This window comes from Paraclostridium sp. AKS73, from assembly GCF_025671395.1.
Classification (GTDB): domain Bacteria; phylum Bacillota; class Clostridia; order Peptostreptococcales; family Peptostreptococcaceae; genus Paraclostridium; species Paraclostridium benzoelyticum.
On record NZ_JAIXHU010000004.1, the window covers coordinates 115,343 to 162,589 of the forward strand.

47 protein-coding genes are annotated in these 47,247 nt (G+C 29.2%); 5 read left to right on the plus strand and 42 right to left on the minus strand.

From position 1 onward, the window contains the following. Positions 1 to 237 precede the first annotated feature (237 nt). From LEQ07_RS04165 to LEQ07_RS04175, 3 genes are all read right to left on the minus strand, one after another. Positions 238 to 1,722 carry a glycine betaine uptake BCCT transporter gene (locus tag LEQ07_RS04165; protein ID WP_046821933.1) on the minus strand — a complete coding sequence of 495 codons (1,485 nt, stop codon included), beginning with the start codon at positions 1,720 to 1,722 and terminating at the stop codon, positions 238 to 240. A gap of 245 nt (positions 1,723 to 1,967) precedes the next feature. Further along, on the minus strand, positions 1,968 to 2,669 hold the full coding sequence (locus LEQ07_RS04170; protein ID WP_046822852.1) for a B3/B4 domain-containing protein: 702 nt from the start codon (positions 2,667 to 2,669) through the stop codon (positions 1,968 to 1,970). Positions 2,670 to 2,767: 98 nt separating this feature from the next. After that, complete coding sequence (locus tag LEQ07_RS04175; RefSeq protein ID WP_226896687.1) at positions 2,768 to 3,607, minus strand: MerR family transcriptional regulator; 840 nt, start codon at positions 3,605 to 3,607, stop codon at positions 2,768 to 2,770. Between the two features lie 134 nt (positions 3,608 to 3,741). Here LEQ07_RS04175 and LEQ07_RS04180 point away from each other — a divergent pair, with 134 nt between their 5' ends. Beyond that, positions 3,742 to 3,948: a 4Fe-4S binding protein gene (locus LEQ07_RS04180; RefSeq protein WP_046822853.1), complete on the plus strand. Its 207-nt coding sequence runs from the start codon at positions 3,742 to 3,744 to the stop codon at positions 3,946 to 3,948. A gap of 3 nt (positions 3,949 to 3,951) precedes the next feature. Continuing rightward, positions 3,952 to 4,590, plus strand: coding sequence for a 4Fe-4S binding protein (locus LEQ07_RS04185; RefSeq protein ID WP_046822854.1), 639 nt, complete (start codon positions 3,952 to 3,954; stop codon positions 4,588 to 4,590). 50 nt (positions 4,591 to 4,640) lie between these two features. On the opposite strand, the gene LEQ07_RS20725 is transcribed toward LEQ07_RS04185, so the two are convergent. The 12 genes from LEQ07_RS20725 to LEQ07_RS04230 form a co-directional block, all read right to left on the minus strand. Beyond that, positions 4,641 to 5,099 (minus strand): molybdopterin cofactor-binding domain-containing protein, encoded by a 459-nt coding sequence (locus tag LEQ07_RS20725; protein ID WP_332842904.1) that lies wholly within the window; start codon positions 5,097 to 5,099, stop codon positions 4,641 to 4,643. A 59-nt stretch (positions 5,100 to 5,158) separates the two neighbouring features. After that, on the minus strand, positions 5,159 to 5,614 hold the full coding sequence (locus LEQ07_RS20730; protein ID WP_332842905.1) for a molybdopterin cofactor-binding domain-containing protein: 456 nt from the start codon (positions 5,612 to 5,614) through the stop codon (positions 5,159 to 5,161). Continuing rightward, positions 5,608 to 6,615, minus strand: coding sequence for a molybdopterin cofactor-binding domain-containing protein (locus tag LEQ07_RS20735; protein WP_332842918.1), 1,008 nt, complete (start codon positions 6,613 to 6,615; stop codon positions 5,608 to 5,610). Before LEQ07_RS20735 ends, LEQ07_RS20730 begins: the two co-directional genes overlap by 7 nt. Then, a complete protein-coding gene (locus tag LEQ07_RS20740; RefSeq protein ID WP_332842906.1) occupies positions 6,564 to 7,196 on the minus strand; it encodes a 2Fe-2S iron-sulfur cluster-binding protein in 633 nt (210 codons plus the stop codon). The genes LEQ07_RS20735 and LEQ07_RS20740 overlap by 52 nt, the downstream gene beginning before the upstream one ends. 10 nt (positions 7,197 to 7,206) lie before the next feature. After that, on the minus strand, positions 7,207 to 8,580 hold the full coding sequence (gene hydA, locus LEQ07_RS04195; protein ID WP_263329647.1) for a dihydropyrimidinase: 1,374 nt from the start codon (positions 8,578 to 8,580) through the stop codon (positions 7,207 to 7,209). Positions 8,581 to 8,595: 15 nt separating this feature from the next. Beyond that, positions 8,596 to 9,699, minus strand: coding sequence for a 4Fe-4S binding protein (locus LEQ07_RS04200; protein WP_046822857.1), 1,104 nt, complete (start codon positions 9,697 to 9,699; stop codon positions 8,596 to 8,598). A 64-nt stretch (positions 9,700 to 9,763) separates the two neighbouring features. After that, entirely contained in the window at positions 9,764 to 11,125 is a 1,362-nt protein-coding gene (locus LEQ07_RS04205) for a nucleobase:cation symporter-2 family protein (RefSeq protein ID WP_046822858.1), read from the minus strand. Positions 11,126 to 11,151: 26 nt separating this feature from the next. Continuing rightward, a complete protein-coding gene (gene ssnA / locus LEQ07_RS04210; protein WP_263329648.1) occupies positions 11,152 to 12,480 on the minus strand; it encodes a putative aminohydrolase SsnA in 1,329 nt (442 codons plus the stop codon). Positions 12,481 to 12,499: 19 nt separating this feature from the next. After that, positions 12,500 to 14,080 (minus strand): N-acyl-D-amino-acid deacylase family protein, encoded by a 1,581-nt coding sequence (locus LEQ07_RS04215; RefSeq protein WP_263329649.1) that lies wholly within the window; start codon positions 14,078 to 14,080, stop codon positions 12,500 to 12,502. Positions 14,081 to 14,099: 19 nt separating this feature from the next. Then, a complete protein-coding gene (locus LEQ07_RS04220; RefSeq protein ID WP_332842907.1) occupies positions 14,100 to 15,290 on the minus strand; it encodes a YgeY family selenium metabolism-linked hydrolase in 1,191 nt (396 codons plus the stop codon). Positions 15,291 to 15,321: 31 nt separating this feature from the next. Then, complete coding sequence (gene dpaL / locus LEQ07_RS04225; protein ID WP_263329650.1) at positions 15,322 to 16,533, minus strand: diaminopropionate ammonia-lyase; 1,212 nt, start codon at positions 16,531 to 16,533, stop codon at positions 15,322 to 15,324. 227 nt (positions 16,534 to 16,760) lie between these two features. Further along, positions 16,761 to 18,557 carry a sigma-54-dependent Fis family transcriptional regulator gene (locus LEQ07_RS04230; RefSeq protein ID WP_263329651.1) on the minus strand — a complete coding sequence of 599 codons (1,797 nt, stop codon included), beginning with the start codon at positions 18,555 to 18,557 and terminating at the stop codon, positions 16,761 to 16,763. Between the two features lie 257 nt (positions 18,558 to 18,814). Between LEQ07_RS04230 and LEQ07_RS04235 the strand changes: the two genes are divergently transcribed. Next, a complete protein-coding gene (locus LEQ07_RS04235; RefSeq protein WP_263329652.1) occupies positions 18,815 to 20,125 on the plus strand; it encodes an NCS2 family permease in 1,311 nt (436 codons plus the stop codon). A 54-nt stretch (positions 20,126 to 20,179) separates the two neighbouring features. Here the strand turns inward: LEQ07_RS04235 and LEQ07_RS04240 are convergent, their stop codons facing one another. The 8 genes from LEQ07_RS04240 to LEQ07_RS04270 form a co-directional block, all read right to left on the minus strand. Beyond that, complete coding sequence (locus LEQ07_RS04240) at positions 20,180 to 20,590, minus strand: peptide deformylase (protein WP_046822865.1); 411 nt, start codon at positions 20,588 to 20,590, stop codon at positions 20,180 to 20,182. Positions 20,591 to 20,672: 82 nt separating this feature from the next. Next, positions 20,673 to 20,930 carry a GyrI-like domain-containing protein gene (locus tag LEQ07_RS20745; protein ID WP_332842908.1) on the minus strand — a complete coding sequence of 86 codons (258 nt, stop codon included), beginning with the start codon at positions 20,928 to 20,930 and terminating at the stop codon, positions 20,673 to 20,675. Continuing rightward, positions 20,911 to 21,294, minus strand: coding sequence for a GyrI-like domain-containing protein (locus LEQ07_RS20750; RefSeq protein WP_332842909.1), 384 nt, complete (start codon positions 21,292 to 21,294; stop codon positions 20,911 to 20,913). Before LEQ07_RS20750 ends, LEQ07_RS20745 begins: the two co-directional genes overlap by 20 nt. Positions 21,295 to 21,345: 51 nt before the next feature. Then, complete coding sequence (locus LEQ07_RS04250; protein WP_046822867.1) at positions 21,346 to 21,741, minus strand: GNAT family N-acetyltransferase; 396 nt, start codon at positions 21,739 to 21,741, stop codon at positions 21,346 to 21,348. 218 nt (positions 21,742 to 21,959) lie between these two features. After that, entirely contained in the window at positions 21,960 to 23,654 is a 1,695-nt protein-coding gene (locus tag LEQ07_RS04255) for an alpha-amylase family glycosyl hydrolase (protein WP_046822868.1), read from the minus strand. After that, positions 23,647 to 24,933, minus strand: coding sequence for a glycoside hydrolase family 38 C-terminal domain-containing protein (locus LEQ07_RS04260; protein WP_263329653.1), 1,287 nt, complete (start codon positions 24,931 to 24,933; stop codon positions 23,647 to 23,649). The genes LEQ07_RS04255 and LEQ07_RS04260 overlap by 8 nt, the downstream gene beginning before the upstream one ends. A gap of 134 nt (positions 24,934 to 25,067) precedes the next feature. Next, positions 25,068 to 26,309 (minus strand): alpha-mannosidase, encoded by a 1,242-nt coding sequence (locus LEQ07_RS04265; RefSeq protein WP_263329654.1) that lies wholly within the window; start codon positions 26,307 to 26,309, stop codon positions 25,068 to 25,070. Positions 26,310 to 26,410: 101 nt separating this feature from the next. Beyond that, positions 26,411 to 28,393, minus strand: a complete 1,983-nt coding sequence (locus LEQ07_RS04270; protein WP_263329655.1) for a fructose-specific PTS transporter subunit EIIC — start codon at positions 28,391 to 28,393, stop codon at positions 26,411 to 26,413. 149 nt (positions 28,394 to 28,542) lie between these two features. Here LEQ07_RS04270 and LEQ07_RS04275 point away from each other — a divergent pair, with 149 nt between their 5' ends. Further along, positions 28,543 to 29,268, plus strand: coding sequence for a MurR/RpiR family transcriptional regulator (locus LEQ07_RS04275; protein WP_263329656.1), 726 nt, complete (start codon positions 28,543 to 28,545; stop codon positions 29,266 to 29,268). 577 nt (positions 29,269 to 29,845) lie between these two features. Here LEQ07_RS04275 and LEQ07_RS04280 read toward each other — a convergent pair. The 17 genes from LEQ07_RS04280 to hypB all read right to left on the minus strand — a co-directional run bounded on the left by LEQ07_RS04280 (position 29,846) and on the right by hypB (position 44,519). Then, complete coding sequence (locus LEQ07_RS04280) at positions 29,846 to 30,619, minus strand: N-acetylmuramoyl-L-alanine amidase family protein (protein ID WP_263329657.1); 774 nt, start codon at positions 30,617 to 30,619, stop codon at positions 29,846 to 29,848. Between the two features lie 576 nt (positions 30,620 to 31,195). Beyond that, positions 31,196 to 31,699 (minus strand): hypothetical protein, encoded by a 504-nt coding sequence (locus LEQ07_RS04285; RefSeq protein WP_263329658.1) that lies wholly within the window; start codon positions 31,697 to 31,699, stop codon positions 31,196 to 31,198. A gap of 113 nt (positions 31,700 to 31,812) precedes the next feature. Then, positions 31,813 to 32,307 carry a response regulator transcription factor gene (locus LEQ07_RS04290; RefSeq protein ID WP_332842910.1) on the minus strand — a complete coding sequence of 165 codons (495 nt, stop codon included), beginning with the start codon at positions 32,305 to 32,307 and terminating at the stop codon, positions 31,813 to 31,815. A gap of 32 nt (positions 32,308 to 32,339) precedes the next feature. After that, complete coding sequence (locus LEQ07_RS20755; RefSeq protein ID WP_332842911.1) at positions 32,340 to 32,462, minus strand: hypothetical protein; 123 nt, start codon at positions 32,460 to 32,462, stop codon at positions 32,340 to 32,342. 485 nt (positions 32,463 to 32,947) lie between these two features. Then, entirely contained in the window at positions 32,948 to 33,091 is a 144-nt protein-coding gene (locus LEQ07_RS04295) for a hypothetical protein (RefSeq protein ID WP_263329659.1), read from the minus strand. Then, complete coding sequence (locus LEQ07_RS04300) at positions 33,075 to 33,266, minus strand: ATP-binding protein (protein WP_263329660.1); 192 nt, start codon at positions 33,264 to 33,266, stop codon at positions 33,075 to 33,077. Before LEQ07_RS04300 ends, LEQ07_RS04295 begins: the two co-directional genes overlap by 17 nt. 7 nt (positions 33,267 to 33,273) lie before the next feature. Continuing rightward, positions 33,274 to 34,518 carry a HAMP domain-containing sensor histidine kinase gene (locus LEQ07_RS04305; protein WP_263329661.1) on the minus strand — a complete coding sequence of 415 codons (1,245 nt, stop codon included), beginning with the start codon at positions 34,516 to 34,518 and terminating at the stop codon, positions 33,274 to 33,276. Positions 34,519 to 34,541: 23 nt separating this feature from the next. Next, positions 34,542 to 35,384 (minus strand): C39 family peptidase, encoded by an 843-nt coding sequence (locus LEQ07_RS04310; RefSeq protein ID WP_263329662.1) that lies wholly within the window; start codon positions 35,382 to 35,384, stop codon positions 34,542 to 34,544. Between the two features lie 225 nt (positions 35,385 to 35,609). Continuing rightward, a complete protein-coding gene (locus tag LEQ07_RS04315; RefSeq protein WP_263329663.1) occupies positions 35,610 to 35,972 on the minus strand; it encodes a hypothetical protein in 363 nt (120 codons plus the stop codon). A 40-nt stretch (positions 35,973 to 36,012) separates the two neighbouring features. After that, positions 36,013 to 36,708, minus strand: a complete 696-nt coding sequence (locus LEQ07_RS04320; protein WP_046822877.1) for an ABC transporter ATP-binding protein — start codon at positions 36,706 to 36,708, stop codon at positions 36,013 to 36,015. Between the two features lie 4 nt (positions 36,709 to 36,712). Then, a complete protein-coding gene (locus tag LEQ07_RS04325) occupies positions 36,713 to 38,110 on the minus strand; it encodes an ABC transporter permease (RefSeq protein WP_263329664.1) in 1,398 nt (465 codons plus the stop codon). 99 nt (positions 38,111 to 38,209) lie between these two features. After that, positions 38,210 to 38,467, minus strand: coding sequence for a sensor histidine kinase (locus LEQ07_RS04330; protein ID WP_317852011.1), 258 nt, complete (start codon positions 38,465 to 38,467; stop codon positions 38,210 to 38,212). A 43-nt stretch (positions 38,468 to 38,510) separates the two neighbouring features. Then, on the minus strand, positions 38,511 to 39,359 hold the full coding sequence (locus tag LEQ07_RS04335) for a hypothetical protein (RefSeq protein WP_263329665.1): 849 nt from the start codon (positions 39,357 to 39,359) through the stop codon (positions 38,511 to 38,513). Further along, positions 39,347 to 40,018, minus strand: coding sequence for a response regulator transcription factor (locus tag LEQ07_RS04340; RefSeq protein ID WP_046822879.1), 672 nt, complete (start codon positions 40,016 to 40,018; stop codon positions 39,347 to 39,349). The genes LEQ07_RS04335 and LEQ07_RS04340 overlap by 13 nt, the downstream gene beginning before the upstream one ends. A 149-nt stretch (positions 40,019 to 40,167) precedes the next feature. Beyond that, the gene (locus LEQ07_RS04345) at positions 40,168 to 41,082 is read right to left on the minus strand and encodes a DUF5692 family protein (RefSeq protein WP_263329666.1); all 915 of its coding nucleotides are present in this window, start codon (positions 41,080 to 41,082) and stop codon (positions 40,168 to 40,170) included. A gap of 50 nt (positions 41,083 to 41,132) precedes the next feature. After that, positions 41,133 to 43,817, minus strand: coding sequence for an FAD-dependent oxidoreductase (locus LEQ07_RS04350; RefSeq protein ID WP_263329667.1), 2,685 nt, complete (start codon positions 43,815 to 43,817; stop codon positions 41,133 to 41,135). 33 nt (positions 43,818 to 43,850) lie between these two features. Then, positions 43,851 to 44,519 (minus strand): hydrogenase nickel incorporation protein HypB, encoded by a 669-nt coding sequence (hypB, locus tag LEQ07_RS04355; RefSeq protein WP_046822881.1) that lies wholly within the window; start codon positions 44,517 to 44,519, stop codon positions 43,851 to 43,853. Positions 44,520 to 44,827: 308 nt separating this feature from the next. Between hypB and LEQ07_RS04360 the strand changes: the two genes are divergently transcribed. Next, positions 44,828 to 45,439, plus strand: a complete 612-nt coding sequence (locus LEQ07_RS04360) for a TetR/AcrR family transcriptional regulator (RefSeq protein WP_263329668.1) — start codon at positions 44,828 to 44,830, stop codon at positions 45,437 to 45,439. 56 nt (positions 45,440 to 45,495) lie between these two features. On the opposite strand, the gene LEQ07_RS04365 is transcribed toward LEQ07_RS04360, so the two are convergent. Then, the gene (locus LEQ07_RS04365; RefSeq protein ID WP_263329669.1) at positions 45,496 to 46,254 is read right to left on the minus strand and encodes a sulfatase-like hydrolase/transferase; all 759 of its coding nucleotides are present in this window, start codon (positions 46,252 to 46,254) and stop codon (positions 45,496 to 45,498) included. Between the two features lie 5 nt (positions 46,255 to 46,259). Then, a complete protein-coding gene (locus LEQ07_RS04370; protein ID WP_263329670.1) occupies positions 46,260 to 47,144 on the minus strand; it encodes a hypothetical protein in 885 nt (294 codons plus the stop codon). Between the last annotated feature and the right edge of the window lie 103 nt (positions 47,145 to 47,247).

Sequence of the window (47,247 nt, forward strand, 5' to 3'; positions counted from 1 at the left end):
CTCGTTATAAATTTAACCCATTAACCAAGTAAAAGTTTTAATGGGTTAAACAGGTAACCCATTAAACTTTTTTCTATTAATTTATTAAAATCTTTATTTAACATTTAATAATGTATATATACACATTTCATCATGCTTATAAAAAAGTGATTATGGCTTATCCCATAATCACTTTAATTGATTTAATAATTTTTAATACATAGTTTACTTTAAATTTATCTAATTCTTTATAATAACTTAATGTCTTTTATGAATATCATATAGTTTTTCTTTTTTTAGCTCTTTTATAAGCGATAAAATCATCATTACTAGAATTATACTAAATGGCAATGCAGTTATTATAGCCATAGTTTGTAGCCCTTTTAGGCCTCCAGTAAATAGCAATGCAACTGCAATTAATGATTGCAATACACCCCAAGTTATTTTTACTTTGTTAGTAGGATTCATAGACCCATTAGAACTAAACATTCCTAATACAAATGTAGCTGAATCCGCAGATGATACAAAAAAAGTTATTATAAGTACAATTGCAATTACACTTGCTATAAATCCTAATGGTAAACTATTTAAAGCTACAAATAACGTTGAAGACATATCTGTCTTTAATGTATTTATTAAACTTAGACTAGTATTTATTTCTAAGTTAAGAGCTGTACCTCCAAACACTGAAAACCATAAGAAACTAAATAAAGCTGGAACTAATAGTACTCCTATTATGAACTCTCTTATAGTTCTTCCCTTTGATACTCTTGCTATAAAAACACCCACAAAAGGAGACCAAGCTATCCACCATGCCCAATAAAACAACGTCCAATCTGATATCCATTTGGACTCTTTAAAAGGAGTTAATCTCAGACTCATATATATTATATTTTGAAGATATGTCCCTAAACTATTGGTGAATATACTAAGTATTTTGGATGTAGGCCCTACTAAAAAAACAAATATTAATAATAACATAGCAATTGCAACATTTATATTACTTAATATCTTGATTCCTTTTTCAAGGCCAGTTGATGCAGATAACAAAAATAATATAGTAGCTATAGCAATTATTATTAATTGATTAAAATAATTTATATCTAATCCAAATAAATTATTCAACCCTCCATTTATTTGCATCGCTCCTAGACCTAAAGAGGTTGCTATCCCAAATGCTGTAGCTATTATTGCTAATATATCTATTATCTTTGCTCTAATTGAATTAGAGTTATCTCCTATTATTGGTGATAAGGTTTGACTTACTAATAATGTTTTTCCTTTTCTAAACCTAAAGTAAGCTATGCTAAGGCCTACTAATGAATATACGGCCCATGCATGTAGCCCCCAATGAAAAAATGAAAATACCATTGATGTGTTTGCTGCTTCTACTGTAAGAGGTTCTATTCCCATCGGTGGATATACATAGTGATCTAGTGGTTCTGCAACTCCCCAAAACACAAGTCCAATACCCATCCCTGCACTAAATAGCATTCCAAACCATGTTATATTACTAAATTCTGGTTTATCACTTTCTTTACCTAGCTTTAATTTACCATACTTACTAAATGCAAGTAATATCATAAATACCAAAACTATAAATGTTACTATTAGAAATAACCAACCAAATTGTTTAGTTGTAAACTCAAGAGCCGTATTTGCAATACTACCTAAAGATTCTGGTAATATAAGCCCCCATAATACAAATAATCCTATTAAAATTACAGATACATAATATACCATATAAAACTCCTTAATATTTATACTTTTTATAATATTTTCTCATGATTTACAATTTATATACTATTTATTGTAAATAATAACCTTATCAAAGGATTCTCTATATGTAATACTTTACTTAAATAGTTTTAAATTTATTTATCATGTTTATTAAACAGAGCTTTATATATTCAAATAATATCTTTTAATTAATTACTAATATTTAATTATATTTATTCTAAATATTATAATTATCCCTATACAAATTTTTATATTTCAAATTCTGTATTGTTTTTATCTATAAATCCTACCTTTACATCACAAGAAAATACTTCTTTTAATAAATTTGCTAATTCATCTCTTGCCGACATAACACTATCATAGTTTTTATTTGTAAATCCATCTATAGGGAAAAATATATTTTTACTTTCATTGGTGATTTTTCCTTGCTCGCTTTGTCTCCATATCCATCTTCTTGTTCTTACATTATCTCCTGCTGAATAAATCAATTCTCCATCTTCCAAAATTTCTGTTTCTTCAGTTCCTAAAGGAATAAAACCATCCCCTTCTTTAGAAAATCTAACCTCTATGTCCCCATCTAATGTGTCTATATCATGTGCTCCTAATGGAACCATATATTTTAAAGATACTGCATTTCCTAAATCTACAATAGGACTTATGTTAGGTAGCCCTTTACCTTTAGATGTTCTAGTAAGCATAGCTTCAATAGAACTCATAAATTTATTGGGGTTAATTCCTAATTCTTTAAATGCATCTCTATAACATAGTATGCCCTCTAATTCTTTAACCTTAGTATCTTTAAATTTATCTTCACAGTCTTTTATTGATTGATCTAATTTTTCTACAATATCATTTTTTACTAAACTATTATCAATTCCTTTTGCTACTATAACTCCAAAACAAACATTATCTAACTTTTCAAATACTTCACTTGATACACTAAATTTCATATTAATCCTCCAAAACTTTGAGTCCTATTTATAATAAAACTCGTATTTTACTACCATATTTATTATAAAAAATAATAAACATTCCAGTAGCTGGAATGTCAATATATTTTTACTAGTATTTGTATTTCTGTTACATATTCTGAAGAATTTGTAGTTAATCCTGAATCTACTAAGGTTATTTCTATCGAATCCTCTAATATTTCATAGTTATTTTCTTCTATATATTTTAAAATTCTTTCATAATAAATATCAGAATCATCATGTAATCCATTAAATCTTAGACATATATATTTTCCTTTAGGTAAAATTTTGCTTATTTCTTTACTATATTTTTTATTTTCTACAAAAATAAAAGTTGAGTCATAATCTTTGAATAATTTATTTTTCAATTTATCTTTAGATATAGAAACGCCTACTTCTCCTAAAAATATAGATGACTTTTTATTTGCCTTATTTTCTAGCTTTCTAATAGAAATCTCTAAGTCTTTGTTTGTTTTAACCTCTTCCTTTAATAAAACAATAGACCTCTCATCAATATCCGCTTCTATTATTTTATTTATTTTTTCATAATCTATTGAATCTTTTATTTTATTAATCCTACCCTTAACTTTGTTTTGTATAATTTCTAATTCTTCTATCTTTTTCTTAATTGCTTCTTCTTGAATTTCAAATAAGTTAAGCATGTTGTTTATACTTCTATTGTCTAAATAATATTTTATTTTACTTAGAGGTATCTCCATGCTTTTTAGATAAATTATAGTATTTAATTTTTCAAATTGATTTGTTGTGTAATATCTATAGTTGTTTTTTTCGTCTATATAACTTGGCTTAAATAAATCTATTTCATCATAATATCTTAATGTTTTTTTATTAATATCAAATAAAATCGCTATTTCTCCTATTGTAAATAAATCTTTTATATTAGTTTTATTACTCATTTATATCCTCTCTATAATCAATGTTTTTTAGTTAATTATATCACTCGTTGTATTTTTAGTGATTAAGTTACAGAATTAAATTTAGATTAATTATATAATTTAGAAAATTCATTTTTTAAAACGGAGGTAAATATATGGCTAAAATAAAAAGAAAAGCAATTGTTGATACTGATCTTTGTGTAGCTTGTGGTTCATGCGTAAAAGTGTGTCCACTTCAAATCATAAATATAGAACAAGGAGTATTCGCAAAAATAGATACTGAAAAATGTGTTGGTTGCGGAAAATGTGCTAAATCTTGTCCAGCATCAGTTATAAATATTAAAACTATGGAGGTGGTCTAATATATGAAGAAAAATAAAAAGAAACTTACGGATTATATGTGGATTTTGAGTGTAGCTTATTTAACATTAGGACTTTTTAATATATTATTTGCATGGTTAGGACTTTTATGCTTCTCAATTCCTTTAATAATCTCTCTAGCTGGCGGAGGGAAAAAATATTGTAATGTTTACTGTGGTAGGGGGCAAATGTTGGACCTAATGGGTACTAAACTTAAACTTTCGAGAAATAAAGATATCCCTAACTTCTTAAAAAGCAAGTGGTTTAGATATGGATTTTTAGTATTCTTTTTAACTATGTTCGTATCTATGTTAAATACTACTTACTTAGTGTTTAGTAGTGCAAAAGACTTAAAAGAAGTCATTACTTTAATATGGACATTCAAAGTTCCTTGGCATTGGGCTGATGTAAGTATGGTTTCGCCATGGGTTGCTCAATTTGCATTTGGATTTTATAGTATGATGCTTACATCTTCAATACTTGGTATTATAACTATGATGCTATATAAACCAAAATCTTGGTGTGTTTACTGTCCAATGGGAACTATGACTCAGCTTATTTCTAAAGCAAAATATAAACCAATAGAAGGCTTTGGTTGTGAATCAGGTTGTACTTCTTGCTCTACCGGATGTAGCTCAAAGTAAATAAAAATAGACCCCGTACAAAAGGGGTCTATTTTTTATTAATTAACATTTTATTTTTTCTTATACGGTGTATTTATAAGAGGTAAGCTAGTTCTAAACTCTTTATCAAATCTATAATAAGCATTTGCTGTTGCAGGTGCTGTTGGTATTGCTGTTATTTCCCCTATACCTTTAGCTCCATATGCCAATCCATCTTTATTTTTTTCTATTATTATAGGCTCTATTGGTGGAGCATCTGTTGATTTAAAAAGCCCTAGTGTTCCATATTTAGCTTTAGGTACACAATTTTCTAATGGATAAGTTTCTGTAAGTGCGTATCCTAACGACATTACTACTCCACCTTCTATTTGACCTTCAACATTAATTGGATTAACTGCTCTACCAACATCATGTGCAGCTATAACTTTTTCTAACTTTCCATTTTCATCTAATATTACAACTTGAGTAGCATATCCATAGGCAACGTGACTTACTGGATTTTCTTTATCAGATCCCATTCTGTCTGTCACACTAGAATATGTTCCTAAAAACTCTTGACCTTCTAAGTCATTTATTGTTTTTCCAGAATCTAGTTCCTTTTTAAGTTGAAGACATGCATTTTCGTTGCCTCTCCTGTAAATACAGTTTGTCTAGATGCTGTAGTATTTCCTGAATCAGGAGTTAAATGAGTGTCAGGTGCTTGGTATATAACATCTTCTGGTTTTAAACCTGTAGTCTGACAAAGCATTTGAATCATAGTCGTCGCTAATCCTTGACCTATACAAGATGCACTTGTTCTTAAATGTATTTTCCCACCTTTTATAGCTAACTTGCATCTACCTATATCAGGTATTCCTACTCCTACCCCTGCATTTTTCATAGCACAAGCTATTCCTGCATAAGGGTATTTATCATACTCTTTCTTAACAGCTTCTAGTGTTTCTACCATAGCTGTTCCTTCATCTGCTATTTGTCCATTTGGTAATACTTGCCCTGGTCTTATAGCATTTCTGTATCTTATCTCCCATGGAGATATTCCTACCATTCCGCTAGTAAATTCAAATTAGATTCTGTGGCAAAGCAGCTTTGCGTTACTCCAAATCCTCTAAATGCTCCTCCTGGAGGATTATTTGTATACACAGCCTTACCATGTATATCTATATCTTGATAGTTATAAGGTCCTGCTGCATGTGTACATGCTCTCTCTAATACAGGACCTCCTAGTGATGCATAGGCCCCAGTATCTGAAACTATTGTAGCTTTTAGTGCTGTTAAGTATCCATTTTTATCACATGAAGTTGTAAATTCCATCTCCATTGCATGCTTCTTTGGATGCACTATTATACTTTCTTTTCTAGTTAATTGAACCTTTACATACTTCTTCGTGTGATATGCAAGTAAAGCAGCATGATGTTGAACACTCATATCCTCTTTACCTCCAAATCCTCCGCCAACCATTTTATTTATTACTCTAACTTTTTCATGTGGAAGGCCTAGCATATCTGCACACTCATGTTGAGTCGCATATACTCCTTGATCCGAAGAGTATATTATTACACCATCATCTTCATAAGGACCAGCTACTGCACATTCTGGTTCTAAAAAAGCATGTTCATTAAATGGAACAGAATATCTTCTTGTTACTACATACTTAGAATTTTTTATTTTTTCATCAGCATTGCCTCTTACTAACTCTTTTTCTACTAAAATATTTCCACCTTCATGAATTTCCGGAGCATCTTCTTGTAATGCTTCTTCTGGACAAGTTAAAGGTTTTAATTCTTCATAATCAACTTTTACTAATTTCTTAGCTTCTTCTAAAGCTTCCTTTGATTTTGCAGCAACTAATGCTACTGAGTCTCCTAGGTATCTAGTAATTTCACCTTCTGGAATTAACGTATCCCAGTCTTTCTTTAAGTGCCCTACTTTTATTGTTCCAGGTATATCTTTAGCTGTTAATACAGCTACTACACCTGGATATTTTTTAGCTTCTTCTATATCAATTTTTTTACTAAAGCCCTTGGATACATAGTTCTTACTGCAGATCCATAAATCATTCCATCTATTCTAATATCATCTACATACTCTGCTTTACCTAAAGTTTTTGCCACTGCATCAACTCTATGTAATTTATCTCCAACAAGCCCCTTACACTCAACTTTTGGAACTTCTATATTTTCTCTAATTATTTTAGCAGCTTGCTTTACCGCTTCTACTATCTTTACATATCCTGTACATCTACATATGTTTCCTCTTAAAGCTTTTCTTATCTCTGCTTCTGTTGGATCTGGATTTATATCTAGTAATGCTTTAGAACTTATTACCATTCCAGGTATGCAGAACCCACATTGTACTGCTCCTGCATTTGTAAATGCATATGCATATGCATCCATTTCTTTCTCAGACATTCCTTCTATGGTAACAATATTTTTACCTACTAGCTTTTGTGTATTAAATACGCAAGCTTTTGTAGCTTTACCATCTATAATAACCATACAAGTTCCACATGCACCCTCTGCACATCCATTTTTTACAGAAGTTATGTTCATATCTTCTCTTAAAAACTCTAGTAGTTTTTTATTTTCTTTTGCTTGAACAGTTTCCCCGTTTAATGTGAATTCAAACATATATGACCCCCTAGTTTATAGTTCTTACTATATACTTTCCAGTAGGATGTTCTACTGTTAACTTTCCTTCTTTTATAACTTCAATCCCCCTTAAAAATACATGCCTAAACTGGCAATCAACTTCGTATCCTTCATATGGAGTATAGTCCGTATTTTGAGTTTGATTTTCTGAACTTATTGTATTTTTAATTTCAGGATCTATAACCACTATATCTGCATCGCTACCTACTTCAATGCTCCCTTTTTGAGGATACATTCCAAATAACTTTGCTGCTTTTGTAGACGTTAACTCTACAAATTTGTTCATACTTATTTTTCCTTCTTTAACTCCGTATGTATATAAAAGACCCATTCTATGTTCAACTCCTGGACCCCCATTTGGAATTTTGCTAAAATCATTTATTCCAATATCCTTTTGGCCTTTATAGTTAAATGAACAATGATCTGTTCCTATAGCATCAATGTCTCCCTCTTCTAAAGCTTTCCATAAAGCCTCATTGTCTGCTTTTTTTCTAAGTGGTGGTGACATTACATACTTAGCACTTTCAAAACCATCTAAATCATATAATTTATCATCTAAAAGCAAATATTGTGGGCAAGTTTCTGTGTATACTTTAACCCCATCTAATCTAGCTTTTTTAACTTCTTCTAACGCATCCTTTGAACTTAAATGAACTACATATACAGGTGCATTTGCAGTCTTTGCAATTTTCATTAATCTATAAGTAGCCTCTACCTCTACATCTGATGGTCTACTTAGTTGGTGGTATTTAGGTGACAATTGATTATTCTTTTTACACTCATTTATTAGCTCACTTATTATATCTCCATTTTCGCAGTGGAATCCTATAAGCACTCCTAACTCCTTAGCTCTTTTCAAAGCTTTAAATATAATTCCATCATCAACTTGTAGTGTATCCTTATATGCCATATACATTTTAAATGATGTAACACCCTCATTTATCATATCTTTCATTTCTTTGGATGTATTATCATTCCAATCTGTTATAGCCATATGAAATCCATAATCTGAATAGCATCTTCCCCTAGATTTATCATGCCATTCTCTAAGACCATCATTTAACGTATGTCCTTTTGATTGAGTAGCAAAATCTAGTATTGTAGTTGTACCTCCAACTATAGCTGCTTTAGTTCCTGTTTCAAAATTATCAGCTGTTATTGTAATTCCAACATCTAAGTCAAAATGAGTATGGGTATCTATTCCTCCAGGTACAAGATAGCACCCATTTATAGGTACTATCTTATCTCCTTCTTTAAATAAATCAGCTCCAATTTCAGCTATTTTTTCATTTTCAATTCTTACATCTGCTTTATAGGATTTTACATCCGTTACTATTGTTCCACCTTGTAAAATTAGCCCCATTTTAATTTCCTGCCTTTACTTTGCTTCTACAGCACCCATTTGCATTGTTAATGCTCTCTTTGGACATCGTGTTACGCATAATCCGCATCCAAAACATTTATCTTCATCTATAACCATTTCATCTCCAACTTCAATTGCTTCATATACACAACTTGTTACGCATTTTTTACACTTTATACATTTATCTTGATCTACTTGTGGTACTACCGCATGAGTTCTAAATTCCATCTCTTGAACTTTCTTATGTGCTAACCCTTTTATTTCGTTTACATCTGAATATCCATTTGCTTCTAAGAATTCGTTTAATTCTCTAGCTATTTTTCCGTATACTTGTGGTCCTTTAAGTATTGCTTCTGTACAAGTTTGTACTGCTGAAGCTCCAGCCATCATCATTTCAGCAACATCTCTTCCGCAAGTTATTCCACCTACACCTATTATTGGTATATTTACAACTTTAGAAGCTTCGTATATACATCTTACTGCTAACGGTCTTATTGGAGCTCCTGATAACCATCCGTATCCCGTTTTACTTCCCATTATAGGGAATCCTGTTTCAACATCTATTGCCATACACGGTCCAAACGAATTTATCATTACAAGACCATCTGCTCCTGCTTCTTCAACAGCTTTTGCAATTGTTTGTATATCAGTGTGAGGACTCATTTTCATAAATACTGGTACGTCTAATGCAGCTTTTGCAGCTTTTAAAGCATTTACTATAGGAGTAACATCTGTTCCTACATAATGTGTAGATAACTCAACTGCATCTGCATAAGGCTTAACAAGTGGTGCTACTTTAGCGATATCTTCTGCTGTATATCCCATACTTATTATTACTGGAACTCCTGCACTTTTAGCTTTTGCATATTCTTCAGCTATCCATTGTTCCTTTGGTAATTCAGACCATAACTCTGTATTTAAAAAACCACTGTTAGTATTTGCCATACATGGTCTTGGTACGTCTGCTGGAAGTACAGATATAGTTTTTGTGCATATACCTCCTGCTCCACCTTTTACAGCTTCTATACATAAATCTCCATCTTTAGCTCCTGGTCCTGCTGCTGTCATTATTGGATTTGGAAACTCCATATCGTGTATTTTAACTTTTAAATTTGCCATTTTTTTAATCTCCCCTTTTTCATTTTTGTTTATATTTTCACAAAACGCATTCTAATTAATATATTTAAACTGCTTTCTCATCTGTTTCATTATCATTGTTTGATTCTTTTTTACTTCCTAATTCATTAAAGAATATATTCAGTATAACTGCTGCTAAACTTCCTGTTGTTATACCACTATGGAATATTGTTTGCACCCAATTTGGGAAGTTATGATAAAAATCAGGATTCGCTAAAGGTATCATTGCCAATCCTACACTTATTGCTACAATTACTCCATTTTTTGTCCCATTAAATTCAACTTTGCTTAACGTTCTTATTCCACCTACTAAAACCATCCCAAACATTGCGAATCCTACTCCACCAAGAACCTGTTTCGGTATTGCTGCTATTATTGATGCAAATTTAGGTATAAATCCTAATACCAATAAGATAATACCTGCATGTATCGCTATGTATCTTGACTTTATTCCCATCAATCCAACAAGCCCTGTATTTTGAGCAAATGGAGTTATTGGGAATGAGTTGAATATACTAGATAGAAAAGTTGAGATACCATCTCCTCTTAATGCTCTTTTTATATTTGCGCCATCTATATCTTTATCTACCATCTCATGTATTGCCATCATGTTTCCTAATGATTCAGTCATTAGTACTAACATTATTAATCCTAAAGATATTACTGCTGATGGTTCAAATACCGGCATACCAAATTTTAAAGGTACATTAACACTAAACCAACTTGCACTAGCTACATTACTAAAATCAGCCATACCTAACGCAGCTGCTAATACTGTTCCGATTACTATTGCAAAAAGTATTGCTGCACTATTCCAGACCCCTCTTAAATACTTAAATAGCACAATAGTTATAGCTAAAACAGCTAATGCTAATCCTACTTGAGACGGTTCAGCTGGACCTACTTTACTATCAGTTATCCACTTAATCCCAACTGGTAATAGAGATACCCCAATTACAAGTACTACTGTTCCTGTAACTACTTTTGGGAAAAATCTTATTATTTTTTCAAATACTGGAGCTATTATTATACAAAACAATCCCGCTGCCATAACTGCCCCAAACACAGTTTGCATAGCTAGATTTGGGTCTTGATATGATGAAGCTATAGATGTCATGGCTGCAACAGCCGCAAAGCTAGTTCCTTCGATTACCGGAATCTTAGCACCTGCAATATTTCCTATCCCAAAAGCTTGTATCAGCGTTCCTACCCCCGCCATAAATATACAAGCACTAATTAAAAAAACTATACTTTCATGGTCTAGTCCTGCAGCACTTCCTACCATCATAGGAACTGCCACCGCTCCTGCACACATTGCTAGTACGTGTTGTAATGAGAATATCCACGACTTGGATACCGGTATTCTCTCATCCACTGGAGCTATTTTAGGGCTTTTTTCTTGAGACATTTATAGTCCCCCTTTTATATTATTTTTTATATTCTATCCCACAACTTGTTGCTCATCTCTCTACTCTTTGCTAATATCGACTCTTCATCAATATTTAATAAAATTCTATCCTTCATCAATACTTTTCCATTTATAATTGTTGTATCAACGCTTCTTCCTGTCATCCCAAATATTATGTGTCCATTTTCTGTATTTTCATTAAGCGGAGTATGCGGTATATAATCTACAACTATTACATCAGCATATGCTCCCTCTTTTAAAACTCCTAGATCTTTTTTATAATGCTTACTAGCTATTTTTCTGTTGTTTTCAAATAACATAGTTGGAGCTTCTGCCCATCCAACTCTTGGATCTCTTAATTGATGTTTGTGTATTATATTTGCAACCTTTAAAGATTCAAACATATCACTTGTATATCCATCAGTTCCTAATCCAACAGTTATTCCTTTGTTTAGTAAATGAACTACAGGAGAACATCCTACTGCATTTCCCATATTAGATTCTGGATTATGTACAACAAAAGATTTATTTTCTTTTATTAATTCCATTTCTTCAGAATCTATATGAATACAGTGAACTGCTATAGTTTTGTCATTTAAAACATTGAAATCATTTAATCTTTGTACAACCTTTTTATTGTATTTTTCTTTATTTATAATGACATCATCTATCCCCTCTGCTGTATGTACATGATATCCAGCATCTAGATTAGCCATTTCATTTGCACATTTTTCTAAAGTTTCATCAGATAATGTAAAAGCTGCATGAAGTCCAAACATACCTTTTACCATATCTGATTCATCATCTTTAGCAAATTTTATAAAATTAACGTTTTCCTGAATTCCTTGGTCTATCGTTTTTAATCCATCTCTATCAGATACTTCATAACAAAGGTTAGTTCTAATTCCTAAATTCTTAGCTACATCTTTTATAGTAAACAAACTTCCCTCTATAGCAAATGGACTCGCGTGGTGATCAAATACTGTTGTAACTCCATTTTTCATACAATCTATATAAGTTGAATAAGCACTATATTTTGTATCTTCTAAAGTAAGTTTTTTATCTAATCTCCACCATAAGTTTTCTAAGATTTCCATAAAATTTTCTGATGGTTTTCCTGGTACCGCCATCCCCCTAGCAAAAGAACTATATATATGCATATGAGTGTTTATAAGCCCTGGCATTATTACCTTTTTATTCGCATCTATGAACTCATAATCTGAGTACTTTTCCTTCATTTCTTTAGTTGAACCAATCTCTTTTATAACCTTACCTTCGATAACTACACAACCGTCTTCCATATATGGATTTTGCTCATTTTTAGTTATCAATCTCCCATTTCCAACTAATATCATGTTTTGATACCTCCTAAGGTTATCTCAATACTTTACCAGCCTTAATATGTTTATATTCATTTTCTTCAATTACGCAGTTTCCATTTATGATTACATAGTCTATACCTGTTGGATATTGAGTAGAATTAATATAATCATCACACCCTGAAACTTTGTCTTTATCGAATATAACTATATCTGCAAAGTATCCCTCTTTTAGTTGACCTCTATCTTTTATACTGAAACTTTGTGCAGCTTTTTTGGTCATTTTATGAACTGCTTCTTGTAAAGTCAATACTCCTAGTTCTCTAACATATCTTCCTAATATTTTAGGGAATGATCCGTATGCTCTTGGATGTGGCTTTCCTGATAATAGACCATCTGTACAAACATTTTGTTCTTCTCTCTTCATAAAAGTTATAATATGCTCTTCTAATCCATAAAAATCTACCATTCCAACTGCATTTTCTTCTTCTAATAATAGGTCCATAGTAGCATCAACAGGATCTTTACCTCTCATTTCACCTATTTCTAATAGACTTTTACCTATTGTATTTTCATTCTTTTTATTCTTTACACTTGTAACAAAAATTTGATCTATACCTGCAAATTGAATAAAGTTATCCCAACCTTCTATTCCATTTTCGATATCTTTTTTCATTCTATTTCTATCATCTTCATTTTGTAATCTTTCTAATAGTTTATCTGTTCCTCCTGAATGTGCCCAAGGAGGAAGAACTACTCCAAGCATGGTACTACCTGCAGCATATGGATATTGATCAAACGAAACTTTGATACCTTCTAATTTAACTTTTTCCAATAACTCTAAAACTTGTGGTATGTACTTCCAGTTATCTTTTCCACATACTTTGAAATGTGAAAAATGAACCTTAACCCCAGATTCTTTTCCTATAGTTATTATTTCTTCCATAGATGTAAGAATCGTATCAGCTTCACTTCTTTGATGAACAACAAATACTCCATCATATTTTGCAACAACCTTGCACATTTCTATTATCTCTTCAGTCATAGAATAAGCACATGGTATATATATAAGCCCTGTAGATAATCCAATAGCACCTGCTTTTAATTCTCTTTCTGTGATTTCACACATCTTTTGAATTTCTTCTTTAGTTGCTGGTCTATCTTCTAATCCCATAGCTTCCATTCTAATATTTCCATGAGGAACTAAGTAAGTTTCATTTAATCCTACTCCGTTATCTTCCATCATAGTAAGATAGTTATCAGTAGTTTCATATTCCCAATCTATCTCGTCACTTTCACCATCTAGGCCTGCTAGATTTTTTCTCCATGAAGGAATAAATTCCTTAGGAAGTGGGGCCATAGATATACCATCTTGGCCCAACACTTCTGTTGTTATTCCTTGTCTTATCTTTATTTCATTAAATGGATTTACTAAAATCATAAGGTCTGAGTGGCTATGAGTATCTATAAAACCAGGACATACTACTCTACCTCTTGCATCTATTATCCTATCTACATTTTCTGTAATCTCAGTTGATATTTTACTTATCTTGTCATCATTAATTAACACATCACCTATAAATGGTTCTGTATTATTACCATCAACTACTAGCCCTTGCTTTATTAAAATTTTCATAACACTTACCCCTATTTATTTATTTTTTATAAACTGATTTAAGTATTCCGTAGTAACCTTCTGCTCCTATAAATAATTGTTCTTGTTCTATATATTCATCTATTGTATGAGCAAGATTTTCTTTTGAAGGTCCAAATCCTATTGTTTTTATTCCTGCTTCACCTGCATAGTGACTTCCATTTGTACAGAATGAGTATTGAGTTATTTGACTATCTATTCCAGCTTCTTTTAATCCTTTATATGCTGCTTGAACAAACTCATCTTGCTCATCATATAACCAACCTGGGAAGAATCTTTCACCTTCTATTTTATTTCCTGTATAGCATCCTTCACATCCTATAGCATAAGAAACTTTAGCATCTAGCTCCGCATCTTCTTTCATCATTTCATCTAATAATGCTTGTATTGGAGCTAGTACTCCTTCTTTATTTTCTCCTACTAATAATCTTCTATCAAAAGTAGCTTTACAATAATCTGGTACTACTGAAGCCCCTGGGTATGGAGAAGATTTTATATCAGTTAAAACTAATATTCCAGGTCCTAATACTGGGTGAGTAGGTGGCTCTAGATTTTGTATTTTTTCTATTATCTTAGACATTTTATATACTGCATTTATTCCTTTGTGTGGATTAGCAGAGTGAGCTGGTTTCCCGAAAGTTTCTACTACTATTTCTCCTCTACCTCTTTGCCCTATCTTTAAGTTAAGTTCTGAAGATTCTCCTATAACAACATAGTCTGGCTTAACAGCTTCACTTATTTTTCTAGCTGCTATTCCTTCAAATATTTCTTCATGAACTACACCTGCTACATATAATTCACCTTCAAAATCCTTTTTTGTATCTTCTGCAAAGTATGAAACAGCAGCTATCATCGCACTTAACTGACCTTTCATATCAGAAGTACCTCTACCGTATATTTTCCCATCATTTATAACTCCACCAAATGGAGGGAATGTCCACTTACTTTCATCTGGTACTTCTACTGTATCTATATGTCCATCAAATAATATTTTCTTTCCTTCTTTATTCCCTTTGATACAACCTATTATGTTTCCATATTCATCTCTAAACCAGCTATCAAATCCTAGTTTTTTGAAGTTTTCTTCTATTGCTTTAACTACATTTTCTTCATGTCCTGAATAACTTGCATTTCTTATTAATGATTGACATAACTCAGTTAATTCTTGTTTTCTTTGTTCATTTAACATCATATTAATCCCCCTTAATTTTTCTAATTATCATCTATATACTTGCACATTCTCCGTCCCAAACTATGCTTCTATATTTCTCTGGATCCGTGTCTCCTTCAGTACTTATTAGCAATACTTTAGAATCTTTATCTAGTTTTAAAGCTTCTCTAAGATCTTTTAATTTATCATTGCTCATTATAGCTGCTAATAATCCTGTTGTTACAGCTCCTGATTCCCCTGATATAACTTTTGTATCTCCTGTTAATGGATTTCCTAATACTCTCATGCCTTTAGCTGAAACCCAATCTGGTGCTGAAACAAAAGCTCCTGAATAGTTCTTTAATATTTCAAATCCTATTGTATTTGGCTCTCCACAAGCAAGACCAGCCATTATTGTAGGCATATCTCCACCAACAAATCTTGGTTTTCCATCTCCAGCTTCTGCAGATTTGTAGAAACAATCTGCTTCATCAGCTTCTACTACTACTGTTATAGGACACTCATCAAATGCGTTAGCTATGTATCCTTGTACTGCACCTGCAAGAGATCCAACTCCAGCTTGAACAAATACATGTGTAGGTCTTTCTACCCCGTACTCTTTTAATTGTTCCACTGCTTCTTTAGCCATTGTCCCGTACCCTTGCATTATCCAAGCAGGAATATCTTCATAACCATCCCATGCTGTATCTTGAACTATAAGTCCTCCAACTTTTTTTGCATCTTCATCTGCTAATCTAACAGCATCATCATAGTTAAGGTCAGTTATACTTGCATCTGCCCCTTCTGCTTTTATGTTGTTTAATCTTGTTATTGATGATCCTTTTGGCATATAAACTACTGATTTTTGCTTTAATTTATTTGCAGTCCAAGCAACTCCTCTTCCGTGGTTTCCATCAGTAGCTGTAAAGAATGTCATATCTCCAAGTTTTTCTCTAACTTCATCAGATATTAATTTTTCATAAGTTAATTCTGATATATCCATTCCTAATTTTTCAGCCATGTGTCTTGCCATAGCAAACGATCCGCCTAGCACCTTAAATGCATTTAACCCAAATCTATATGATTCATCTTTTACGAAAACTCCGCCAACTCCTAATACTTCAGCTAAATTATCTAATTTAACTAATGGTGTTTTTGTATATTGTGGGAAACTTTCGTGGAAAGATTTCACTTTACTTATCTCTTCATCATTTAAAAACTCTATAGTCTTTTCCTTATTTTCATTCTTTGGTAGGTTATTTAATTTCCATTTTATTTCTCTCATAATTCTCCCCCTTGTATAAATGTTTTCGTAATTTGTATAAAGCAATTAATATGCCAAACTTAAATTTATTTTCTTAACAAACCTTGAACCTTAGCTTTTTAAACTAAAACTTTGTTAATTCACTCACATTTTATATTTTTGAATATCCTTAATTCCTTTCCACATATAATAAAAATTCTCAAATCGGGAATTTTTACCGATTTGAGAATTTTCATTTTGGGAATTATTTAATTTTCATCTAGTTTTCTATATAAAGTAGATACACCTATTCCAAGCTTTTTGGCTATTTCCTTTTTAGCTTTTGTGTCTCTTCCATATTTATCAAGTATACTGTTTATATAAAATAACTCTAATTCTTTCATAGTTAAAATTTCTTCATAATTATCAATTCTTACTATATTGCTACTGTTAGTATTTTTATTTGTAGTATTTATTTCTTTTATTTTATTATTATTCTTTTCATAATACTTGATTATATCTATTGGCAACATATCTTCTGATATTATTCCATCTTCTCCGATTATATTCATCATATATTCCGCTGAGTTTTCTAATTCTCTTATATTTCCCGGCCAATAATAATTAATCAACTTATTCATCACAGATTCTTCAATTTTCTTTACATCTATGTCGAATTCTATTGAATATCTAGTTAATATATTCATAAATATATCTTTAATATCTTCTTTTCTATCTCTAAGTGGTGGTAAATTAATAGGCATTACATTTAATCTATAATACAAGTCACTTCTAAACTTACCGCTATTAACTAAATCTAGTATATTTTGATTCGTAGCTGCTATTACCCTTATATCTAAATCTATAATTTTATTAGACCCTATCCTAACTAACTTTCTCTCTTGTAAAACTCTTAATAATTTAGCTTGTAAATGTACAGATAAATCTCCTATCTCATCTAAAAATATTACTCCCGTATTAGCTAACTCAAACTTTCCTATTTTGCCTTCATTACTTGCCCCACTAAAAGCTCCTTTTGCATATCCAAAAAGCTCGCTTTCTAATAGTGCTTCTGGAATAGCTGCACAGTTTATAGCTATAAACGGTTTAGTACATCTATTTCCTTCTGCATGGATTGACTTTGCAATTAACTCTTTACCTGTTCCACTTTCACCAGTTATTAAAACTGTTGAGTTAGATTGTGCAACTCTCTTAGTTCTAATTTTAACTAGCTTCATAGCTTCGCTATTACCAATTATAGAATCTATTTTTTTAACTTCCCACTTAGTATTTATTTTTTGATCTTTATTTTCCTTAACTTCATCAAAAATTAGAAGCTTATCATAATTGTTAATATAAGGATGAACAGGTATTATTTTATATGTAGTATGATAAACTTTGTCATCTATACTAAAGCTTAACATCTCATTATTATCTTCATTTTGTTCTATGGCTCTTATTTCTACTAATTTGCCTATTGGATCATCAAAAATATTTAATCTTTTCTTTGCTATATTATTTATATATGATATCTTTCTTCCTGGATCTAAAATCAGCACACCTTTTTCAATATTATCAATTATATCTCTAAACATTTCCATCTCTTTATCAATATACTTACTATCTTCAAATTCATTTACTTTTATAGAAATCAAATCTGAAATATGATGTATAAACTCTAAATAAGATTTTAACTTTTTACGTACTTCTTTTTTCTTTTCTTTATCAGTACTTATTGCCCCTATAACACCAATTGTGCGCCCACTATACTTAATGGGCACAGCTAAAATCATTTTATCAAGGCACTTACTAAGCCTACTACAATTACTACAAATTTCATGACTAGCTATATCAACTACTGTTATATCATTTCCTGTGCTAATAACTTGGCTATATATATAACCACTAGATACAAGAACCTCATTTTCTTTATATTTGTAAATTCCAGAACCCCCAATTCTGACTAACCTATCATCTACAATTTCAATATCTACATTCAATACGCTCGCTATTGTTTCCACATATTTGGTCATTTCTTCTTGAACTTGTTTTAACATACTCGCCATTTGATATATTTCCCCTTTGTTAGTAAGTTTCACATATTGACTATATTTTATCATAATTGACTATCAAATATAATTAACTAACTTATTAATTTACATAAACTTTTCAATTTATTTATTTTCCCTGTATCAATATTTTTAACAGAAAAATCGACAATAAACTTCACTAGAATTATAGACAATAAAAAAAAATAGTGGTAATATATATGGGCATTAATCAATGTGGGCGGGCGAGGGAACCAAAATAAAGAGGAAGAAGGATGGAACAAAAACTATCAAGCAGTAAATTAGAATCAATTGCAACACAAAATTTTAAGACAGAGATTTTAGCAGGAATCACAACATTCATAGCCAGCGTTTATATTATAATGACTAATGCATTGATATTATCTGATGCAGGTATAAGTCCAGATGCGGCTATGATAGCTACAGTACTTACATGTACTATATCTACAATTCTTATGGGAGTAATCTCAGATGCTCCACTTATATTAGTCCCTGGAATGGGAATAAATTCATTATTTACTTATACTATTGTTCAATCAATGGGGCTATCATGGCAAGAAGGTTTAGCTGCAGTATTAGTAAGTGGAATAATATTCACTTTAATAGCGAGTACAAAACTAACTACAATTCTTATGAACTCAATACCTAATAACTTAAAACATGCAATAACTACAGGTGTAGGGTTTTTGATCTTATTCATAGGTCTTCAAAAAAGTGGTCTTGTTGTAGGTAATGAAAATACTATGATAGGTATTGGTAATATAGCAGACAAGGAAACCCTTTTAAGTATAATAACTTTAATTATCATATTGATATTAAATATGAAAAATGTACCAGGTAACTTACTTATAAGCATAATAATCGGTACAGTATTATCACTTATTATGGGAGTAACTAGTCTAAGCAGTTTAGATTTTGCAGGATTTAACATACGTGCTATTAAAGAAGTATTTTTAGGCATGTCATTTAAAAATATTTGGTCTATACCGTTTATGGTAGCAGTATTTTCTATAACAATTGTAATAGTATTTGAAAATATGGGAATTTTATATGGTCAATTAGGAGCTCTAAAAAGAGAAGAAGATTTCCAAAAATCGTTTAAGGTAACTGGAATATCTAATATAATAGCTGGAATATGTGGAACAAGTCCAACTATAGTTGCAGCTGAAAACTTCTCAGGGATCAGTGTTGGTGGTAAAGGCAAAGTAGCTGCATTTACATCTGCTACATTATTCTTACTATCATTGTTCTTAATACCTGTATTAAAACTTATACCAGATGGTGTTATAAGTAGTGTTCTTATATTTATAGGAATACTTATGATACAGACTTTCTTTGATCTAGAAAAAGGAGATTTGATAGAAACTATATCTATAATCTTGATGATTACGATAATACCTTTTACTTATAATATTGTAAATGGTATATCTATTGGATTTATAGTTTATACAATTCTTAATTTAGTTATAAATAAAGGGAAAAATGTTTCTTTAGCTATGTACGTACTTAGCGGATTGTTTATTCTTAACTTTGTAATGAGTACAGTTATGGGAACTATCCATTAACATATTAAAAAAGGCGATCGCTCTAAAATAGTGCTCGCCTTTTTCATTTATATACTATATTATTATTCCTTCGAAGTGATCTACTTCGTGTTGAATAATTTGTGCTGTAAATCCTGTAAATACTTGTTTATGTTTTTTAAAGTTTCTATCTAGGTACTCTACCTCTATTTTTTCATATCTAGTTGTTTTCCTAAATCCTTCTAAAGATAAACAACTTTCCTCAGCTTCATAAGGAATCTCTTTTTTTAGTATAACTGGATTCACCATAGGAATTATCATCTCCCCTACACTAAATACTAATATACGCTTTTTTACTCCGATCATATTAGCTGCCATTCCTACACAATGGTCTAAATTTGCTCTTAATGTATCTATTAAATCATTTATAACGTCTACATCATCTTTTGTTGCAAGCTCTGATTTTTGTTCTAAAAATAATATATCCTTTACAACTGCTTTTATCATACTTAATAACCTCTCTGATTTATCTAAATTAATATAAGTTTATATTAGTACAAGTATGTATTTCAGTCAAATTATTAAAATATTAATTTTCTTCTACCATATATCTAAGAACAGTTTTTAATTTTGCTGCTTCAGTCTTTCTAAAATCTGAAAGATATATTTCTCTATGAGCTTTTGTTTTTATCTTTAAATTATTTTCATTGCAAAACTCTTCCATAGCTGAAAAAGTTCTTGGTTCATCATCATAAGGTCCAACGTGAAGCATTTGTACTGAAGTTCCTTCTTTAATATTTTTAAGCTCTACTTTTCTAATAATGGATTTAATTTTTTCTTTTTGCAATATCCATAGCTATATTGAAAACTTCTTCATTTACAAATTCAGGTTGTCTAATCATTAATGTGTAAACTAGCTCATCCTTGTTAAGGACTTCTTCAGCTCTGCCTTTTTCAGTTAGGTCCCATATTCCTTCTAATGGATATACTGTGTATTCAAAATATCCTTCTGGGGTAATACCTTTTTTAGGCATCATTCTTATTGCATAAGCTAGCGAGTATAGAGTTTCTATAGCTTTTGAGAATCCTTCACTATTTGGGTTTCCTTGGCCTTTTAGAGTTAGGAATTTGAATTCAGGTATTTCTACTAGTTGAGGTTTTTCTTTTGGTATATAATATTCTTTTTCTTTTTTTCTCCATTCATGTTTCATGAATATCGCCTCCTTTATTATTACTGTTTTATACTTTTTTATAGAATTTTCTTATTTTCTCTTCATGCCACAAGCTTCTGGCTCTACATATTCAAATTTAAATTTTGAATATAGTTTATCAGCAGGTTTATTTGCAATTAAACAAACATATGCATGTTCGTCAGTATTTTGTTCTAAATAAGTATCAATTTCTTTCATAATTGTCTGCCCAAAACCTTGTCCTTGATACTTAGGATCTACCATAATGTCAGAAATAACATAAGTTATTCCTTTATCACCAACGATTCTTCCAAATCCAATCAAATCGTTGTTATCCCATAAAGAAACTATAAATAATGAATTTTTCAAAGCTATTTCTGATTTTATTAAATCTTTTTCTCCCATTCCTGTTCTTAGCCTTAGCGAAATATATTCTATTGCTGATGGTGGCGTGTATCTTATATCCATATTTTTAACCTCCTCTGTGTATTTAGATTTAACTATCCAGCTATAATATTATTATTTAATATTGTATATTAGTTTTTATTTATTTTACCATCTATTCTATCTGAAGTTTTACTCGTTTTTCTAAAATATAGTCTAACTTCGTTGTTAGTTAGTTCAATAAAAAAGGACATCTTCTATTTTTCAGACGTCCTTTTACCAATATTTAAATGATAATTTTTTTACTTAACTTTTATCCACGCAAATCCATATGGTTTTAAAGTTAATTTTCCATCTATTCTTGATTCATCTAATATATTTACTCCTCTAACACCACAGTCTAATGTCTTTTCTTTAGATGTAATATTTACTATATATAAAATTTTTTCATTAGTTTCTTTATTTTCACGCTCTAATGAAAATATTTCATTTCCAAAATCTAATACTTTTTGAGTTCCATATGGAGAAAATGCACTCTCTGACTTTCTTGTATCTATTAATTTCTTGAATTTTGTAAATATCTTATTTCTTCTACTATCACTTTCCAACTCCTCACAAATCCTATTATACTCTAGCTTCTCTCTGTTTATTCTTCTATTAATTCCAGATTCTTCTACTCCTTTATAATAATTCCTTGATCCTAATAATGAGTGATAGTATATAGCTGGGACTCCTATAAAAGATAATAATAAAGAATGAGCTGATAATATCTTTTGTACTTGTAAATCCTCTTCTATATCCTCATCTTTATTTAAAAGAGCATCTAAATAATTTATGTTTAACTCATAAACTGACTTTGTACCATCTTCATTATTTTTATATGATACTCTACCACCATTAGTTATAGTTTTATCTACTAATACTTGTTTTTCTTCTTCCGTAAGTATTCCTTCAGTAGGTCTCATCCCTATACCATCATGACTTGATAAAAAATTAAAGTAAGTTGCCTTGTCAGATACTTTATCTATAGTACTTGCCCAATTTGTTAGCTTTGTTGAATCATGTTCAGTAAAAGCATGAAGTGTAAGCGGTGGCAATGCAAATTGGTAAACCATATGAGCTTCATTTTTTGTGTCACCAAAGTAACTTATATTTTCTAAATGTGGTACATTAGTTTCTGTTATTATTTGAGTGTTAGGTTTAAAATAGTCTAATATTATTCTCCATAATTGTATTATCATATGAGTTTGAGGAAGATGTATACAGCTAGTTCCTGATTCTTTCCATAAAAATCCTATAGCATCTAGTCTTATAGATGTTGCTCCATTTAAAGCATAGTTTAGTAGAATTTCTGTAGTTTCTATAAGAACAGGGAAATACTTTATATTTATATCTATCTGATCTTCACTAAATGTAGTCCATGCAGTTTTAGTTCCATTTTTACTTTCATACTCGTGTATAAGTGGAGAAGTCCTAGGTCTTACTACCTTTGAATAATCAAATGTTTCATCTTTTGGTATAAAATAATTTTGATATTTTTCTTCTCCATTTAAATAGCCTTTAAACCAGTTACTACTTTTTGATATGTGATTTGCTACAAAATCATACATAAGTCTATAATCTTTAGATATCATATTTATATTATCCCAGTTTCCTAATTTTTCATCTATTTTCATATAGTCAACAACTGAAAAACCATCATCAGATGTATACTCAAACATAGGTAATATATGAATGTCTGTTATGCTATCTCCTACTTTATTGTTTAAAAACTTATTTAAAGAATCTATAGTAGGCATACCTTCTTCATATATACTATCACCGTAAGTTATTAAGTATATATTTTTCTCAGATATGTCCTCTACCTTGTCAAAACATTTACCTTCAAATTTTTCTATTGTAGACTTCATTATTTCAAAAAATTCTGGCTTATATTCTTCTTTATATATAGACTTAATTTTTTCTTCTATGTTTTTTAAAAGCATATTCTTATCCATGGTGTTTTCCTCCTAGTAACTTTAATGTCACATATCCTTTAGGGTTTATCTTTATTTTGCTATTTAAACTTTCTAATTCTTTTTCATACAAGTTAGTTATTATTATATCTTTTATATAATCACTATTTATACTTACTTCCTTAGTTGTAGCCGTTGGATTAAATAATCTTACTATTATACCATCTTTTTCATATGCTTCTTTACATACACTCATAAATATATCTTCATTATTTATGCTAAATAAACTATAATTTGATAGGTTAATAGTATGATTTTTAGGTATTTCAAACCTTTCTAACCTTTCTTCAAAAAGATTTAAATCTTGCTTCTGATATGATGTGTATTTGTTTATAAATCTGTCCGTTACTTCAAATAACTCTGATACATCTTCATTAGATACATTAAAGTATATTGCATATTCAAATTTCATGCTCTTAATAAGCTCTGCATCCTTAGTATAAACTACTTTATTATTTATCCCCGATGCTCTTCCAGGTCTCCAGGCTAAGTTGTCTCTTCCTAATACTCCAACACTTCTATATAAAGTAAGTGCTATCTTTTTATCTTCTAAAACTTCATATTCCTTTATCCCCTTTGTTATTAATCCAAACGCATTATTATCATTTCTAAGTGCAACAAAGTTTTCTAATCCATATATGCATACTGGCTTTTCTGCAAATTTTCTTTCAATCCAAGTATCTAAATACTTATTATGATTTTGTCTTTTTATCGCAGAGAATCCTTGATCGCTTAATGAAAAGTTTGAATTTATATTTGTATTGTGTACTACTCTTAGTCTATGATCTTTAATATTGTTATCTATATCATGTGAAACTCTTATAAAGTTTTCACCTTTTCTCATTTCTATTTTTGTTAATATTTCTAATGTTTTAGATTTTTCATTTATCTTTCTTTCTTTTATATCAAAAGGCACAACTATTTCATGGTTTAATATCATAGTTTGTACCAAATCACTTTTACATACCTCTATCAAATTAGCTTCTGTTGATAATATATTTTCATCTGAGTCTAATGGTGAAAAATCATACGAATCTCCGTAATCTCCACAATTTTCAAAGTAAATCAGGTTATCTATTTTTTCTTTAGTAAGTTTATTAACTAATTCTAAGTTATTCTCGTTAAAAGTTAATTTGTATATATCATTTTCTATGCTTCTGTCTTTAGATTCCAATAATTTTGACCCTAAATTTTTATTATCTTCGCTAACTATTAAGGTAGTAAATCCCATAGCTTTTATATTTACACCAGATATTCTCACTTCAGTTCTATAGTATCCTTGTAGCTCTACTTCTTTTTCTCCTTCAGCAGTTACTAATACCTGTTTTCCTCCACTTATCTTTTCTTGATTATTTATAGTAAATTCTAAAGACTCTCCATCTAAAGTTTTTATTTCTATATTTTTTCATTAGTAAATACTACAGACTCAATTATTTCGTTCATATCCTTAGCCTTAGTATTGAATACTAATAATAAATCATCTCTATTTAAATGTTTGCTCACTGCTATTGTAATTTGCTTTTTAATAATATTTATTAATCCATCACACATTCTATTAACTTTTTCAAGTCTTGCAATGATATCCCTATTTGTATCATCTGAATTGCATCCACCTATACTATCATGGGCATGAGCATCAAACAGTAACTTCCACATAACGTCTAACCATCTTGATTTGTAACTTATTCCTAATGACTTTCCTATAACACCTAATGGCTCTAGTACGTAAAGTATTTTATTTTCTACTAATGTGTTTAAATATTTTATGTCATATCTTTGAGATTTTATAGTATTGTGTATTCTTGATTTTTCACATGCTATAAGTTCTCCGTATATTTCATTTTTAAAATCTTTAACCCAAGTATCATTCATAAACGTCTCATAATCAGATAATACAAATTCATAAATATCTTGCTTTTCATTTAATTCTTTTATAATTTGAGGAAAATTCTCTCTTACTAAAACTTGATCTCCCCCAGATGGTAAAAGCAAATTATCACAATCCTTATTTAAACTTTCTAGCTTTTTAAGCATAGGTATCAGCTTACCATATATATACTCATCATCAGAAGCTAAAAATTTACCTGGTCCATACCCTAAATAAATATTGTTCGCTCTTATACTTTCATTATCAGGAGATACCCACTTAAAGTTTAAATTCTTCTTTAAATCATCGGTGTATAAACCTCTTTGTAATATACTGTCTTCTATTCCAAATCCCTTAAATATAGATGGTAAATATGCATTTTGCCCAAATATATCTGGAAGATATCCTACATTCATACTATGACCGTATTCATTTCCTAGTCTTGTTCCATATAAAAGGTTCCTAATTATAGATTCTTTGTTTACTAATATAGAATCTGTTTGAGTATACCAAGGACCAACAAATATCCTTTTATCTCTTACCAGTTCTTTAAGCCTTTTCTTTTCTTCTGGATATAACTTTATTAGCTCCTCTACAACTGATAACTGTGCATCAAAAGTATAAGATTTAAAGTCTTTATTATTTTCAAGTACATCCATTAAATATGGCATGTTTTCACCTAACAATATATTTGAATCTTCTATTGTAAAGTACCACTCTCTATCCCAGTGAGAATGAGGTACCACATATACTTTTTTCTTATTATTCATATCTTCCTCCATTTAAAATATTGATATTTTTGAATAATCTTCAATTTTTAAAAATAGGAATTATCCAAAACTAATTTAATTTTGAATAATTCCCCCTTTAATTAAGATATTTTTCTCATACTATCATCTGAGTTCTTAGCTTCTTCTTTCTTTATTAAATAGAATCTAATAAATATATTAGCTAATGCTATAAACATACAACCTACTACTAACCCTAATATATAAGCCCATAAATTCTCTACTAAAGGCCATCCCCATATAGCTGGCAATGGATTCCATTGAACTGCCCCTAACATTACAGCTGTTGTCGAACCTATTATAGCCCCTATTACATTTATAGGTATTGTTATTAATGGGTTCTTTAACATGAAAGGTATAGCACCTTCACTTATTGCAATTAATCCAAGTAATATAGATGTATTTCCTACTACTCTTAAATTTTCATCAAATACTCTTCTCTTAACTATATATTTATCTAAAACAGTAGCTAATCCTAAACCTATTGGAGGTATTACTATAGCTAGTACTCTTCCTGTTAATGGGAATATACTGTCTGCTGCAAGACCTATTGCGATTGCTCCTGCTGCCTTATTTATTGGTCCTCCTAAGTCAAATGCTGTACATCCTGCTATTATTGCAGTTAATGCTATCGTCGAACCTGTTCCAAAAGATGCTATTACATTTGATAACCAACCATTTAATCCGCCAAATATAGGATCTACTAAATAGAAGTTTAATAAAAATACTACTAGTACAGATATTCCTGGTAATAAAAACATTGGTTTCATTGCTTGTAAATTTTTATTTAATTTTATTTTTTCATTTAAAAACTTAGTTACATATCCTGAAACTAAACCTAGTATTAAAGCTCCTAGGAAACCTGAAGGTACTCCCCCCTCAACTCCCCAAAATGTAAAATGTAATCCACCTGCAAAAGCACCACCCATAAATCCTGGTACTAACCCTGGTCTATCAGCAATTGAATATGCTACATATGCGGCAAATATTGGGTAGATAAATTTAAATATCATTCCACCAAACTTATCTAAATATCCTAGCAGCGCATAAAGTTGATTTCCACTTTGTGTTAAAGTATCCATATTATCTATTTGTCCTAATCCCATTGCTGCTAACTTAGCAATCCCCATCATAAGTCCTGCTGCAACTATTACAGGAATCATATAAGATATACCTGTCATTACAGCTTCTACCATTTCTTTTAATATACCTTGCTTAGCTCCTGAATCAGATGAAGCCGCTACTTCCTCATTAGAAACTTCTACTTTCCCATCTGGATTTTCTAATACTTTTGTTAGCAATTTTTCTGCATTCTTTAAAGGCTCTGCAACCCTAACTTTTACAAATTGCTTCCCTTGATATCTTTCCATATTTTTAACTGTAACATCACTAGCAAATATTACTCCAGCTGCTTCTTCTATTTGTACTTTAGTATGTCTATCTTCTATACCATTAGCTCCTTGTTTCTCCGTTATAACCTTTATTCCCATCTTTTTACCTGCTTTTTCTAATGCTTCAGCAGACATATAGGTGTGAGCTATACCAGCTGCACATGCAGTTATAGCTAGTACAGTTTTTGTATATGTTTTATCTTCTTTACTTTCTTTCTTTTCACTATTCAAGTTCATTAAAAATTCTTTAGAATCTTTAGCCGTTCTTAAAGAATTGTAAAACTCTTCATTCATTAATGATACAGATAATTCCGATAGTAATTTTAAGTGAGTAGAACCCTCTTCTGCCTTAGGTATAGCTAATAAAAATATTAAATCAACTTCATTATTTTCATCTATACTCTCCCAATCAGATATTTTATTGTTTAATCTAGCTACTGCAAAAGCAGCTTTATTTACTGATTCACACTTACCATGAGGTATTGCTAATCCTTTTTCTAATCCAGTTGGAGAATGTGCTTCTCTTTCCATTACAGTATTAAAAAACTCTTTTTGTGAACTAACGACACCTTCAGAATAAAGTTTATCTATTAATAACTTTATCGCTTCTTCTTTTGTACAAACATTCAAATCTAGCATAATTAGATTCTTGTTAGTCATATTAGCTAAGTTCATTTTCATCCTCCTATAAAACGTTTACTTAAATATATCTTTAACTTATAATAGTATTATATATTACAAGAAAAACATTTTCTTATACATTAAAAGTACATTTGTACTTTTTAATAAAAATAAAGGCGGTGATTAATATCAGTAGCTTTGTAATGAAATTCTCACATAAATTAAATAATCTCAGTCATGCTGAAAAGCATATTTTTTACTATATAGATTCTAATATATCTAAATCAAAAAATTTGTCATTAACAGCTTTAGCTGAAATAAATAACGTAAGTACTACTACCATAATAAGAATGTGTTCTAAATTAGGACTATCTGGATATTCTGAACTGAAACATATAATCAAAGACTTAGATAAAGAAGATTTTACTAAAGATAGAGAACAGCAAATTAGTGATATCATAGCTAACTTAAATCAAAATATAGCAAATCTTAATACTACTAATATAAACAAATTAGCCAAAAGTATTAAAAATGCTAATAAAGTTGTAATAGTAGCTGTAGGGTTATCAAAACCTATTGGAGAATATTTTTCTAAACTACTAATGCAAGCAAACAAAAATAGTTTTTATGTATATGAATCTCATATGATTGACTTATTAGATCAAACTATACAATATGGAGACTTAGTTATATTTGTATCTAATAGCGGTGAGACAAATACGTTAATTACTTCATGTGAAAAATTTAAATATAAACAATTTACCACAGCAGCTATTATAAACAGTCCTAACTCTAGACTAGCAACATTAGTTGATATTCCTATTAATACATGTTCTCAGCAAGTTAAAATTTCCGGATATGATACTACCCCAAGGTCCACTCTATTGGTAGTAATAGATATATTATTTGAAACTTATCTAAATTTATAATTTTTATCTTCTTAATAATATAAATATAAGCTATGATTTGTTATAATTATTCTATTGATTAATTTATAAAGAAAAAACACATTGAGTAGATTATCAATGTGTTTTCTTTTAATTTTAGATATATTAATGATTTTAATTTTTAGCTATTCTAAATATGTATTTCCATAGATTTAACTATATCTTTATCATCATCAACTAATAATACATTCCCTTTTATCATTTTCCTCACCTCGCTTATAATTTTACCATGTTTATAAATAATAGTATAAGAACTATTCTTTAAGATAAAATCAATGATTTATTAAGATTTTATTAATATTTTAATCAAAAAAACACATCAACTTAATTATTGATGTGTTACAGCTTTATTCTCTGGCACTCTTTATAAATCTACACTTTTTATTTTATTACTTCTACTTTCTTCTTTTTAGGATTAAATCCCCCTTTAACTTAATCAATGTATAAACACACTTTTGGGGTTAAATTACAATGATAACACATTTATTGTAATCTACTAATGCTAGAACATTAAGAATCTATCCCTTCTTATCTTCTAACTTCCACTTATTTTAGATATTTAATTCGTCTTAATATATTCACGTATCCCATTAGCTATAGATTTTGCTAGAATTTCTTGATACTGTAAATCTAGTAATTTATTTTCTTCATTATCATTTGTTAAAAATCCTGTTTCTATTAATATAGATGGAACATTTGAATCTCTTAAGACTTTATAGTTACCTTTTTTTACTCCTCTATCTTTTGCCTTGCTATTATATAATAAGCTCTCATGTACACTTTTTGCTAAATCACAAGAACCGTCATCTTTATTCCAGTAAAAAGTTTCTATACCTTGCGCTGTAGGCGATCCATCATTGCTAGCATTGCAATGTATTGATATAAATAAGTCTACATTATTATTAATTCCAATTTTATTTCGCTCACTTAAAGATACTGATTTGTCCATTGTTCTTGTTTGTATAACTTGTAAATTTTTATCTTTACTTAATTCATAAGCAACTTTATTGGCAATTTCAATAGTTATATCCTTCTCAATCGTTCCATTTCGTGGGTTATAAGTTCCTTGGTCACTACCTCCATGCCCTGGATCTATCAATACTCTTTTCCTTTTGCCTACTTCATTTACGCTATTAACATACATCTGTTTCTCAGCATAATTTTTTTGATTTGTTTTATTATCTAAACTTAGATCTTTAATTTTCAATGCAATCGACCATAATATAATACTAGAAACATTACATATAGTTAGTATTATTAATATCAATAGTACTATTCTTTTATTTATTATCTTCTTCTTCTTTATTAATAACTTACTTTTCTTTATTGTCATTACACCCCTTCTTTAAGGCTATACTATTGTCTTAAATCCCTGTCCATTATGATATAAATAATTGTATATTTCATTACTACTACCTAACATGTTTTTAGTAAGATTTTAATCTTCTTCACCTACTCTTTCTGATGTATTTTCTACCTATTTTCCTTCTTTTTTGATTAATTTTTCCATTTATCTACATATTAATTCGTAAATGTATAGTTTTTGTAAATTAGTTGTAAATTAGTTGTAAATTCTAATTCATTTTAAATAATTTAAAAAGAGATTCATATTTATATACACAATCAATTTATAAGTTATACAAAAAAGATATCGACTAAGTAGTCAATATCTTTTTCTGTATTTTCTCTAAATTTTACTGTAAAATTACTACATAAGATTTTATGTTAGATTACACCTATACTTTCTATTACTGAATATTACTATTTTCAATATTAAAATCGTATTTAAACTAATATATTTTAATTTTATTATTTTTCAGTTACTATTAATTTTCATGAATTTTGATATAATTCGATATTATTATATTCATATTTTAATTTCATTGTCATATAATTAATGTTTTTTGCATTACATTTTTCCTCTTTCCATTTTGTCAACTATTATATACTTAATATCTACATTTTCAACTACAACTGATTCTGAGTTTATATATGAGCTGCTATAAAAAATCAATGTATTTCCATTGTTCAACATACTGATTTGTAGTATACTATTTAATTTTCCTTCTTCTTTTGGTAGCTCTATTTCCCTTTCACTCCATATACCTTCTTTATTTTTTAAATTCAATATACATATATCACGGTGAGGGTTAATAGCTGCAATAACTATACTTTTATCATCTAAAACCATCATATTTTGAATTAACTGCTCTTCTGGTAGTTCTATTTTCTGTTGATTGTATTTAATTATTTTATTTTCTTCTGATTTCTCATTTGACCAAGCTTTCCACCCTAAACTTACTAAAGTTATTATAATACCTAATGAAAAAGCAATCAATTTTTTACTTTTGATTTCATATAATAGACTCCTTATGTATCTTTCTATATTTACATTAAACCAAGTCTGTTTCATACATATGTATTAATTGTAAAATAGTTGTAAACTGTTATATACTTTTATTCAACATGCATAATTTATTTAAGTATAAAAAATCTCAATAGACAAAAACTTGTCTATTGAGATTTTTAATCTTGTAGCCTATACCCTATTTTATATACTGTTTTTATACTATCTTTTAGTTTTAATTTTTCTCTTAATCTTTGAACATGTATATCAACAGTCCTAGTTTCTCCAATATAATCAATACCCCAAACGTTATCTAGTAATTGTTCTCTAGATAATGCTATATTTTTATTTAGCACAAATGAAAGCAATAATTCATACTCCTTTAATGTAAGTTCTACGGTCTTATCATTTTGCTTCACTATTCTCTTTTCTGTATATATTGTTATATCTTTAAATATTATTACTTTGTCATGTTTTTCATATCTTCTAGCTACTGCCTCAATCCTTGCTAATAATTCAATATTTTCAAAAGGTTTAACTATATAGTCATCTGCTCCTAATCTTAGTCCTTTAACTTTATCATATACAGAATCTTTTGCTGTTATAAAAATTACAGGTATATCTTTTTGTTTGATTATTTCAACTAACTCAAATCCATCTATTTTAGGAAGCATTATATCTAATAATGCTAAATCTATATCTTCTTTTAAAATATATTTTTACCTTCTTCGCCATCTATGGCTGTATAAATATTGTATCCAACCATACTCAAATTGATTTCAATTAAATCTCTTATTCCATCATCATCTTCTACCACCAATATATTCATGCTCGCTATTTCTCCTTATAATATCCAATTATTTTTTCCCACTTACATCTATTAAAAACTCATATTTTAGTTTTTTATTCTTTGTATCTACTAACTGTACATATTCTTTTTTTATAAATATTTCATAATTATCTATATTAATATTTAATGTATCAGCTAATGATTTTATACTTTCTTTTATCTCTTCTTCTGTGATATAAACTTTATTTTCAATATTACTTATATCTTTTTCCTTATATTTGCTTATAATAACATCGTTTATATCTCCATATTCTGCATCTATGCCTACATAATAATTATTTTCTTTTGATTTACTTAAGTGTTCTGTAAAATTTATTTTCCAAAAAAAATCATCATTTATATTGATTAAATTTACAGATTCATATAAGGATTCCCTATCTAAATTTTCTTTAAAGCCATTATTTAATACATCTAACGCTTTTTCTATAGCTTCTTCTCTTCTTATATTATTTTTTCTTTTTCTTTTATACTATTTTTGAATACCCAGCCACTGTGCCTTCTGTATATATTTTATCTTCTTGGTATGCTAACTTTGAACATCCATTTAACATAATTAACATAGATATAGGTATACTTATTTTAATGATATTATTATATATTCTTTTCATTTTGATTACCCTCCATATTAATAGTCAACTTAATAGTAGTTCCTCTATTTATTTTGCTTATAATATTGATTTTAATGTCATGTATATTACATACTTCTTTACATATCGCAAGTCCTAATCCAATCCCATTGTCTTTTTTAGACCTTGCTTTATCAACTACATAAAAAGGCTCCATAATTTTTCTAAGTTTTCTTTTTTATTCCTTTTCCATTGTCTTGAATAAATATATTGTATATAGCTTTATTTTCTAACTTTCCAATTATTTTAATATCTCCATCTATATTACATGCTTTTATTGAATTTTCTAATAAATTTCTAAATAAAATAATTATAAGTGATTTATCTGCCATTATATTTATGTCTTCTATACTTATGTTTAAATCTATATTTTTTTGTCTTAGTTTATAACTTAATGATCTATTTACATTATTTATGCAATCCTTTATAGATATAAGCTCTTTTTCTATACGATTATTCTTCATAAGTGTTAATTTAATTAAAGCTGAACTTAAATTTTCCAATCTTTTTGACTCTGAATTTATATAATCTAATGATTTTAGTTTTATATCTTCACTAATATTTCCTTTTAATAAAATATCTGAGTATCCAATTATAGATGTTATTGGTGTTTTCATCTCATGAGTTAAGTTATTTATAAAACGTTCTTTCTCATCATTTGTATCTTTCAATTCCTTTATCTTTGATTCTAATACTTCCATCATCAAATTAAAGTTTTGTGATAGTATGCTAATTTCATCTTTTTCAGATGATACTATTGCTCTTTCACTATATTTTCCACTTGCTATTTCTACTGAAGTATTAGTTAAGTTTACTATAGGTTTTGTTATGTGTCTCGATATTACATACATACCTATAATTAGAAGTAAATTCATAATAATATCTAATATTATAAATATTTTATAGTTTTCAGACATATCTTCATATAAAAACTCGATACTTCTACTTAGTATTAATTTATAATTTTTATCTTCTATTTTTATTTGTGAAGATACCAGCAGCAATCTTTCATTATTCACTTTTTTTATACTAAAAATAATTTCATTACTACTAGATTCTAGAATCTTATTTACATCACCATTATTATATTTATTTAATGAAGCTACAACCTTTTTATCTTCATCAAATACCTGTATATTTTTTATATTACCTTGATTTGTGTAAATATAATTTTTTAATATTATATTTAACCATCCACTTATATCATAATTTTCGATAGATTCATCTCTTCTTATATCATAATTTAGGTATATTGAATTTGATATATTTTTTTGTATATCTATGGTATCACTTATAACTCTATCTAAATTTTTTTTCTGCACTTTATCAATCATAATTATTCCAACTAAATTGATAAGTATCATAGTCAATGTAACTGAATATAAAAATATTTTTTTCCAAATTTTCATATAATTTTACCCCTATGTTTCTTTTAAACCTTCTTAAAAGACCAAAGATTTTTAGCTTCTTTTAAAAATACATCTATATCCCAAGTTTTTTTACTTCTTACTTTACTATCTGAGTCATTAACTATTATTTTTCCATTACTATCTAATCCAGTTAATACTATGTAGTGTCCTGAAGTAGTAAAATTACCTGGAGCCATAGTTGCTATTATAGGTTGTCCTTTTTCTAAAGTATTTAGTATTGAATATTCGCTAATAGGTATCGATGTTCCAACAATTCCAAATTCTTTAGCTCCTTCTGTCATTAGTGACCACTTTGACCCTACACCATCTACTAAATATCCATTTGCGTCACTATACTCAGCTACCACTTTTGGATTTATATTTGTATCTCCTGTAAGCCCTACTGCTACCATTGCCAAAGATGTCGGTCCACATCCATTAATAGCCATAAAATCCGGTCCATAATTACTATATCCCCATCTTTTGTCCCATTGTATAAATAGAGGAATTTCACCTGGATTGTACTCTTGTTCTATAGATATGTCTTCATTAGCATTATCTATGTAATTTGGATAATCTGCAACAAAATCTATTGTTTCTGATTTTTTGGATGCTAATTCTAATAATTCAATTGGATATATAGTTGACTCTTCTAGTATTTTATAAGTATTCGGATTATATTTCCCATTTTCTAGTATAGCCTTTAAGGTCCTATCTTCTGATTGTTCAATTTCTTTTGATATTCTTAATATATCCTCTTCACTGTAAGCATTAATTTCATCATTTGTATTTACTCTTATTATGCAGATTACTACTAGTATACTTGCTATTATAATAGTTTTTAAATTTATTATTTTACTGTTCATAATATTTTCTGTCCTTTATACTATTTTTTCTTTCATTTTACAATGTAATTTTTTCAAGAAAATATATGACTTGTTTCAAAGTTGTAAAATTTTTAATATATAAATTATTATATTAAACTCAAAATCTAAAAATAAAAAACACATTGATTATTAAATCAATGTGTTTTAGTAGATTTCAATTATATATATGAATCATATGTAAATTCCCCATGAATTCGATCTACTTTAATTCTTATATATTGCTAAAAAGTCATCTATTTCATCATCTTTATTTTCTGGTACTCTTTCTAAATATATACTTTTTTCTTTTATTTCTTCTTTGACTTCTGTTATATAATATATCTTTTTAACTATATATCCTAAAGTAATTAAAGATATTGTGTAAAATACAAATGGTGTAACTGTAACTAAGTAATAATTTATTACTTCTACTAACTCCTTTTTAGGATCAAATCCCTCTTTAACTAAATCTGATATGTAAACATTTGATTTATATATAATAAATATAGTGCTTAGAGCCATTAATATTGCACATATATATAATATAACTGTGAGCTTTGGTACCTTTTTTATATCTGACGATTTCATAACATCCTCCTATCATATACTGTGTTTAATTTATTTTCTATTATTTGTCAGTATTAACTTTTTCCTTTTCATCTTTTATAAATAATAATTTTCCAGATTTTAATCCCCAAATTTCATCAAGGTATGAACACACTTTCTTTGAGTGAGTAACAATGATAACACACTTGTTATGTTTATGAGCTAATGATACTAGAATATCCATAATCTTTTCTTCAGTTTCATTATCAAGATTTCCAGTTGGTTCATCGGCAATTATTATATCTGGATTATGTGATAGCGCTCTAGCTATCCCAATTCTTTGTTGCTCTCCTCCTGATAAATTTAAAATTTTTCTATTTACTTTATCAGAATCAATACCTACATCCTGTAGTAAACCATCTATGTATTTATCTTTGTTTTCCTGCTTAGAATTGCTTATATTCATAGATAATAATATATTTTCTTTAGCCGTAGCATTTAATAGTAAATTGTATCCTTGAAATATAACCCCTATATCCTTTGCTCTATATAAATCTCTATCTATATTTTTCAAACTGTTATCCTTGTATAAAACTTCTCCACTTTTACATGTATCAAGCCCTGATATTAATGATAATAAAGTACTTTTACCCGCTCCCGATTTTCCTATTATTCCATATACTTTTCCTTTTTCAAAATCTATATTTATATCATCAAAAACATTTCTCTTAGCACCTTCATATCTATAACTTACATCCTTTAAACTTAGTAAACTCATATCATTAATTCCTTTCTGTTAGTATTTTTCTTGGTTCATATCTATTTATATATAAAATGCCTATACCAGCAGATACTACTCCTAGTAATAATGCTATTAGTGTAATGATTAAAATAGCTTCTCCACTTAAAAATACGTCTAATTTTTCTAAAGCTGGTGCTGTTGTACTTGGACCCCCAAACCCAACAGTCATACTCATTGATTCAGCTTGTTTTTGAGCATCTATTTGTCCTTGTAAAAGCATATTTGAAACTGGTTGAGCGCATATGCTTCCAATTGTTAATCCTATGCTTAAAGAAATAAGTATCATAGATAGTGTTTCAAAGATTAAACCTAACGCAACTTTGCCTTTTTTCATACCCATAGCTCTTAAAACACCTATTTCGTATTTTCTTTCGCGAATAGCTAAAATAGAAATTAAAACTAGTATGCTTCCTCCAAATCCTAAAACTAAAGTCATAAATATCTTTGAAATACTTTTTAATCCTTCTACAGGTTTAACAATACTATTGTAACTACTTGCATCTACAGATAAATCAAATAAATCACTTAATCCCATCTCATGAGCTTCTTTATTAAACTCATCTACTAAATCTGGATCTTTTAAGTAATATTTTGCATCCATAGTAACTAAATCTTCTTCAGATTTTTCATCATACAATTTTAAAGTATCATATGTTGTAATAATCTCATTGCTTCTATTTAACATGTGATGTTTAATTCCATAATTATTAGACTGTGCCCCATCATAATATATTCCTGATATAGTTAAATCTAGTGACTCTAAATTGTCTGGATCTTGAGGATTTTTAATTTGCATCTTATCCCCAACCTTTAAGTTATTTAACTTTGCAAACTCTTTACTAACCATAGCTTCATTATTTTTTTGTGGCATTTTACCTTCTATGATTTTTCTTGTTCCATTTTTAAATTCCTTTTTACCATCATTACTAAGTCCTCCTAAAACATTTAAGTTTGGACTTTTTTTAAGGTTTGAGTTACCACCAATAGCTACAACATTGCTCAAATCCAAATCATCTGAACCCTCTGGTTGATCTAAAGCTTTAATCTTATCACTATAACCACTAAATGTTAAACTAAATATAGTTTCCTTAATATACTTTGATTTAGAAAGTTTTTCTTTAATATCGTTAGGTACTCCTTTATTTAACTCCTCAACTTTTCCTTCGTTTATTTTTTCCTGTGTCTTCTCCATATTTGACTGTATAAAAACTTCAGCTCCAAATCTATTTTTATAATCCTTTATTATCTCATTAGATGTTGTATTAATAAGAATAGATATAGCTGTACAAGAAAGTATAGCTGTCATTATAATTCCTAATAATGTATTTCGCCCCTTATTCCTTGATAAATTTTTTAATGCATTTTTAAAAATATACATATGAAATTCTCCTTTTCTTTAGGTTTTACTATAAGTAAATTATAATAAATATATTGTTTACTCAATGTTAACCCTCACCTTAAAATCTAAAAATAAATATTAATTCTTGTATTCAGAAAAGGATAAATAAAAGCAAGACCCTTTATTTATTTCACTATCTACCACTACTATTCCATTACATAAATCACACACATGTGATACTAAACTTAGACCTATACCATATCCATCTTTCTTTAAATCGTTAATTCTATATTTATTGTTAAATATATTATCTATAAAATTTTTTTCCATCCCAATTCCGTTATCTTCTACTTTAATTATTATGCTATTGTATTTATTTCTTACAGATACTCTTATTTTTTATTCTCACCATACTTTACTGCATTATCAACCAAATTACTTACTGCCCGATATATCCATCTTTCCTTAGCCAAAATAGTTGTATTATTTTCTTCATCAAAATCAAACTCAATATTTTTATAATTTTTTGATATATATCACAAACACTCGCACATACTAAAGAAACATCTACCCCCACCATCTCATCATCTGTTTTTAAGTCACTTAAAGTTAATACATCATCTATACTATCAGTAATATTATCTATCAATTTAATATACTCTTGATTGTTGTCTATTTCTAAATTGGTTCTTAATATAGCAATAGCATTTTTTTGTTCATGTGATAAATAAGAATTTAACTTTTTATAGTCCTCTAAATTTTGTTTAAATTTTTCCTTTATATTTTCATAAGCTATTCCAAAAGTTTTGCTTACTAAGTATGGATTAAAATCATCATCAAGTTCATTTAAATTTTTCACAATATTTTCTATTTCTTTATCATGAATCTTATTTAATACTATCCACAATATTAAAGATGACAATATTAAAACAAAGAAAAAGATTAAAACTATACTTAATATGTCTTTAAATCCTATCTTCAGGTAAGCTCTTCCGATTTCAGCTACATCTACTAAATTACTTGTGCCTGTCATTTTATGACTTTCAAAGCTTTCATTATACTCTTTTAAATTTGGATAACTGCCTTCCTTTAGTGCTCTATATATTAAATCTCCTTCATTAGATATAGAAGTACTAATAATAATAGCTTTCGCATCTTTTATATTTGTTTTAGCTTCTAAATTATTAAAAGATCCTTTTATTTTATATAATCCAACTCCTATAACAAGTGATAGTATTAATGAATATATTATTATAGCTAGTCCACTTTTAAAGTTTACTCTACGCATAAACAATAGCCCTTTCCTCTAACATTAACTAATACATCTTGCCCTTGTATATTTTTCAATTTATTTTTTAACCTTGATATATGTACTCTTAATACTGATGAAAATGGATCAAAGTTTTCATCATATACATGTTCTACAATTTCCTCACTAGAAACAACTGCAGGGTGTTTATAGCAGATGTACTCTAATATATCAAACTCTTTTATTGCAAGTATTACCTCTTTTTCATCTATATACACAGTACGATTTACTGGGTTAAGTTTTAAAGTTCCAATATTTATAATTGGATTAGTTCTCCCATGGAATCTTCTTATTACTGCGTGAATTCTTGCCCTAACTTCTAATAGTTGAAATGGCTTTGTTATATAATCATCTGCTCCATTATCTAATCCTATTGCTAAGTCTGATACATTATCTCTTGCTGTTATTATTATTATTGGTGTATCTATTGACTTTTTTCTAAGGTATTTTAGTACTTCTATTCCATCAGTATCTGGAAGGTTTAAATCTAATAATATAACATCATATTCATTAATGCTTGCTTTCTCCTCTCCTTCTTCTCCGGTATTTGATATATCTACTTTAAAGTTCATATTTTCTAACCCTTTTTTCATTGAGTTTGACAGTTCTATATTATCTTCTATAACTAGTAATCTCATTTTTATCTCTCCTTATAAATCAATAAATTAAAATTTTATATCATTATACTTTATCATATTTAATGTTTATCCAATGTTAACAGGTTATACAATATAAATAAAAAAAATGTAGTTACTAAGTTTTCACACTTAATAACTACATTTTTTATCTATTTATTTTCAGCTAATACTTGTTGATACGCATCAGTATCTGTGTAAATTTCATCCTTTATTGGATTAAGTTTATTTTTTCTTACCTTATTAAATTGGTAAATTGCTAAAGCTGCATTCACAGCTAAAGATATTAAACTTACCACAAAGAAAGCTGTCTTGTTATGTGTTGTAGGAACTGGTGCTATCCTATCAGCAAATTGAGGAACAGTCATAACAAACATAATCCAAAGAGCTAATGTTTGAGCACGATGTTGTAACCAAGCTCCTTTTTTTATAAAGAAAGTTGGTATTGTACATGAAAGTAATAAAGCTACTCCACAATAAATTGAGTGGTCTGATATGCAGTTATAAGTATAAGCGAAATTCCATACATCATAAGCTATAACCCATGTCCATATCATATCTGGCCATATCATATCCTTTGTTTTATCTTTAGATATAAATATTCCATAACAACCACAAATTGTAACTATATTTAATAAACCTGCTATACCATTCATAATATTCCAAGGTCCAGATATAGTCCAAAGATTATCTACGACTCCACCATCAGTTAATCCATAAGTGAAAATTTGAAAATCTCTAATAGAAGCTTCAAATATATTTAATGCTAAAATAATCGCTGGAAGAGCCAATGCCCATTTTTTCTTTTGTAACGATGGAATATATCTAAGAGCCATAAACCAAACACACCCAGCAAGTGCCGAATAAGTTTTAACCCAGTTAAACCAAGTTCCTGTTCCATATTCATTTCCTGGCGCTGCTGTAGTTGGCCAAACAAAAATTGTTAAAAATGTAGGTACTATTATAAACAATAATATTCCCGTCCATTTTGTTGATCTTCCAAGTTCATTAAATGCCATCAATGCAAGTAATACAAATAGGAAAATTCCCCATCCTTCAAAGGTCATTTTTCATATAAAATCCCCATAATGCACCCCTAATCTATTTTATTTTAATTTTATTTTGCAAATACATCCTTAACTTTCTTTCCTATTATTCTACCTTTTCTTCTTATAACGTTTTTAACTACTGCTGGTTTTAAATCTTCATAAGCTACACCTTCTGCATCATATTTTCTTACTAATGATATAGCGTCAAACTTACATTTTGTAGTACATTGACCACAACCTACGCACATATATTCATCTACAACAGTAGCTCCACAACCTAAACATCTTTCTGTTTCTTTTTTCATTTGTTCTTCTGTAAAAGTAAGACGCATATCTTTGAAAGATTCTTTTGCATCTACGCCAGATTTATGATTTGGTCTTTGTCTTGGCATATTGTCATATCCTTCTAATTGTAAGCTTTTCTTATCAAATTCATGATAATCTCTTCTATCACGTCCATTTACTAAGCTTTGCCCTGGCTGAACAAAACGGTGAATTGATATAGCTCCTTGTTTGCCTGCTGCTATTGCATCTATTGCAAATCTAGGACCAGTGTATGAATCTCCTCCCGCAAATATATCAGGTTCATTTGTTTGATAAGTAAATCCATCAGCTTTTATTGTGTTATTAGGATTTAACTCTGCTTTACTTCCTTTAAGTAAATCACCCCAGTCAATACTTTGACCTACTGAAATTAGAACATAATCAGCATCTACTACTTTTAAATTCTCTTCATCAAATACTGGAGAGAATCTTCCGTTTTCATCAAATACAGAAACACATTTCTTAAATTCAACCCCTACTACTTTTCCATCTTCTACAATTATTCTATTAGGTCCCCAAGAGTTATTTATTACTATATCCTCTTCTAAAGCTTCTTCTATTTCTTCTTCTAAAGCAGGCATTTGTTCACGATTTTCTAAGCAGAACATATTTACACTATCTGCACCTACTCTTGTTGCATTTCTTGCAACGTCTATCGCAACATTTCCTCCACCTATAACAACTACTTTTCCATTTAGTTTTACATCTTCACCTAAATTAACATCACGTACAAATTCTACTCCTGGTATAACACCTTCTGCATCTTCACCTTCTATATTTAATCTTCTACCAGCTTGTGCCCCGATTGCCAAATAGAAAGCTTTATATCCATCTTTTCTTAATTCATCTAATGTAATATCCTTACCTACTTCTATACCTGTTTTAAATTCTACGCCCATTTGTCTTAGTATTTCTATTTCAGCATTAACTACTTCTTTTTCCAATCTGAAAGAAGGAATTCCTAAAGTTAACATACCACCAAGAGCTTTTTGTTTTTCAAATACTGTTACCTTGTATCCATCTATTGATAAATAATATGCACATGAAAGCCCAGCAGGTCCTCCACCTATTATTGCAATCTTTTTACCGTAATTATGTCTTTTTTTAGGAATGAATCTATGCTCTTCTTTTAAGTCTTGTTCAGCTACAAACTTTTTAATTTCATCTATAGCTATTGGTGAATCTATATCCCCTCTTGTACATGCTGATTCACACTTTCTTGGGCAGATACGACCACATATAGCTGGGAATGGATTTTCTTGTTTTATAAGTTCCAAAGCTTCTTTGTATCTTCCTTGTGATGCAAGTTTAATATATCCTTGAACAGCTATATGAGCAGGGCATGCAGTCTTACATGGACTTGTTCCACTTTCTACTACATCTTCTCTATTAATTCTATAATCTTCATTCCATCTCTCTGGTCCCCAATTAGTATTTCTTGGCGTTTCTTTTCTTTCTATTTTGTCTACAATAGGTTTACTAGAACATAATTTTTGACCAAGTTTTAAAGCATTAGTTGGACAGTTAACTACACACTCTCCACAAGCAACGCACTTATCTTTATCTACTTTAGATACATAGTTAGAACGTACCATATCAGTATTTGCAAACATATTTCCACCCTTAAGTGCTAAACAAGAACATCCACAGCAATTGCATATTGCATGAGTTTTTCCTGATCCATCTAAGTTTGGTATTTGGTGCATTAACCCATTTTCTTCAGCTCTTTTTATTATTTCAAAAGCTTCTTCTCTAGTTATTTTTTTACCTCTACCTGTTCTTATGTAGTATTCAGCTGCATGGCCTAATTGAATACACATATCTTCTTTTAGATGTCCGCATCCTTCTCCCATACTTTCTCTTGCTGTACGACATGAACAGTCTGATACAGAGAATTTATCACTCTCATTTAAATATTTTGATATTTCCTCATATGAAGCTCTTCTTGTTTCTCCATCTATTGCAGTTTCTATTGGAATAACACGCATAAGCCCTACACCTGGAGGAAAACTTCCTGTAGATCTTGGTCCATTTTCCACACCATAATCATGAAATGCTTTAGGAATTTGCGGATATTTTTTAGCCTGTTCCTTATTGTTAACCATCATTTCCATAATTCCTGGTACCCAAGTTTCATACCAGAAAGTATCTACACCATCTATTTCGTTAACGAAAACTACCCCTATTTCTGATAATTCTAATAGTAACTCTGTACACTTCTCAACACTCTTACCACATAAAGGTGCTACTTTCTCAGCTGTTGTTTTCTTTCTAATCTCCATACAAAGTAAAACTTCTGCCATTTCATCTGTTACAACTGGCTCTAAAATTCTATAACGTGCATCATTTTCACCAAAGTACCCTCTAGACCCTGGTTTCTTTCCACTAACTTGGTTTGCAAATTGAAGAACCTTTTCTTTAACTGCCATCTTAATCCCCCTAAAAATTATAATTTTATATTTTTAATTATTCCAAGTCTTTACTTCTTCTCTTATCCAATTAGCCCATTCATCTATACCTTCTCCAGTTTTAGCTGATATCTCTATAACTTTTGCATTTGGATTTCTTTTTTTAATATGTTCTTTAACTAAATCTAAATCAAAGTCAAAATACTCTATAGCATCAATTTTATTTATTAAAACCACATCCACTACTGAAAATATTAATGGGTATTTTAAAGGTTTATCATGTCCTTCTGGTACGCTAAGTATCATAGCATTTTTAGAAGAACCAGTATCAAATTCTGCTGGACATACTAAATTCCCCACATTTTCTAATATTACAAATTCAACATCATCTGTTCCAAGCTCTACTAAACCTTGCTTAGTCATATCTGCATCTAAATGACACATTCCTCCTGTATGTAACTGTATTACCTTTGCACCTGTTTTTGAAACAGTGTCAGCATCAACATCTGAATCTATATCAGCTTCCATAACCCCTATTTTCATCTCATCTTTTAAAGCTTCAATAGTTCTTAAAACTGTTGTAGTCTTCCCTGAACCAGGAGAAGACATTAAATTTAATAAAAAAGTATTTTCTTTCTTTAAGTCAGATCTAAGCAAATCTGCTTGTTCATCATTATTCTTAAAAACACTTTCCTTTATCTCTATAACTTTATACTTTTCCATAAACTTACCCCCTAATATTTATTGATATTGTTAAAAGTATTTAGTATATTTACAATCAATCCTTTTACTTTGATTAATCTTATATCATCATTTGTTAACTTTGTAACATTCAACACAGAATTAATTTCACCGAATCACATTCTGTAATTAAAATATATCATCTTTACCATATTTTGTAAATGTATACATGTCGTTTTCATTTGCTTTCTTTCACAACTTTTCATTATATATTTACTTTTTTTATGCTATACTAAATAATTATATAATTTACTGTATTCACATTGCAGTGCTATAGAAAGGTATTTGTCATGAAAAAATTAACTAATAGACAAAAACAAGCTATTGCAACCAAACTTAGAATTACACAAGTGGCAACTGAACTTTTTAAATTAAATGGATTTGATAGTGTAAAAATTCAAGATATCTGCCAAGCTGCAGAAATTTCAATAGGAGCTTTTTATCATCATTTTAAATCAAAAGCAGAAATAATCAACACGGCTTATGAGCAAGTTGATATTTTAGTATTAGATAGACTTGAAACAAAAGATTTAGATTCAAATCTTGATAAATTATTATTTTTATTAGGTGAAGGTGCTATTGTCATGGAAGAACTTGGTTGGGTATTTGTAAGTGAAATATATAAAAATTTACTTTCAATAGAATCAAAGTATTCTACTAAACCTGACCGTTATATAGCATTAGAAGTTAGATCTATTATAGAAGATTCACTAAAAAGTGGTGAGTTAAATAGCTCAATTTCTTCATTTGATTTGACTATGATAATTATGAGAATATCTAGAGGTACCATATTTGACTGGTGTCTTCATGAGGGAAGTTATGATCTTAAATCCAGAATGGAATTTGAATTAAACTTACTTCTTTCTAATTTTAAAACTCAAAAACATATTAAGCATAACTAAAAAGGACTGTGAGTTTTATCTCACAGTCCTAAAAATTTAAAATCATTTTCTTTTAATTATTTCATAGGTGAATATACACTATCTTTGTTTTCAGATATAAATTCGTCATTAAAGAAATTACTGTTATTTCCTAACTCTGACTCTACTGTTTTTAGTCCTTTATTTTCTATTAATGTTTTTTGGTTAGAGAATAAATTTGTTCCTAATCCTAGCTTATCACCACTAATTTTGATATCCATACTAGCTAAAATAGTTGGGAACATATCAAATGGAGCAAACTCTCTATTTTTTGTGTTTTTTGTTTGTACTGGAGAATTTAATATTAAATTAAATATATTTCTTTTATACGATGGATCAAAATCTTTAAAGAAGTTTTTATCCATACTTAAATGGTCTCCTGTTAGTACAATAGTCGTATTTTCATAAAATGGTTGTTGTTGAATCCATCTTACAAATTCAACTGTTTCTTTTGCTGAGTAAGAAATAACATTCGCATATTGAGAGTCATGTTTTTTCTCTGCATTAGGTGATAGATACCCATCTGGAAAATGAGTATCAGCGGTTTCCATAGTAAAGTTAAATGGTTTACCTTCTTTAGATAATCTAGTTAACTCATCCTTAGCAAAATCATATAATTTATCATCTTCAAATCCCCACCAAACAGCATAATCTTGTGGAATAAGTTTTTTCTTTTTAGCAGCTTTATAATCAAATATATTGAAGTTACCATGAGTTTTAAAATAAGTTGTTAGTCCTCCAAAATCAGCATCAGCTCCGAACATTATTGTCTGATTATAACCTTGTGATTCTAGCATATCTCCTATAGATATAGCTCCAGGTAAAAAACTACCAGAAGTTCCATATGAATTACCATCATAGGTATTTTTAAAGGAATTCCCATTCCCATATTTATCATAGATGCTACAGACCAAGATGAACCATACGTTTGGTAAGGTCCTCCTAATTTATCATTATTTGAGAAAGATACTCCTTCTTTTGATAATTCATATAATTCAGGCATTAGATTAACATCCATATTACCACCTAAATCTTTAGATAAGTAAGAATTTTCCACAGACTCTAAATAAATATGAATTAAATTTCTTTTTTTATTAGGAAATGATATTTTAGTTTTGTTAGGGTCAACATAATTATCTGCTATGAATGTTGAATTAGATAAATATGCACTAAAAACTTCTTTTAAGCGCAATTTTCCAAATCCATAACTTACGCCTCCTATTAAAACTATAAATGATAATACAATAGATGCCAATTTTAAATATCTTTGAGACAGTATCTTAATTTTTACATGATTTTTAACTACAAATATATCATAGTTAAAGTTTAAAACTATTAAAAATATAGTAGTTAATGTTACTGTTTTAAATATTGGATTACTTAAAATCTCTTGAGACATACCAGAAGCTGTTCCTTTAAGTGGAGATTTTAAATTGAAAAGAAATTGCTCTGGAGTAATTTCACCAAAGAAACCTACAAACCATCTTGAAAAAAATACAAATGTTACTCCAATTACAAAAAATACAACAGATATTATACTAACAACTAATACTTTTTTACTCATTTTATTAGTAATTTTTGAAAAGCTAACATTTGAGTTCAATACTCCTTTTGCAAAAATAAAGCAAACTCCTAAAAATAACGTGAATGCCATGTATTTATATGGAAATGCAGTTGTAGTGTACAAAACCCCTTCTAATATCTGAGGTTGATTAAATACGTATTTTACTAAATTTAATGATATTATATTAAATAATATAATAAAAATAATAATTTTTATTTAATAAGCC

Excerpts from the sequence above, each read along its gene's own strand:
- LEQ07_RS04165 (WP_046821933.1), bottom strand. The coding sequence starts at position 1,722 with ATGGTATATTATGTATCTGTAATTTTAATAGGATTATTTGTATTATGG.
- LEQ07_RS04270 (WP_263329655.1), bottom strand. The coding sequence starts at position 28,393 with ATGAACTTAGCTAATATGACTAACAAGAATCTAATTATGCTAGATTTG.
- LEQ07_RS04275 (WP_263329656.1), top strand. The coding sequence starts at position 28,543 with ATGAAATTCTCACATAAATTAAATAATCTCAGTCATGCTGAAAAGCAT.
- LEQ07_RS04235 (WP_263329652.1), top strand. The coding sequence starts at position 18,815 with ATGGAACAAAAACTATCAAGCAGTAAATTAGAATCAATTGCAACACAA.
- LEQ07_RS04215 (WP_263329649.1), bottom strand. The coding sequence starts at position 14,080 with ATGAAAATTTTAATAAAGCAAGGGCTAGTAGTTGATGGTAATAATACA.
- LEQ07_RS04305 (WP_263329661.1), bottom strand. The coding sequence starts at position 34,518 with ATGAAAATTTGGAAAAAAATATTTTTATATTCAGTTACATTGACTATG.
- LEQ07_RS04325 (WP_263329664.1), bottom strand. The coding sequence starts at position 38,110 with ATGTATATTTTTAAAAATGCATTAAAAAATTTATCAAGGAATAAGGGG.
- hypB (WP_046822881.1), bottom strand. The coding sequence starts at position 44,519 with ATGGAAAAGTATAAAGTTATAGAGATAAAGGAAAGTGTTTTTAAGAAT.
- LEQ07_RS04340 (WP_046822879.1), bottom strand. The coding sequence starts at position 40,018 with ATGAGATTACTAGTTATAGAAGATAATATAGAACTGTCAAACTCAATG.
- ssnA (WP_263329648.1), bottom strand. The coding sequence starts at position 12,480 with ATGATATTAGTTGGAAATGGGAGATTGATAACTAAAAATGAGCAAAAT.
- LEQ07_RS04205 (WP_046822858.1), bottom strand. The coding sequence starts at position 11,125 with ATGTCTCAAGAAAAAAGCCCTAAAATAGCTCCAGTGGATGAGAGAATA.
- LEQ07_RS04200 (WP_046822857.1), bottom strand. The coding sequence starts at position 9,699 with ATGGCAAATTTAAAAGTTAAAATACACGATATGGAGTTTCCAAATCCA.
- LEQ07_RS04285 (WP_263329658.1), bottom strand. The coding sequence starts at position 31,699 with ATGAAACAGACTTGGTTTAATGTAAATATAGAAAGATACATAAGGAGT.
- LEQ07_RS04300 (WP_263329660.1), bottom strand. The coding sequence starts at position 33,266 with ATGGAGCCTTTTTATGTAGTTGATAAAGCAAGGTCTAAAAAAGACAAT.
- LEQ07_RS04310 (WP_263329662.1), bottom strand. The coding sequence starts at position 35,384 with ATGAACAGTAAAATAATAAATTTAAAAACTATTATAATAGCAAGTATA.
- LEQ07_RS04185 (WP_046822854.1), top strand. The coding sequence starts at position 3,952 with ATGAAGAAAAATAAAAAGAAACTTACGGATTATATGTGGATTTTGAGT.
- LEQ07_RS04345 (WP_263329666.1), bottom strand. The coding sequence starts at position 41,082 with ATGACCTTTGAAGGATGGGGAATTTTCCTATTTGTATTACTTGCATTG.
- LEQ07_RS04250 (WP_046822867.1), bottom strand. The coding sequence starts at position 21,741 with ATGGATATAAGATACACGCCACCATCAGCAATAGAATATATTTCGCTA.
- LEQ07_RS04290 (WP_332842910.1), bottom strand. The coding sequence starts at position 32,307 with ATGCTTCCTAAAATAGATGGATTTGAGTTAGTTGAAATAATCAAACAA.
- LEQ07_RS04175 (WP_226896687.1), bottom strand. The coding sequence starts at position 3,607 with ATGAGTAATAAAACTAATATAAAAGATTTATTTACAATAGGAGAAATA.
- LEQ07_RS04220 (WP_332842907.1), bottom strand. The coding sequence starts at position 15,290 with ATGATGTTAAATGAACAAAGAAAACAAGAATTAACTGAGTTATGTCAA.
- LEQ07_RS20730 (WP_332842905.1), bottom strand. The coding sequence starts at position 5,614 with ATGGTAGGAATATCTCCATGGGAGATAAGATACAGAAATGCTATAAGA.
- LEQ07_RS04350 (WP_263329667.1), bottom strand. The coding sequence starts at position 43,817 with ATGGCAGTTAAAGAAAAGGTTCTTCAATTTGCAAACCAAGTTAGTGGA.
- LEQ07_RS20740 (WP_332842906.1), bottom strand. The coding sequence starts at position 7,196 with ATGTTTGAATTCACATTAAACGGGGAAACTGTTCAAGCAAAAGAAAAT.
- LEQ07_RS04295 (WP_263329659.1), bottom strand. The coding sequence starts at position 33,091 with ATGAAAAGAATATATAATAATATCATTAAAATAAGTATACCTATATCT.
- LEQ07_RS04255 (WP_046822868.1), bottom strand. The coding sequence starts at position 23,654 with ATGGATAAGAATATGCTTTTAAAAAACATAGAAGAAAAAATTAAGTCT.
- LEQ07_RS04320 (WP_046822877.1), bottom strand. The coding sequence starts at position 36,708 with ATGAGTTTACTAAGTTTAAAGGATGTAAGTTATAGATATGAAGGTGCT.
- LEQ07_RS04315 (WP_263329663.1), bottom strand. The coding sequence starts at position 35,972 with ATGAAATCGTCAGATATAAAAAAGGTACCAAAGCTCACAGTTATATTA.
- LEQ07_RS20755 (WP_332842911.1), bottom strand. The coding sequence starts at position 32,462 with ATGAATATATTGGTGGTAGAAGATGATGATGGAATAAGAGATTTAATT.
- LEQ07_RS04180 (WP_046822853.1), top strand. The coding sequence starts at position 3,742 with ATGGCTAAAATAAAAAGAAAAGCAATTGTTGATACTGATCTTTGTGTA.
- LEQ07_RS04335 (WP_263329665.1), bottom strand. The coding sequence starts at position 39,359 with ATGCGTAGAGTAAACTTTAAAAGTGGACTAGCTATAATAATATATTCA.
- LEQ07_RS04265 (WP_263329654.1), bottom strand. The coding sequence starts at position 26,309 with ATGAATAATAAGAAAAAAGTATATGTGGTACCTCATTCTCACTGGGAT.
- LEQ07_RS04365 (WP_263329669.1), bottom strand. The coding sequence starts at position 46,254 with ATGCTAGAATCACAAGGTTATAATCAGACAATAATGTTCGGAGCTGAT.
- LEQ07_RS04230 (WP_263329651.1), bottom strand. The coding sequence starts at position 18,557 with ATGGCGAGTATGTTAAAACAAGTTCAAGAAGAAATGACCAAATATGTG.
- LEQ07_RS04170 (WP_046822852.1), bottom strand. The coding sequence starts at position 2,669 with ATGAAATTTAGTGTATCAAGTGAAGTATTTGAAAAGTTAGATAATGTT.
- hydA (WP_263329647.1), bottom strand. The coding sequence starts at position 8,580 with ATGGGGCTAATTTTACAAGGTGGAACAATAGTAACGGATGTAAAATCC.
- LEQ07_RS04280 (WP_263329657.1), bottom strand. The coding sequence starts at position 30,619 with ATGACAATAAAGAAAAGTAAGTTATTAATAAAGAAGAAGAAGATAATA.
- LEQ07_RS04240 (WP_046822865.1), bottom strand. The coding sequence starts at position 20,590 with ATGATAAAAGCAGTTGTAAAGGATATATTATTTTTAGAACAAAAATCA.
- LEQ07_RS04360 (WP_263329668.1), top strand. The coding sequence starts at position 44,828 with ATGAAAAAATTAACTAATAGACAAAAACAAGCTATTGCAACCAAACTT.
- dpaL (WP_263329650.1), bottom strand. The coding sequence starts at position 16,533 with ATGAGAGAAATAAAATGGAAATTAAATAACCTACCAAAGAATGAAAAT.
- LEQ07_RS20750 (WP_332842909.1), bottom strand. The coding sequence starts at position 21,294 with ATGAAACATGAATGGAGAAAAAAAGAAAAAGAATATTATATACCAAAA.